Source organism: Streptomyces sp. NPDC036815, assembly GCF_055609205.1.
In genome coordinates this window covers 111,388-169,058 of sequence record NZ_JBVJPW010000005.1, presented here as the reverse complement: position 1 = coordinate 169,058, position 57,671 = coordinate 111,388, and the positions used below count along the sequence as shown (strand labels likewise).

Genomic DNA, 57,671 nt, shown 5'->3' with positions numbered 1-57,671 from the left:
ACGGGCGGGGTGGGGTTCTCGGGCGGGGCGGGGTTCTCGGCCGGGTCCGGCTGCTCGGCGGGCGCGGGGGCCCGCTGTTCGGGGGCGTCGTCGAACGCCGGGCGGGCGTGGTGCCAGGGGGCGTCGGAGCTGCGGGGCGCCTTCGGCGGCGTGGCCTTGGGCTCGACCGCGGGCTCCTGCCCCGGCCCCGGCCCTGCCGTCGGCTCCGGATTCGACGGCTCAGGCGTCGGCTCCGGAGTCGGCCCCGGCTTCACCGCGGGCGCAGCCCCTGACTCCGCCCCTGACTCCGCCTCAGGCGACGGCTCCCCCGACGGAGTCGACGCCCGCTGCGACGCCGACCCCTGGCTCACGCTGCGCGAACGCCTCGGCGGACGCGCCGACGCCGGTGCCTCCGGTGCCTGCACCTCCGCAGGACTCGCCCCCTCGGGACTCGCCCCGGCAGGACGCGCCTCCGCCGGACTCGCCCCCGCCGGACGCACCTCCGCAGGCGCCGTCTGACTCGCCGAGCCCTGACCGGCCGTCTGGCTCGCCGAGCCCTGACCGGCCGTCCGCGTACGCCGGGCCGGGCGTTCACCGGACGCCGCCGCCGAGGCCGATGCCGATGCCCCCGCGCGACCCGCGCCCCGCGCGGGCCGGGCCGGAGCCGCGGGGAGCCGGCCCTTCAGCGGGCCCCACTCGTTGGGGTCGGGCACCCCGGGCGGCAGCATCTGGCGGCGCTTGGGTCCGCCGTGCTCGGACTCCCCCGGCTCCTTGGCGCCGGGCCAGGCCTTCGCCACGCGGGCCGCCAGCACGAAGTCCTTGCGCAGGGGGTGACCCTCGAAGTTCTCGGGGAGGAGCAGCGGCGTCAGGCCGGGGTGCCCCTCGAACGTCACGCCGAACATCTCGTGCGTCTCGCGCTCGTGCCAGGCGGCGCCCGCGTAGACGTCGACCGCGGAGGCCAGCACCGGGGCCTCGTGCGCGACCGTCGTACGGAGCAGGAGGCGGCGTACCGGGGAGAGGGCCACGAGGTGGGCGCAGATCCGAAAGCCCGTGCCCGGTTCGTCGACCGCGCTCAGCCAGTCGAAGTACGTGCAGGCCAGCGTGGTGCGGGCGGTTTCGAGAGCGGTGATCCACGAGGCGGGCGGGACGTCGACGGTGAGGACGTCGTACGACTCCCCGGCCGTCGCCTCCGCGCCGAAGAGCTCCTCCACGGGGCTCGGCAGCCAGCCGGTCACCGGTCCCCCTCCTTCTCGGCCGTCGCCCCCGGCGCCAGGGCGGGCGGCTGCACCAACCCGCTCCGCAGGGCGGCCGTCGACGGCCGCGCCCCGTTCCCGTACCGCTCCCCCAGCGACTCGCGCGCGATCTTCTCCTGGAGCTTGAGGATGCCCTGGAGGAGGGCTTCCGGGCGGGGCGGGCAGCCGGGGACGTACACGTCGACGGGGATGATCTGGTCGACGCCCTTGGTCACCGAGTACGAGTCCCAGTACGGGCCGCCGCAGTTGGAGCAGGCGCCGAACGAGATGACGTACTTCGGCTCGGGCATCTGCTCGTACAGCCGCTTCACGGCGGGTGCCATCTTGTCCGTGACCGTGCCGGAGACGACCATCAGGTCGGCCTGGCGCGGCCCCGGCGCGAACGGGATGACGCCGAGCCGGATGAAGTCGTGGCGCGCCATGGAGGCGGCGATGAACTCGATGGCGCAGCAGGCGAGGCCGAAGTTGAAGACCCAGAGCGAGTACCGGCGGCCCCAGTTGAGGACCACCTTCATCGGTTCGGGGGCGAGGCGGGCGAGCGCACCCAGCCGCTTCGGCTCGGGGAGCGGCACGGGCCGCCCGTTGGTGTCCGGGGTCACGTCCACGTCAGGACGCCCTTCTTGTATGCGTACAGCAGGCCCACGGCGAGGAAGCCGAGGAAGATGAACATCTCCACGAGCGTCGTCGCGCCGTAGCCGGGCGCGGCGAAGACCGTCGCCCAGGGGAAGAGGAAGATCGAGTCGACGGCGAAGATCACGTAGAGGAACGCGTAGACGTAGTAACGGACCTGGGTGTGGGCCCAGCCTTCGCCGACCGGGTCGACGCCGCACTCGTACGTCAGGAGTTTCTCCGGGGTGGGCACCACCGGGCGGAGCAGCCGCCCCGCGCCGAAGGCCACGGCGACGAACAGCACGCCCACGAGGGCGAGCAGTCCGACGACGGAGTACGACTGGTAGTAGCTCGCCGCGACGTTCGTCACGTGCACGTCAGCCCCTCACTCCCTGACCGTCCTCGACCTGACCGTCCTCGACCTGGCCGTCCTTGACCTGACCCGTTCGACGATCTGTACGCACGGGAGTCTAGGGCCTGCTAAAGGTTCGGTAAGCAGAGCGTCACGCATCCGTCAGGGCACGGCGTCACGCTTTCGGACAGCGTGCGGCGGCGCACGGCGGCCGCCTCCGGTCCGGGCGGGGCGGCACGCTCCGGACCGCGGGGTGGGGTTATCCCCCGGGCCCCCGGGCGGCCGCCCTCATGGCGCCGAGGCGGCGGGCCGGGCACTCTGGCGCGTATGACCGCACGCACCATGCCCCAGCACGACGACCGGCCGCCACCCGCGCGATTCGCGTACGACCGGCACACCTGGAAGGAGATCGCCCACCTTCTGGTGAACCTCCCGGCGGGAATCATCGGCTTCGTCTACGCGGTGGTCGTGTTCGCCCTGGGCATCGGCCTGACGGTGACGGTGATCGGTCTGCCGCTGCTCGCGGCGGGGCTGCTCGGCGCGCGCGTCCTCGGCAGGGTCGAGCGGGGGCGGGCCAGGAAGCTGCTCGGCGTGCGGGTGGACGAGCCGAGTCCGCTGCCGGGGTACCGGGGGCAGGGGATCCTCGGCCGGGTGTGGGCGGGCCTGAAGGACCCGGTGGGCTGGCGCACGATGCTGTACTGCTTCGTCCGGCTGCCCTGGGGCGTGCTCACCTTCGCCGTCATGTCGACCGGGCTCTTCGTGCTCTGGCCGGTGCTGCCCTTCATCGCGCGCCTCCTCGCCGACGCCGACCGGGCGATGGTGCGCGGACTGCTCTCGCCCTCCGACGAGTTGGAGCGGCGGATCGCCGAACTGGAGTCCGACCGCGGGGTGGTCGTGGACACCGCCGCCGCCGATCTGCGCCGCATCGAGCGCGATCTGCACGACGGCGCGCAGGCCCGCCTCGTCGCCCTCGCGATGGGCCTCGGCCTCGCCAAGGAGAAGCTCCTTGAGGACCCCGACGCCGCGGCCTCGATGGTGGACGAGGCGCACGGCGAGGTGAAGCTGGCGCTGCAGGAGCTGCGCGACCTGGCCCGCGGCATCCACCCCGCCGTCCTCACCGACCGCGGCCTGAACGCCGCGCTCTCCTCGGTCTCCTCGCGCTGCACGGTCCCGGTGAAGGTCACCGCCGACCTGCCGGCGCGCCCCGCGGCCGCCATCGAGGGCATCGCGTACTTCACGGTCTCCGAACTCCTGCAGAACATCAGCAAGCACAGCGGCGCCAAGTCCGCGAGCGTCGACGTCTGGCGGGCCGACGACCGGCTGCTCATCCAGGTGCGGGACGACGGGCGCGGCGGGGCGCGACTCGACGGCGGTACGGGCATGGCGGGGCTCGCGGACCGGCTCGGCGCGGTCGACGGGCTCTTCGTGATCGACTCGCCGGAGGGCGGCCCCACGACGGTCACGGCGGAGCTGCCGTGGCGCGACCGCCCGGCGGACGGCGCGCGCCAGGTCTGAGGCGGGGCCCGAGGGTCCCAGGGGGTGGGGAAAACCCCCGGGCGAAGAGGCCGACGTGCTCCATGGTCCGCGGCCGCCGCGACGGCGAGTCTGGAACCACGGCACACAGACGGCGGCCGGGCGTCAGCCCGGCCGCGGAGGCAGAAACGGACGGCAGCGATGGCCACGGAGTACGGACAGGGGTACGCGCACATGGACCGGCCGGATTTCCGGGGACGCGACGTCGGGGAGCGGCGCCGCCGCCTGCCCGCCGGGCTGCGCGCCCCGGTGGAGGCCCGCACCTGGCGGGAGTTCGCCTACACGATGCTGAACCTGCCGATCGGCATCACGTCCTTCGTCTTCGCGGTCGTGGCGCTCTCGCTCGGCGCGGGCCTGCTGATCACCTTCATCGGCATCCCGGTGCTCGCGGCCGGTCTCGCCGGCTGCCGGGGCATCGGCGCCCTGGAGCGGACGCGGGCGCGCGGGCTGCTCGGCCTGGAGGTCGCGCCGCCGGAGCCGCTGCGCCCCAAGGGCGGCGGTCCGATGGCGCTCATGGGTGCCGTCCTCAAGAGCGGCGCTTCCTGGCGGCACCTGCTGTACTCGCTGCTGATGCTGCCGTGGTCGATCTTCTCGTTCACCGTGGCGGTGGTCTTCTGGTCGTACGGCTGGATGATGCTCACGTACCCGCTGTGGTTCTGGCTCTTCCCGATGTACGGCGGTCAGGACGGCATCCAGCTCTACGGCGACGACGGCCACCACATCTACCTCGACAACCCCTTCGAGATCGGCGTCACCGCGGCGACCGGCCTGCTCGTCACGCTCGCCACGCCGTGGATCCTGCGGGCCCTGACGACGGTGGACCGCGTGATGGTGTTCGGGCTGCTCGGCCCCTCGCGGCTCGCCAGCCGCGTCGTCGAGCTGGAGTCGGACCGCGGCGTCGTCGTGGACACCGCGGCCGCCGACCTGCGCCGCATCGAACGCGATCTGCACGACGGCGCGCAGGCCCGCCTCGTCGCCCTCGCCATGGATCTGGGCCTGGCCAAGGAGAAGCTCACCGAGGACCCGGAGGCGGCGGCGCGGATGGTGGACGAGGCGCACGGCGAGGTGAAGGTCGCCCTCCAGGAGCTGCGCGACCTGGCCCGCGGCATCCACCCGGCCGTCCTGACCGACCGCGGTCTGGACGCCGCGCTCTCCGCGCTCGCCGCCCGCTGCACGGTCCCGGTCCAGGTGGAGGTGGACCTGTCGAGCCGCCCGGCGGCCGCCATCGAGGGCATCGCGTACTTCACGGTCTCCGAACTCCTGCAGAACATCAGCAAGCACAGCGGCGCCCGGTCCGCGGGCGTCGACGTCTGGCGGGCCGAGGACCGGCTGATGCTCCAGGTCACCGACGACGGGACGGGCGGCGCGGACGTCTCGGCGGGCTCGGGCCTCGCGGGTCTCGCGGAGCGCCTCGGCGCCGTCGACGGGATCCTGGTGGTCGATTCGCCGCCGGGCGGCCCGACCTCGGTCACCGCCGAACTGCCGTGGCGCAAGGCCTGACCCACGCCGACCTGCACCGTTGCCGGTGCGCCGCCCCCGGTTCGCAGGCCGAGCCGGGGGCGGCGCACGCGCGGGCGGACCGGCCGGCGACCAGGCCCGGGTGACCGGTCCCGCGGCCAACCTGGCGACCGGTCCGGTGAGCCGCCCCGGATCGCGCGATACTGGGGTGCCGAGTGTTCGGCGGGCGACACGGTCGCCGGGCCGACGCGGGGCGGACAAGCACGCCGGGGGGCCGAAAAAAGTGCCGGGGGGCCAAAAAGTGGAGGACAAAGTGCGGGTCGTCATCGCCGAGGATTCAGTGCTGCTTCGGGAGGGCCTGACCCGGCTGCTGACCGACCGCGGGCACGATGTGGTGGCGGGAGTGGGGGACGCCGACGCGCTGATCAAGACGATCACCGACCTCGCCGCGCGGAACGAGCTGCCGGACGTGGTGGTGGCCGACGTGCGGATGCCGCCGACCCACACCGACGAGGGCGTACGCGCCGCGGTGTATCTGCGCCACCAGCACCCGGGGCTCGGGGTCCTGGTCCTTTCGCAGTACGTCGAGGAGCAGTACGCGACCGAACTCCTCGCCGGGTCGAGCCGGGGCGTGGGCTATCTGCTCAAGGACCGGGTCGCCGAGGTGCGGGAGTTCGTCGACGCGGTCGTGCGGGTCGCGGAGGGCGGCACGGCGCTCGACCCGGAGGTCGTGGCGCAGCTGCTCGGCCGCAGCCGCAAGCAGGACGTGCTCGCGGGGCTTACACCGCGCGAACGCGAGGTACTCGGGCTGATGGCCGAGGGACGGACCAACTCGGCGGTGGCCCGGCAGCTCGTGGTGAGCGACGGCGCCGTCGAGAAGCACGTGAGCAACATCTTCCTGAAGCTCGGGCTGTCCCCGAGTGACGGGGATCACCGACGCGTGCTTGCGGTCCTCACCTACCTCAACTCATAAATAGCTGACACCCTGTCAGATGACTTCCGGGCCCGGGGGCGCGACAGCGGGAGCAGGGACGACCACGGAGCGTCACCACCGCCGGGGGGCCGACGGGCGGCGGGTCCTAGAACCAAAGGATGAGCGGGGAGCGTCTTCCAAGGAGGACCGGGGGCGAGGCAAACCATGGCAAATGAGTGCAACACGGCGTCTCAGAAGTGCTTCCACCATGCGAACAACCCCAGGAAGGCACCCCTTACGGACGTAGGGTGGACCTTGGGAGCGCCGGTCGTCCCGGCGATTCCGCTCAGTCGCCTCGAGGGAGGTCCAGTTCAGTGACCAGCCAGGTCAGTAGCCAAGCCGAGCAGGCCGACGGGGCAGTCGTCGGAGGCCAACGCAAGCCTGCAGGTGACAAAGATGTGCGCCGTCTGGACCGGGTGATCATCCGTTTCGCGGGTGACTCCGGTGACGGGATGCAGCTCACGGGTGACCGGTTCACCTCGGAGACGGCGTCCTTCGGCAACGACCTGTCGACGCTGCCGAACTTCCCCGCGGAGATCCGCGCCCCGGCCGGCACGCTGCCGGGGGTCTCCTCCTTCCAGCTGCACTTCGCCGACCACGACATCCTGACCCCGGGCGACGCGCCGAACGTCCTGGTGGCGATGAACCCGGCGGCCCTGAAGGCGAACATCGGCGACGTGCCGCGCGGCGCGGAGGTCATCGTCAACACCGACGAGTTCTCCAAGCGCGCGATGCAGAAGGTCGGTTACGCCACCTCGCCCCTCGAGGACGGCTCCCTGGACGGCTACAGCGTCCACCCCGTGCCGCTGACCACGCTGACGGTGGAGGCGCTCAAGGACTTCGACCTCTCCCGCAAGGACGCGGGCCGCTCGAAGAACATGTTCGCGCTCGGCCTGCTCTCGTGGATGTACCACCGGCCGACCGAGGGCACCGAGAAGTTCCTGCGGACCAAGTTCGCCAAGCGCCCGGAGATCGCCGAGGCCAACATCGCGGCGTTCCACGCGGGCTGGAACTTCGGCGAGACCACCGAGGACTTCGCGGTCTCCTACGAAGTGGCCCCGGCCGCCCAGGCGTTCGCGACCGGCACCTACCGCAACATCTCCGGCAACCTGGCCCTGTCGTACGGCCTGATCGCGGCGGGCCGCCAGGCGGATCTGCCGCTGTACCTGGGCAGTTACCCGATCACACCGGCCTCGGACATCCTGCACGAGCTGTCCCGGCACAAGAACTTCGGCGTCCGCACCTTCCAGGCCGAGGACGAGATCGCGGGCATCGGGGCGGCACTGGGCGCCGCGTTCGGCGGTTCCCTCGCGGTGACGACGACCTCGGGGCCCGGTGTGGCGCTCAAGTCGGAGACCATCGGGCTCGCGGTCAGCCTCGAACTGCCGCTGCTGATCGTCGACATCCAGCGCGGCGGGCCGAGCACGGGCCTGCCGACCAAGACCGAGCAGGCCGACCTGCTGCAGGCGATGTACGGGCGCAACGGCGAGGCTCCGGTGCCGATCGTGGCGCCGAAGACGCCTGCGGACTGTTTCGACGCGGCGCTGGAGGCGGCCCGGATCGCGGTGACGTACCGGACGCCGGTCTTCCTGCTGTCCGACGGCTACCTGGCCAACGGCTCGGAGCCCTGGCGCATCCCCGAGGTCGACGAACTGCCCGACCTGCGCGTGCAGTTCGCCTCCGGGCCCAACCACACCGAGGCCGACGGCACCGAGACCTTCTGGCCCTACAAGCGCGATCCGCAGACCCTGGCCCGCCCCTGGGCGATCCCGGGCACGCCGGGCCTCGAACACCGCATCGGCGGCATCGAGAAGCAGGACGGCACGGGCAACATCTCCTACGACCCGGCCAACCACGACTTCATGGTCCGCACCCGGCAGGCCAAGGTCGACGGCATCGAGGTGCCCGACGTGGAGGTCGACGACGCGGGCGGGGACGCCGACACCCTCGTCCTCGGCTGGGGTTCGACGTACGGGCCGATCACCGCGGCGGTCCGCCGGCTGCGCGCCGCGGGCGAGTCCATCGCGCAGGCCCATCTGCGCCACCTCAACCCGTTCCCGCGGAACCTGGGCGAGGTCCTCGCGCGTTACGACAAGGTGGTGATCCCCGAGATGAACCTCGGTCAGCTCGCCACGCTGGTCCGTGCGAGGTATCTGGTGGACGCCGTCTCGTACAACCAGGTCAACGGAATGCCGTTCAAGGCCGAGCAGCTCGCCACGGCTCTCAAGGAGGCCATCGATGGCTGACACTCAGACGGCCGGGCCGGAGGGGACCGGGGGCACGATCGAAGCGCTTTCCCTGGTGCCCAAGGCCGACGCCCAGCAGTCCATGAAGGACTTCAAGTCCGACCAGGAGGTGCGCTGGTGTCCCGGCTGCGGTGACTACGCCGTACTGGCCGCCGTGCAGGGCTTCATGCCCGAGCTGGGCCTGGCGAAGGAGAACGTGGTCTTCGTCTCGGGCATCGGCTGCTCCTCCCGCTTCCCGTACTACATGAACACGTACGGGATGCACTCCATCCACGGCCGCGCCCCGGCCATCGCCACCGGACTCGCCTCCTCGCGGCGGGACCTGAGCGTCTGGGTGGTCACCGGTGACGGCGACGCGCTGTCCATCGGCGGCAACCACCTCATCCACGCCCTGCGCCGCAACGTGAACCTGAAGATCCTGCTCTTCAACAACCGGATCTACGGCCTTACGAAGGGCCAGTACTCCCCGACCTCCGAGGTCGGCAAGATCACCAAGTCGACGCCGATGGGCTCCCTGGACGCGCCCTTCAATCCGGTCTCGCTGGCCATCGGCGCGGAGGCGTCCTTCGTGGCGCGGACCGTGGACTCGGACCGCAAGCACCTCACCTCGGTGCTCCGCGAGGCCGCCGCCCACCCCGGCACCGCGCTGGTGGAGATCTACCAGAACTGCAACATCTTCAACGACGGCGCCTTCGAGGTGCTCAAGGACAAGCAGCAGGCCGAGGAGGCGGTGATCCGCCTGGAGCACGGGCAGCCGATCCGCTTCGGCACCGGGGGATCGAAGGGTGTCGTACGCGACGCGGTGACCGGTGACCTCAAGGTCGTCGCCGTCACGCCGGAGAACGAGGCCGACGTCCTGGTCCACGACGCGCACGCCACGTCGCCGACCACGGCCTTCGCGCTGTCCCGGCTCGCCGACCCGGACACCCTGCACCACACCCCGATCGGCGTCCTGCGCAACGTCGAACGCCCGGTCTACGACACGCTCATGGCCGACCAGCTCGACAGCGCCATCGAGCGGGACGGCAAGGGCGACCTCGCCACGCTCCTGGCGGGCAAGGACACCTGGACGGTCGTCGGCTAGTCCGGCCACGCCTCACCGAAGCCCGGTCCTGATCTCTCAGGGCCGGGCTTCGTCGTACTCCGCGCGCGCCTTCAGCACGTCGTCCATGCGCCGCTCCGTCCACGTCGCGAGGGCCTTCACCTGCGCCGCGGCCTCGCGGCCGAGCTCCGTGAGGGAGTAGTCGACGCGGGGCGGGATGACCGGCTTGGCGTCGCGGTGCACCAGGCCGTCGCGCTCCAGGATCTGCAGGGTCTGGGCCAGCATCTTCTCGCTGACGCGGCCGATGTGACGGCGCAGCTCGCTGAACCGGTACGAGCGCTCCTCCAGGGCGATCAGGACGAGGACGCCCCAGCGGCTCGTGACGTGCTCCAGAACGAGGCGGTGCGGGCACATCTCCTCGCGCACGGTCCAGTCGCTTACGTCCATGCCAGTACCTTACTTCAAAGTGGGTACTTACGGAAAGTTAGCGCTATCCCTAGGGTGGGTGGCAGACCAGTCGTAACGAGTCCTAACGATTCAAAACGGAGATTGCACCCATGAGCATCGTCGTCACCGGAGCCACCGGAAACCTGGGCCGCCTCGTCATCGAGGGGCTGCTCGCCGCCCGCGTCCCGGCCGGGGAGATCGCCGCCGTCGTCCGCAACAAGGAGCGGGCCGCCGACCTCGCCGAGCGCGGCATCGAGCTGCGCATCGCCGACTACAGCGCGCCCGAGACCCTGCGCAGCGCCTTCGCCGCGGGCGACCGCGTCCTGATGATCTCCGGCAGCGAGGTCGGGCGCCGCGTGCCGCAGCACCGCGCGGTCGTCGACGCGGCGCGCGAGGCGGGCGTCGCGCTCCTCGCGTACACGAGCATCCTCGGCGCCCCGGACGCCGACTTCGAGCTGGCGGCCGAGCACAAGGTGACCGAGCGGCTGATCCTCGACTCCGGCCTGCCGTACACCTTCCTGCGCAACGGCTGGTACCACGAGAACTACACCGAGCACCTCGCCCCGGTCCTGGAGCACGGCGCCGTCATCGCCTCCGCGGGCGAGGGCCGGGTCGCCTCCGCCTCGCGCGCCGACTACGCCGCGGCCGCCGTCGCGGTCCTGACCGGCGAGGGCCACGAGGGCAAGGTCTACGAGCTGAGCGGCGACGTCGCGTGGAGCTTCGCGGAGTACGCCGCGGAGGTCGCGGCGCGCAGCGGCAAGGACATCTCATACGTGAACGTCCCGTCCGAGCAGCACCTGGCCGTGCTGACCGGGGCGGGAGTGCCGGAGCCCATGGCGGCGCTCCTCGTCGACGTCGACGCGGGGATCGGGCGGGGGCGCCTTGCGGGGACGAGTGGGGAGCTGGGGCGGCTGATCGGGCGGCCGACGACGAGGATCGCTGACGCGGTGTCGGCGGCGCTGAGGGGCTGACCCCTTGCCGGGGGGGGCTCGGCGGGGGCTTCGGCTCGGTCTGTCGCCCTGCGGGCTCGTCCTCAAGCGCCGGACGGGCTGGATCGTCCGCCGGTGCGGGCTCATGTGCGGCGGGGCATGTGTCATGAGTGTTTCTCTGAGACAGGCATGACAGGTGACCGTGCTCGGCGCTACCTTCTGGGAAGCAGCGTGGCGCTGCCGTGCACCTAGGAGGGGCCGTGGAGAGCGGAGCAGCCGGGACGTCCGGGAGTGGGCAGCGCAGTGGGCTGCTGAACGGCTTCGCCGCCTACGGGATGTGGGGGCTCATCCCGCTCTTCTGGCCGCTCCTCAAACCGGCCGGGGCCGCCGAGATCCTCGCCCACCGGATGGTCTGGTCCCTCGTCGTGGTCGGCCTCGCGCTGCTCTGCATCCGGCGCTGGGGCTGGGCGCGCGAATTGCTGCGCCAGCCGCGCAGGCTCGGCCTGGTGGTGGTCGCCGCGGCGGTCATCACCGTCAACTGGGGCATCTACATCTGGTCCGTGAACTCCGGGCACGTCGTGGAGGCCTCGCTCGGCTACTTCATCAACCCGCTGGTCACCATCGCCATGGGCGTCCTGCTGCTCGGCGAGCGGCTGCGCCCCGTGCAGTGGACGGCGGTCGGCGTCGGGGTCGCGGCCGTGCTCGTGCTCGCCCTCGGGTACGGCAGGCCGCCGTGGATCTCGCTCAGCCTCGCCTTCACCTTCGCGACGTACGGCCTGGTGAAGAAGAAGGTCAACCTCGGCGGCCTGGAGTCGCTCGCCGCCGAGACCGCCGTGCAGTTCCTGCCCGCCCTCGGCTATCTGGTGTGGCTCGCCGCGCAGGGCGACATCGTGTTCGGCACGCGGGGCGCCGGGCACGCGTCGCTGCTCGCGGCCACGGGCGTGGTGACCGCCGCGCCCCTGGTCTGCTTCGGGGCCGCGGCGATCCGGGTGCCGCTCTCCACCCTGGGGCTGCTGCAGTACCTCGCGCCGGTCTTCCAGTTCGTGCTCGGGATCCTGTACTTCCACGAGGCGATGCCGCCCGAGCGGTGGGCGGGCTTCGGGCTCGTGTGGCTGGCGCTCTCGCTCATGACCTGGGACGCGTTGCGCGCGGCCCGGCGCAACGCGGTACGGCTCGACGCCGCGCGGGACGCGGCCCCCGTGCCTGCCGCCGCCCGGGGCGAGCGGGAGACCGCGGTCTGACGCTCCGCGGTCTGACGTTCCGCGCCCCGCCTGTTCCTGCGGAACCGTTCACGGGATCGAGCGTGTCGGCGTGTCGGCGTGTGGTAACCGATATAACTGGTTACATGACCACGCTGCACTGGAAGCTCGTCATCGACGCCGCCGACCCGCACGCCCAAGCCGCCTTCTGGGCGGACACGTTGGGGTACGAGATCGAGGACAACAGCTCGCTGATCGACCGCCTGCTCGGCCTCGGCGCGGCGCCGGAGGCCGCGACCGTCACGTTCCGCGGCCGCCGCGCCTGGCGCGACCTCATCGCCGTCCGCCACCCCGACGACCCCTACGACGAGGAGAGCGGCACGGGACTGGGCCGCCGCATCCTCTTCCAGCGCGTGCCCGAGGCCAAGACCGGCAAGAACCGGCTGCACCTCGACGTGCACACGGAGCCCGGCCACCGCGACGAGGAGGTGGCCCGGCTCGAAGCGCTGGGCGCCGCCGTGGAGCGGCATGTCAAGGAGCCCGGCGGCGCGTGGGTGATCATGACGGACCCCGAAGGCAACGAATTCTGCGTCCACTAGGGCGGTCGGGGCCGGTGCAACGCACCCGGGCGGCACGTGGGTCCCCGGCGCGCGCGCACGCTATCCGGAACTCCGCGCCCGCTCTGCGGTCTTGACGACACACGTGTCACCCACGCACCATCAGGCAACTCCGAACTCGTGTGCCACTCGCACGAGTTCGAGTGCGAGTGCGTGCGTCACCCCCCACACATACACAAAAGAATCGGAAACCGGAGCCCCCCACATGAAACTCTCCGTTCCCGGGCGTACCGCGGCGGCCGCAGTCCTGGCCGTCACCGGACTCCTCGCCACCAACGCGATATCCACCGCGGCGCCCGCCCCCGAGGCCGCCGCCGCCCCCGACATATCCGTCGCCAACGTCAAGGCCCACCTCGCCGACCTCCAGGCCGTCGCGGACGCCAACGGAGGCAACCGCGCGCACGGCAGCGCCGGCTACAAGGCCTCCATCGACCACCTGAAGGGCAAGCTCGACGCCGCCGGATTCACCACCTCCGTCCAGGAGTTCACGGCGGGCGGCAAGACCGGCTACAACCTGATCGCCGACTGGCCGGGCGGCGACGAGGGCAAGGTCGTCATGGCGGGCGCCCACCTCGACAGCGTCACCGAAGGGCCCGGGATCAACGACAACGGCTCCGGCTCCGCGGCCATCCTGGAGACCGCGCTCACCGTCGCCCGCGAGAAGTACCAGCCGAGCAAGCACCTGCGGTTCGCCTGGTGGGGCGCCGAGGAGATCGGCCTGGTCGGCTCCTCGCACTACGTCGACAGCCTGGCGGGCGACGACCGTTCGAAGATCAGCGGCTATCTGAACTTCGACATGATCAGCTCCCCGAACGCCGGTTACTTCGTCTACGACGACGACCCCACGATCGAGAAGACCTTCAAGGACTACTACGCGGGCCTGAACGTCACCACCGAGCCGGACGACGAGGGCGACGGCCGCTCCGACCACGCGCCGTTCCAGCAGGCGGGCGTGCCGGTCGGCGGCGTCTTCTCCGGCGCCGAGACCACCAAGTCGGCGGAGCAGGCGCAGAAGTGGGGCGGTACGGCCGGCGAGGCGTTCGACAAGTGCTACCACTCCGCGTGCGACAAGGAGTCGAACATCGACGCGACCGCGCTCGACCGCAACAGTGACGCGATCGCGTACGCGGTGTGGGGGCTCTCCTCGTAGCAGGGGCCGCGTAATCCCCCTGGACGGCATTGCTTGCGCGTGCATATAGTGCGCGTGCAAGTAATCGCCGCAGGCATGCGCAGGCAACCCCAGGGGGATCCCATGACCCGCTCGTTCCTCTTCGTTCTCGGCAGCGCCCGTCCCGAGGGCAACACCGAGCTCCTGACCCGCAAGGCCGCCGAGCAACTTCCCCCGGACGTCGGGCAGCGCTGGGTCGATCTCGCCGAACTGCCGCTGCCCGACTTCGAGGACGCGCGCCACGACGGGACCCGCGAGCGGGCCCGCCCCCGCCCCGTCGGCACCAACGAAGCGGTGCTCCTGGACGCCACCCTGGAAGCCACGGACATCGTCATCGCGTCGCCCCTGTACTGGTATTCGCTCTCCGCCACCGTCAAGCGCTACCTCGACTACTGGGACGCGTGGCTGGAGACGCCGGAGATCTCCTTCAAGGAGACGCTGAAGGACCGCACCCTGTGGGGCGTGACCGCGCTCGCGCACCGCGAGGAGGAGGTGGCGGACCCGCTGGTCGGCACGTTGCGCAACACCGCCGCGTTCTTCCCGATGCGCTTCGGCGGCGTCCTGTTCGGCAACGGCACCCGCCCCGGCCAGGTCCTCGAGGACACCGAGGCCCTGACCCGCGCCAAAACGTTCTTCGCCCAGGAGCCGCCCCTGGCCCGGTACCCGTACGACAAGTGAGGGCCCGTACGACAAGTGAGAGCCCGTACGGCTGCTGAGAACCCGTATGACAGCCGAGCCCTACGCCATGATGTCCTTCGCCCCGAACCGCGCCCACGCCGCCGAGCCGAACACGGCCGCGTACAGGCCCTGCATCTGCAGGTTCTTGACGATGTCGGTCCAGTACACGGGCTCGCGCATCAGGTCGGCGAAGGAGAGCCAGTAGTGCGAGAAGAAGTACGGGTGGAGGGCGTGCAGCTGCGGGATCTGGTCGAGGATCTGGACCGTGATCAGCAGGCCGACGGTCGTCGCCATCGCCGCGATGCCGCTGCTGGTGAGCGTCGACACGAACAGGCCGAGCGCCGCGACGCCGATCAGTGACACGGCGACGACGAGCGCGATCAGCAGGGCCCGCAACAGCCCCTCGCCGAAGCCCATCCGGGTACCCGAGATCGTGGTGACATCGCCGAGCGGGAAGAGCAGCGCGCCCGTCGCGAGCGCGGACGTGGCGACGACGAGGGTCGCGACCAGGCAGAACGTCAGCGTCGTCGCGTACTTGGCGAGGAGCAGCCGGGTGCGCCCCGCGGGCGCCACGAGGAGATAGCGCAGGGTGCCCGCGCTCGCCTCGCCCGCGACGGCGTCACCGGCGATGACGCCGATCGCCATCGGCAGGAAGAACGGCAGCGTCGCGGCGAGCGCCGTGAAGACCAGGAACAGGCCGTTGTTGGTGATCTGCGCGATGAAGGCGGGCCCGCCCTCGTCGCCGCCTCCGCCGATCGTGGAACCGTCACTGGTCTCGATCTTTACGGCGATGCCGACGAGGACCGGCACGGCGGCGAGCACCGCGAGCAGCGCGAGGGTCCGCCAGCGGCGGAAGGTGATCGCGAGCTCGCTGCGGAGGAGGCCGAGAGTCCAGCTCCACCGCGGTTCCCGCGCGCTGGGCTCCGCCGCCGGTCCTGACACGTCCGTGACCTCAGCCCGCGACATCGAAGCCCTCCCCCGTCAGCGCCACGAACGCGTCCTCCAGGGAGGCCCGTTCGAGCCCGAAGCCGCGGACGCGGACGCCCGCCCCGACCAGTGCGGCGTTCAGCTCGGCCAGGTCCACGTCCGGCCCGGCCGGGTCCTGGCCGGGCGGTTCGCCCGTCACGCGGTCCTCCGTCACGACGAGATCCGTCACGCCCTGCTCCTTGAGGACGCGGGCGGCGTCGCCCGGGTCCGGTGTCGTCACGACGAGCCTGCCGCGCGCGCCCGCCGCGAGGTCGGCGACCGGGCCCTGGGTGATCAGGCGGCCCCGGTTCATCACGGCCGCGTGGGTGCAGACCTGCTCGATCTCGTCGAGGATGTGCGAGGAGAGGAAGACCGTCGTGCCCTCGGCCGCCAGCTCCCGCACCAGCGTGCGGATCTCGCGCATGCCCTGCGGGTCGAGGCCGTTCGTCGGTTCGTCCAGGACGAGGAGCCTGCGCGGCTGGAGCAGGGCGGCGGCGAGCCCGAGCCGCTGCTTCATGCCGAGGGAGTACGCCTTCGCCTTCTTGCCGGCGGCCGCGGTGAGCCCGACCCGGTCCAGGGCCGCGTCGGCCCGCGCCCCGCGGGTCCGCGGATCGGCGTTCGGGTCGGCGGAGTCGTACCGCAGCAGGTTGTCGCGGCCGGAGAGGAAGCCGTAGAGGGCGGGGCCCTCGATCAGCGCGCCCACGTGCGGGAGCACCGTGCGGGTGGCGCGCGGCATGGGGCGGCCCAGGACCTCGGCGCGTCCGGAGGTCGGCTCGATGAGGCCCATCAGCATGCGGATCGTGGTCGTCTTGCCCGAGCCGTTCGGCCCGAGGAACCCGAAGACGCTGCCTTCGGGGACGGTGAGGTCGAGCCGGTCGACGGCGAGGTGTTTTCCGTACCGCTTGGTGAGCGCGTGCGTCTCGATGACGTGTGCCACCGAGGCGTCCCCCGCCGTGGCGTCCCCCACCGTGGCGGAGGCCGCCCTCGCCGAACTGCCGCTGCTGCCCGGCACGTTGCCCTCCCGTCGTCGTCCCCGTCGTCGCCGTCGCCCGACGCGGCGGATGGAAGGCGCCCTGTCGCTGTCGGCACCTCCCATCCGCCGCGTCCGCACGCCGTGCGCACTCCGCCAGTGCGCCTCGTTCGCCTAGTGCGCCTCGTTCGCCGCCTTCACCAGCGCGTCCTTGGTGACCGCGCCCACGTAGACCTTGCCGTCGTCGGTGACGAGGGCGTTGATCAGGCGGGTCGAGAAGACCGTGCCGGAGCCGAACTCGCCGTTGACCTGGTCGCCCAGCGAGTCGAGCAGCTTCTGCGCGTCCGGCGGGACGTCGCCCGAGCCGGCCGTCGGCAGGCCCTGGCCGCCCGGCAGCTTCAGCTCGGCCACGGAGCCCCAGCCCGTGCCGATGATCCTCGGTTCGTTGAGGTCGCCCTCGCGGAACCGCTTGCCGCCCTTGTCCTTGACGTCCCGGCCCGGCGCGGCGTGCTCGTCGGCCTCGGTGACCTTCGTGCCCTTGGGCGGCGCGAAGTCGAACGTGTCCGCGGACGGCTTGCCGAAGTCCACCTTCGTGAAGCCCGCGTCGACGACGGCCGCGCCGCCGGAGGCCGGGGTCAGGGTGAACTTGAGCGGCGTGCCGGTCTTCTCGTCGACGGCGACCGTGATGCGGCCGACCGTCGAGCCGGACGCCTTCGGCTGGATCACCAGGCGGTACGCGTCGCGGCCCGCGACCTGCGCGGTGCCGTCGACCTTCACCGACGTGGTGTCGTCGACGGCCTTCAGGGCCTGCTCGGCGAATTCCTTCGGGGTGGAGGGGAGCTCCTTCGGCATGCCCTTGCCGGGCTTCTCCGAAGAGGCGCCTTCGCCCTTCGCGTGGTATGCCTCGTTCGACGCGCTGTCGTACGCCCACACGTCGTCGCCGTTGTGGATCATGCTGTACTCGGCGGCGTCCTCCAGGACGGAGACCTTCTGCCGGTCGGGGCCGTCGGCCGCGACGCGCAGCGTGTGCGTGCCGGACGCCAGCTCCATCAGCTTGCTCTTGGGGTCGGCCGCCGAGCCCTTGCCGCCGTCGTCCCCGCCGCGGTCCGCACCGCCGCCGCCCGCGAAGCCGCCCGCCATGCCGCCGATCGACGGCAGGCCCAGGTCGGTGCTGATCTTGACGTTGCCGGACAGCTGCTGCGTGTCCGACGCGGCGATCTTCTCGATGAGCTCCTGTGCGGTGACCTTCGGCAGGTCCGGGTCGCCCGAGGTGGCGAGGGCCGGGACGAGCCCGATGGTCGCCGCCGCCACCCCCGCCACCGCGATCGGGACCGCGTAGCGCGCCGCCTTGCGGCGTCCCGCGCGCAGTTCCCCGGTCTCGCTGGTGTCCTTCTCCGGTTCGTACGGTGCCATTGTCTGCCTTACCTCCGTGGTCGGCGGCGGCCTTCCCTGTACGTGCCCTCGTCCACCCTGTGCCGCCATTCTCACCCGAATTGGTCAGGAGTGGTGGTTCTCTCTGGGATCCATCCGACCAAATCGGCCGACCAGAAGCGTCAGACCCCGGGCGCAACTCCGTGTACTGCCCTGGGATGAGACGGAGCGGCCGTTCCTCCCCCGTCCAGTAGGGGATGCGCCCCTGTCGACCCGCAGGGGACACCGTCGACGGGACAGCGAAAACGGCCATGTGACGCACGTCACATGGCCGTAGCGGCGCACCGGGAGCCTCAGCCGGCCCGGTGCACCACCAGGTCGCAGAGCTCCATGAGGGATGCCTTGGCGTCGCCGTCCGGCAGCGGGCCGAGGGCCGCCCGGGCGCTCTCCGCGTAGCTGACGGTGTCCCGGCGGGCGTGCTCCAGGGCGGGGTGCGCCCGCAGCCGGGTCAGCGCCTCGGCGTGCCGCGCGTCGTCGGTGAGGTCGGAGTCGAGCAGCTCGCACAGGGCGATGTCCTCGGCGAGGCCGAGCCGCGCCGCCCGCTCGCGCAGCCGCAGCACGGGCAGCGTGGGGATGCCCTCGCGCAGGTCCGTGCCCGGCGTCTTGCCGGACTCGTGCGAGTCGGAGGCGATGTCGAGGACGTCGTCGGCGAGCTGGAAGGCGACGCCGAGCCGCTCGCCGTATTGCGTGAGGACGTTCACGGCGGACTCGTCGGCGCCCGACATCATCGCGCCGAACCGGCAGGCCACGGCGACCAGCGAGCCGGTCTTGCCGCGCAGCACGTCGAGGTAGTGGTCGACCGGGTCGCGCCCCTCGGACGGCCCCGCGGTCTCCAGGATCTGGCCGGTGACCAGGCGTTCGAAGGCCTCCGCCTGGATGCGGACCGCCTCCGGGCCGAGGTCAGCCAGGATGTAGGAGGCACGGGCGAAGAGGAAGTCGCCGGTCAGGACCGCGACGGAGTTGCCCCAGCGCTGGTTGGCGCTCTCGACGCCGCGGCGCACCTCGGCGTCGTCCATCACGTCGTCGTGGTACAGCGTCGCGAGGTGCGTCAGCTCCACGACCACGGCGGAGGGCACGATGCCCGGCGCGTAGGGGTCGCCGAACTGGGCGGCGAGCATCACGAGCAGCGGGCGGAACCGCTTGCCCCCGGCACGGACGAGGTGCTGGGCGGCCTCGGTGATGAAGGGCACTTCGCTCTTGGTGGCCTCGAGCAGTCCCTCCTCGACGGCCGCCAACCCCGCCTGGACATCGGCTTCGAGAGCCTGGTCCCGCACGCTCAGCCCGAAGGGCCCGACGACGGTCACGAGAGGTTCTCCTGTCTGCTGACGATCACACGGCCAACTCGGTCGATCATTGGAACTCGGTCGATGACACGGGTTTGTCGATGTGTCGCTGCCATCACTCAAGTCAGCGTATCCGGTCGACTTTCGATCACGGCGAGCACCTGCCCGCCCGTCGCACGCCGCTGCCCTGGTCGGCGCGGCGCGTCGGCCCTCGCCGCCGCCCCGGCGCACCAGGCCGCGCGGCCCACGAGGCGCACCGGTATGTTCGTGATCAGCCCATACGACCGGGAAGCCCGCCCCGCACCACAAGAACCGTAACGACCGGGAGAAGCAACTTTGTCCCGTACTACGGCCGAGTACGAGCCGCCAGCCGAACCGACCGGCGACCCACCGCCGGGCGACGACCACGCCTTCTTCGGGCAGCCCCGCGGCTTGCTCACGCTCTCCGGCCTGGAGGTCTGGGAGCGGTTCTCGTTCCTCGGCATGCAGGCCATCCTGGTCCTCTACTTCGCCGACTCCGTGGCGCACGACGGCATGGGGATGGACGCCGGGACGGCCGCGTCCGTCTCAGCCGCATACGGCACGCTCGTCTACCTGGTCTCCGTGGCCGGCGGCTGGCTCGCCGACCGCATGCTCGGCTCCTACCGGGCGGTGCTGTGGGGCGGCATCCTCATCGCCTGCGGCCACTACTCGATGGCCGTGCCGACGGCGACGATGACCTGGGTCGGCCTCGGCCTGATCAGCGCGGGCACCGGCCTGCTCAAGCCCAACGTCGCCTCCATGGTCGGCAAGCTCTACCGCACCGACGACGACCGGCGGGACGCGGGCTTCGCGCTGTACTACATGGGCATCAACATCGGCGCCTTCGCGGGCCCGCTGATCACCGGCTGGCTCGGCGACCACAAGGGCTGGCACTGGGGCTTCTCGGCGGCCGCGATCGGCATGACGTTCGGCCTGGTCCAGTACGTGCTGGGCCGCCGCCACCTCGCAGGGCGCAAGGCGTCGGCCGAGTTCGCGCTGCCCCGGGACGCCATGCGCCGCGCCGTCCTCCTGATCGTCGGGGGCCTCGTCGTGTGCGCCGCCCTCGCCGGCCTGCTGGCCGCCGTCGGCTGGCTGACCATGGACCGCTTCGTCGACCTGCTCACCCTCGTCTCGGTGATCGCACCCGTCGTCTACTTCGCGGTGATGTTCCGCAGCCCCCGCGTGAGCGACGAGGAGCGCGGGCGCCTGAAGCCCTACGTGGTCCTCTTCCTCGCGTCCGTGGTCTTCAACTTCATCCTCTTCCAGGCCTACTCGACGATGATCCTGCTGGCCTCGACCAACGCCGAGACGTCGATCTTCGGCTACCACTTCCCGGCCAGCTGGTACGCCTCCGCGCTCGGCGCCTTCGAGGTCGCCCTCGCCCCCGTGGTCGCCGCGGTCTGGGCGCGGATGGGCCACCGCCAGCCGCACGCCTCCAACAAGATCGCGTTCGGCGTGGTCCTGGGCGGCCTGTCGTTCCTGCTGATGGTCCTGCCCACCGCCGGGCACGGCGACGACACGTACAAGATGGCGGTCTGGTGGATCGTCGGCTCGTACCTGCTCCTCGGCCTCGGCGACATCCTCGTGGAGACCTCGGGCATGTCGGCGACGACCAAGCTCGCCCCCAGAGCCTTCGCCAGCCAGACCATGGCGCTGTGGTTCCTCTCGCTCGCCCTCGCCAACGGCATCCAGGCGCAGGTCGTGAAGGTCTACGGAGAGGTCTCCAACCCGGCGTACTTCGGGGTGAACGGCGCCATCGCCGTGCTCGCGGGCATCGCCGTGATCGCACTCGCCCCGTGGCTGCGCCGCACCATGCACCCCGTCCACTGAGGACACACCGTCCCCCGAGGACACCCCGTCCACTGAGGTTTCACTCATGCAGATCCGCGACTCCTTCCCGTACGAGACGGTCCGCGAGGACATCCGCGTACCCCTCGCCGACGGGACCAAGCTCTACGCGCGCGTGTGGCGCCCGGTCACCGACGAGCCCGTACCCGTACTCCTGGAGTACCTCCCCTACCGCCTCAGCGACTGGACGGCGCCGCGCGACTGGCAGCGCCACCCCTGGTACGCGGGCCACGGCTACGCCTCCGTACGCGTCGACGTCCGCGGGCACGGCAACAGCGAGGGGCTGCCCACCGACGAGTACTCGGCGCAGGAGCTCGCCGACGGCGTCGAGGTGGTGAACTGGCTGGCCGCGCAGGCCTGGTCGAGCGGCAAGGTCGGCATGTTCGGCATCTCCTGGGGCGGCTTCAACTCGCTCCAGATCGCGGCGCTCGCCCCCGAGCCGCTCAAGGCGGTCGTCACGGTCTGCTCGGCGGACGACCGCTACGACAACGACGTGCACTACATGGGCGGCTCCGTCCTCGCGGTCGACATGCACGCGTGGGCGGCGACGATGCTGGCCTTCGTCTCGCGTCCGCCGGACCCGTACTTCGTGGGCGACGCGTGGCGCGAGATGTGGCTGACCCGCCTGGCGGCGGTCGAACCCTTCATCCACACCTGGCTGGACCACCAGACCCGCGACGACTACTGGCGCCACGGCAGCGTCTGCGAGGACTACTCCGCGATCGGCGCCGCGGTGCTCACGGTCGGCGGCTGGCACGACCCGTACCGCGACACGGTGCTCCGCCTGGTGGAGAACCTCCCCGACGACCGGGTGCGCGGGCTCATCGGCCCCTGGTCGCACCAGTACCCGGACCGGGGCCTGCCGCCGGGCCCGGCGATCGGCTTCCTCCAGGAGACCCTGCGCTGGTGGGACCACCACCTCAAGGGCATCGACACCGGCGTGATGGCCGAGCCGAAGCTGCGCTCCTGGATCAGCGACTCGCACCCGCCGGCGACGGTCTACCCGGAGCTGAGCGGCGGCTGGGTGGGCGACCCGTCCTGGCCGTCCCCGAACGTCACACCCCTCGCGTACGCCCTCCAAGGCGCCCCCGTCGTCGTCGGCTCCCCCCAGCACACCGGCCTGGACGCGGGCCGCTACTTCCCCTTCGGCAACGACGCCGACCTGCCGCCCGACCAGCGCGACGAGGACGCCAAGTCGGCGTGCTTCGAGTTCGAGGTGCCCTCGGAGGTACGGGTCCTCGGGCGGCCCAGGGTGACGCTGCGGCTGCGGATGGACGTGCCGTACGGCCAGGCGATCGCCCGCGTCTGCGACATCGCGCCGGACGGCTCCTCCACCCTCGTCACCCGGGGCGTGCTCAACCTCTCCGCCCGCAACGGCAGGGACCGCGCCGACGCGTGGCCGCTCGGCGCCACCGAGGACGTGACCTTCGAGCTCAACGGCATCGGCCACACCTTCCCGCCGGGCCACCGCATCCGCCTCGCGGTCTCCTCCGCGTACTGGCCCTGGATCTGGCCGCAGGCGGACTCGGTGGGCTTCACGCTGGACCCGGTGGGCAGTTCGCTGGAACTGCCGGTGCGCGAGGGCGACTTGGACCCCTCGATCACCTTCGGACCGCCGGAGCAGTCGGAGCCCCTCGGCGTGGCCTACCCGGCCACCCTGGACGAACAGCGGCCCGAGCGCCTGGTCGTACGGGATGTCGCCAAGGGCGAGTGGCGCCTGGAGGTCGACCCGCGCTACGGCGGCACGCGCGTGTACCCCGACGGCCTGGAGTTCACCGAGGACGCCCTGGAGACGTACACGATCCAGGAGGACGACCCGCTGAGCGCCCGCACCCGCTCGGACTGGACGATCCGCCTGCACCGGCCCGAGCTCGGCTGGGACGTGACGGTCGAGACCCGCTCGGAGATCACCTGCGACGCGGCGGACTTCATCACCTCGAACGAGGTGGTGTGCCGGGAGGGCGCCGAGGTCGTCTTCCACCGGACCTGGGAGAAGCGGATCCGGCGGACGGCGGGCTAGGGCTTGTACGGACGAGGGGCCCTAAAGCCTTTCGTTTGGATCAGGAGGCGTTCGAGGACGACGGCCACGCCGTCGTCCTCGTTCGAGAGGGCCAACTCGTCGGCCACCGCCTTCAGTTCGCCGTGGGCGTTGGCCATGGCCACCCCGTGCGCCGCCCACAGGAACATGGGGATGTCATTGGGCATGTCCCCGAAGGCGAGGGTGTCCGCGGCCGTCAGGCCGAGCCGTTCGGCGGCCAGGGCGAGGCCGGTCGCCTTGGTCACCCCGCACGGCTGGAGCTCCACCGTGCCGGGTCCCGACATGGTCACCGACGCGAGCGAGCCCACCGCGTCCCGCGCCACCGCCGCCAACTCGTCGTCCGCCAGCCTCGGATGGCGCAGCAGCACCTTGCTGATGGGCTCCTCCCACAGCACGTCGCGCCTGGGCACGCGCACCGCGGGCAGCGTGGGGTGCGGCATCTCGTACCCCGGCTCGATGAGCGTGAGGCCCTCCACGCCGTCCTGGTCCACGGCCGCGTAGACCTGCCCGACCTCCGCCTCGATCTTGCCGAGCGCGGTCTCGCCGAGCTCGCGGTCGAGCGTGACCGACCACTCCATCCGGTCCGCCCCGGCGTCGTACAGCTGCGCCCCCTGGCCGCAGACGGCCAGGCCTTCGTAGCCGAGCGCGTCGAAGAGGGGCCGCACCCGCGGCGCCGGGCGGCCTGTCACCACGAGGTGCCGGGCGCCTCGCTCACCCACGGCGGCCAGCGCCCGCCGCGACCGGTCCGAGACCGTGTCGTCGCCGCGCAGCAGCGTCCCGTCCAGGTCAGTGGCGATGAGTGCATATGCGAGGGGAGCGGACATGATCCAGAGAATACGGATCCTGGGCTCCGCGGGAAGCTGCTTGGCAAGGTGCGCATACGGGCGGGTGAGGCCGGATGGGACAGCGGTCCCGCCGGTTCACCGGAAAGTGGAGGATTAGATTCCGGCATGCCTCATTCCGACTAGGCGATACGGGCAACACCCCGTCCCCCACACGGCCGTTCGGAGCGTCGGCGCGAGTACCTGCGGGCCTCCGGTCCGCCGCACGCGCACGGGACCCGCCACCTATCGGAACATTGCCGACTCTTTGGGCACTGCCGCAACAGGGGCCTCCACACGTAACGTGTGGCACACCCCTATGGAAAGCGAGGCAGGTACGCATGTCCGAGCAGACCCCGCTCGACCCGGCCGCCGGCGACCCCTTCGGCCTGCCCGAGGGCGACCCCTTCGGACCGCACAACCTTCCCTACGGCGTGTTCTCACTGGCCGGCGAGGCGGACGACCGGCGCAGGGTCGGGGTACGACTCGGCGGTCACGTCCTGGACGCCGGCGCCGCGGCCGCCGCGCTCGGCGCCCCCTACGTCTCGCTGCTCGCCCGGCCCACCCTCAACCCGCTGCTCGCCGCGGGCCGCAGGGCCTGGTCCGATGTGCGGCGCGCCCTGACGGCGTGGGTGACGGTGCCCGCCCACCAGGAGGTCGTGCGCCCCCTGCTGCACCCCCTCTCCGAAGTGACCCTGCACCTGCCCTTCGAGGTCGCGGACTACGTCGACTTCTATGCCTCCGAACACCACGCGAGCAACCTGGGCCAGATGTTCCGGCCGGACGCGCCGAGCCCGCTGACCCCCAACTGGAAACACCTGCCCATCGGTTACCACGGCAGGTCCGGCACGGTCGTGGTCTCCGGGACCGAGGTCGTGCGCCCGAACGGCCAGCGCAAGGCGCCCGCCGACGCGGCTCCCGTCTTCGGCCCCACGACCCGGCTCGACATCGAGGCGGAGGTGGGCTTCGTCGTCGGCGCCTCCTCGACGCACGGGACACCCGTCCCCCTCGCGGACTTCCGCGAGCACGTCTTCGGGCTCACCCTCCTCAACGACTGGTCCGCGCGCGACATCCAGGCCTGGGAGTACGTGCCGCTGGGGCCGTTCCTCGGCAAGTCCTTCGCCACCTCCGTCTCCGCGTGGATCACCCCGCTCGAGGCGCTGGACTCGGCACGGATCGCGCCGCCCGAGCGCACCCATGAGCTCCTGCCCTACCTGGACGACTCCACGGGCCCCGCGGCGGACGAGCCCGGCGGCTACGACCTGCGCATCACGGTGACGCTCAACGGCCGGGTCATCTCCGAGCCGCCGTTCTCCACCGTGTACTGGACCGCGGCGCAGCAGCTGGCGCACATGACGGTCAACGGCGCCTCGCTGCGCACCGGTGACCTGTACGGCTCGGGCACGGTCAGCGGTCCCGAGCCCGGTCAGTACGGCTCCCTGATCGAGATCACCTGGAACGGCCGCGACCCCCTCGAACTCCCCGACGGCACGCGGACGTTCCTGGAGGACGGCGACGAGGTCACGCTCTCGGCCTGGGCCCCCGGCCCGCACGGCACGAAGGTGGGCCTCGGCGAGGTGACGGGCCGGATCGCGGCAGCGCGCTGACCCACCGAAGGGGCACCTGCCACCCGCTCGTACTCAGTGCGTGAGACGAGCGGGTGGCAGGTCGAACTCGACCTCACCGTCATCACCGCCCGGCGCTCGGCGCCCGGCGCTCGGCGCCCGGCGCTCGGCGCCCGGCGCTCGGCGCTCGGGATTCCGTAGAACTCTCTACCAGTCCGGCTCCTCATCCCCCCAGTCCGGCTCCACCTCATCGCTGAGCGGCACCTCCGACCCGCCCGGAGCCTCACCCTGAGCCGCGCCCCCGGCAGGCGCCCCGCCCAGGAACTCCGCGACGACCCCGACCACGCCCTCGCCGTACGTCGCCCGCTTCTTCTCGCCCACGCCGCTGATGCCCGCGAGGTCCGCCACGGCGGCGGGCCGCAGCGTGGCGATCTCGCGCAGCGTGGCGTCGTGGAAGATCACGTACGCCGGGACGCCCTGCTCCTTCGCCTGGGCGCCGCGCCAGGCGCGCAGCGCCTCGAAGAGCGGCACCGCCTCCGGCGGCAGCTCGGCGACCGCGGCCGCCGACTTGGCCTTGCGCTCGCCCTTGGCCGCCCGCGCCGCCGGCGCCCGCTTCGGCTCCTTGCGCAGCCGGACCTCGCGCTCCCTGGCGAGGACGGAACCGCTCGTCTCGGTGAGCACCAGCGTGCCGTACTCCCCCTCGACCGCGATCAGGCCCTGCGCGAGGAGCTGGCGCACCACGCCCCGCCACTCGGCCTCCGCGAGCTCCTCGCCGATGCCGAAGACGGAGAGCTGGTCGTGGTCGAACTGGATGACCTTCGCGGTCTTCTTGCCGAGCAGGATGTCGATGATCTGGCCCGCGCCGAACTTCTGGCCGCGCTCGCGCTGGAGGCGCACGACCGTGGAGAGGACCTTCTGCGCCGCCACCGTGCCGTCCCAGGTCTCGGGCGGGGTGAGGCAGGTGTCGCAGTTCCCGCAGGACTCGGGCGCCGTCGTCTCCTGGCCGAAGTAGGTGAGGAGCTGGGCGCGGCGGCACTGCGCGGTCTCGCACAGCGCCAGCATCGAGTCCAGGTGCGAGGAGGCCCGGCGCCGGAACGCCTCATCACCCTCGCTGCCCTGGATCATCTTGCGCTGCTGGACGACGTCCTGCAGGCCGTACGCCATCCAGGCCGTCGAGGGGAGGCCGTCGCGGCCCGCGCGGCCCGTCTCCTGGTAGTACCCCTCGACCGACTTGGGCAGGTCGAGGTGGGCGACGAAGCGAACGTCCGGCTTGTCGATGCCCATGCCGAAGGCGATCGTGGCGCAGACGACGAGGCCCTCCTCCCGCAGGAAGCGGGACTGGTGGGTCGCGCGCGTGCCCGCGTCCAGACCCGCGTGGTACGGGACGGCCTCGATGCCGTTCCTGCAGAGGAACTCGGCGGTCTTCTCCACCGAATTGCGGGACAGGCAGTAGACGATGCCCGCGTCGCCCGCGTGCTCCTCCTTCAGGAAGGACAGGAGCTGCTTCTTGGGCTCGGCCTTGGGCACGATGCGGTACTGGATGTTGGGCCGGTCGAAGCTCGCCACGAAGTGCTTGGCGTCCGGCATGCCGAGCCGCTGCGTGATCTCCCGGTGCGTGGCGTGCGTGGCCGTGGCCGTCAGGGCGATCCGCGGCACGTCCGGCCAGCGCTCGCCGAGGAGCGAGAGCGCCAGGTAGTCGGGGCGGAAGTCGTGGCCCCACTGCGCGACACAGTGCGCCTCGTCGATGGCGAAGACGGAGATCTTGGCCCGCCCGAGGAGCTCCAGGGTCGAGTCGAGACGCAGCCGCTCGGGCGCGAGATAGAGCACGTCGAGCTCGCCCGCGAGGAACTCCGCCTCCATCACGCGCCGCTCGTCGAAGTCCTGCGTGGAGTTGATGAACCCGGCCCGCACGCCGAGCGCCCGCAGCGCGTCGACCTGGTCCTGCATGAGCGCGATGAGCGGCGAGACCACGACGCCCGTGCCCGGCCTGACCAGGGCCGGGATCTGGTAGCAGAGGGATTTGCCGCCGCCGGTCGGCATGAGGACGACGGCGTCCCCGCCGCCCACCACGTGCTCGATGATCGGTTCCTGCTCGCCGCGGAAGGCGTCGTACCCGAAGACGCGGTGGAGCGTGCGCAGGGCATCGCTCTCCGTCACGCCGCCGGCCGTCGCGCCCGGCACCGATACCGGCGCCGTCACCTCACTCATGCTGTCGGTCCCATCCATCGCCCTGTCCCCCGCCGTACGTCCTGCCTCGTTCACTGCCTCCACGATAGGGCTCCCCGCCGACACCCCGGACAGTTATCCACAGGCCGCCGCCCGGCACCCCCACTCTGGGGAGGCCGGGCGGCGACACGCGTGCGGAAGAAGCCGGGCTACCGGACGAAGACCCCGGCCTGGTTCGCCAGATCCAGGAAGTACTGCGGGGCCACGCCGAGGACCAGCGTCACCGCGACACCCACGCCGATCGCCGTCATCGTCAGCGGCGAGGGCACGGCGACCGTGGGGCCGTCCGCCTTCGGCTCGCTGAAGAACATCAGGACGATCACGCGGATGTAGAAGAACGCGGCGACCGCCGACGACAGCACACCGACCACGACCAGCGGCCCCGCGCCGCCCTCCGCCGCCGCCTTGAAGACCGCGAACTTCCCGGCGAACCCGGAGGTCAGCGGGATGCCGGCGAAGGCGAGGAGGAAGACCGCGAAGACCGCGGCGACCAGCGGGGACCGGCGGCCGAGCCCCGCCCACTTGGACAGGTGCGTGGCCTCGCCGCCCGCGTCCCGCACCAGCGTGACGACGGCGAAGGCGCCGATGGTCACGAAGGAGTAGGCGGCCAGGTAGAAGAGGACGGAGGAGATGCCGTCCGGGGTGGTGGCGATGACACCGGCGAGGATGAAGCCGGCGTGCGCGATGGAGGAGTACGCGAGGAGGCGCTTGATGTCGGTCTGGGTGATCGCGATGATCGCGCCGCCCAGCATCGTGATGACCGCGATGCCCCACATGACCGGCCGCCAGTCCCAGCGCAGGCCCGGCAGCACCACGTAGAGGAGACGGAGGAGCGCGCCGAACGCGGCCACCTTCGTCGCCGCCGCCATGAAGCCGGTGACCGGCGTCGGGGCGCCCTGGTACACGTCCGGGGTCCACATGTGGAAGGGCACCGCACCCACCTTGAAGAGCAGTCCCATCACCACCATCGCGACGCCGATCAGGAGCAGCGCGTCGTTGCCCATGGTGTCGGCGAGCGCCGGGTCCACGGTCTTGACGTTGCCCTCGACGACGTTCGCGACCGTCGCGTACGACACCGAACCCGCGTACCCGTAGAGGAGCGCGATGCCGAAGAGCGTGAACGCCGAGGCGAAGGCGCCGAGCAGGAAGTACTTGACGGCGGCTTCCTGCGACATCAGGCGCTTGCGGCGGGCGAGCGCACAGAGCAGGTACAGCGGCAGGGAGAAGACCTCAAGGGCGATGAAGAGCGTCAGGAGGTCGTTGGCCGCGGGGAAGACGAGCATGCCGCCGATGGCGAAGAGCGCCAGCGGGAACACCTCGGTGGTGGTGAACCCGGCCTTGACGGCGGCCTGTTCGCTCTCGCTGCCCGGCACGGACCCGGCCTGCGCCACGAACGAGTCGACGCGGTTTCCGTGCGCCACCGGGTCGAGGCGGCGCTCCGCGAAGGTGAAGATCGCGACGATTCCGGTGAGCAGAATGGTGCCCTGCAGGAAGAGCGCGGGGCCGTCGACCGCGATCGCGCCCATCGCCGCGACCTGCGCCTTGGTCGTGCCGAAGCCGCGGGCCGCGAGCCCGACGACCGCGGCGAAGGCGGCGGCCAGGGCGACCACGGAGACGAACAGCTGCACGTAGTAACGGGACTTGCGGGGGACGAAGGCTTCGATGAGCACTCCGAGGACGGCCGCGCCGATGACGATCAACGTCGGCGACAGCTGTCCGTACTCGATGTTGGGCGCGTCGATCTTGTCGATCGGATCGGCGGCCGTTGTCCACAGGCTGTGGACGGCTGATGCGCTCACTTGGCCGCCTCCACCTCGGGCTTGGGGTCCTTCTTCTGTACGTCGGACATCGTGTGCTTGACCGCCGGGTTCACGAGCTCGGTGAGCGGCTTCGGATAGACGCCGAGGCCGATCAGGAGTGCGATCAGCGGTGCGACGACGACCAGTTCCCGGACGCGCAGGTCCGGCATGGCCGAGACCTCCGACTTCACGGGGCCCGTCATCGTCCGCTGGTAGAGGACGAGGGTGTAGAGCGCGGCGAGCACGATGCCGACCGTCGCGATGATCCCGACCACCGGGTAGCGCGCGAACGCGCCGACCAGGACGAGGAATTCACTCACGAACGGCGCGAGCCCGGGGAGCGAGAGAGTGGCCAGGCCGCCGATCAGGAAGGTGCCGGCAAGCACCGGGGCCACCTTCTGCACCCCTCCGTAGTCGGCGATGAGCCGCGAGCCGCGCCGCGAGATCAGGAAACCGGCGACCAGCATCAGCGCGGCGGTCGAGATGCCGTGGTTGACCATGTAGAGCGTCGCGCCGGACTGGCCCTGCGAGGTCATCGCGAAGATGCCGAGGACGATGAATCCGAAGTGCGAGATCGACGCATACGCCACCAGGCGCTTGATGTCGCGCTGGCCGACCGCGAGCAGTGCTCCGTAGATGATGCTGATCAGGGCGAGTACGAGGATGACCGGCGTCGCCCACTTGCTCGCCTCGGGGAAGAGCCCGAGGCAGAACCGCAGCATCGCGAACGTGCCGACCTTGTCCACGACCGCCGTGATCAGTACGGCGACCGGGGCGGTCGACTCCCCCATCGCGTTCGGCAGCCAGGTGTGCAGCGGCCAGAGCGGCGCCTTCACCGCGAAGGCGAAGAAGAAGCCGAGGAAGAGCCAGCGCTCGGTGTTGGTCGCCATGTCGAGCGTGCCGTTGGCCCGCGCCTCGGCGATCTCCTGGAGCGAGAAGTTCCCCGCCACCACATAGAGGCCGATCACGGCGGCCAGCATGATGAGGCCGCCGACGAGGTTGTAGAGGAGGAACTTGACGGCCGCGTACGAGCGTTGGGCCGCGGCGTTCTCGTCGGAGCCCGCGTGGGCGCGGTCTCCGAAACCGCCGATGAGGAAGTACATCGGGATGAGCATGGCTTCGAAGAAGACGTAGAAGAGGAAGACGTCCGTCGCTTCGAAGGAGATGATCACCATCGCCTCGACGCCGAGGATCAGGGCGAAGAAGCCCTGGGTCGGGCGCCATCGCGACGACTGTGTGCCCAGGGGGTCGGCGTCGTGCCAGCCCGCCAGGATGATGAAGGGCATCAGGAGCGCGGTGAGTGCGATGAGGGCGACGCCGATGCCGTCGACCCCGAGCTCGTACCGCACCCCGAAGTCCGCGATCCAGGCGCGGGATTCGGTGAGCTGATAGCGGTCGCCGTCCGGGTCGAAGCGGACGAGAACGGTCACGGCGAGCGCGAGCGTCGCCAGCGAGACGAGCAGCGCGAGCCACTTGGCGGCGGACCGCCGGGCGGCCGGAACGGCTGCCGTGGCGATCGCGCCGACCGCGGGCAGGACCGCCGTCGCTGTCAGGAGAGGAAAGGACATCGGTATCAGACCGCCCTCATCAGCAGGGTCGCGGCGATGAGTACCGCAGCGCCGCCGAACATCGAGACCGCGTAGGAGCGGGCGTAGCCGTTCTGCAGTTTGCGCAGCCGGCCGGAGAGGCCGCCGACCGAGGCCGCCGTGCCGTTGACGACCCCGTCGACCAGCGTGTGGTCGACGTAGACCAGGGACCGCGTGAGGTGCTCGCCGCCGCGGACCAGGACCACGTGGTTGAAGTCGTCCTGGAGGAGGTCGCGGCGGGCGGCCCGGGTGAGCAGCGAGCCGCGCGGGGCGGTGACCGGGACGGGACGTCGGCCGTACTGCACGTAGGCGAGGGCGACGCCGATGACGAGGACCACCATGGTGGCGCCCGTGACCGTGGTGGCGCTCAGCGGCGAGTCGCCGTGGTCGTGGTGGGTGACCGGCTCCAGCCAGTGCATGAAGCGGTCGCCGATGCTGAAGAAGCCACCCGCGAACACCGACCCGAAGGCGAGCACGATCATCGGGATCGTCATGGACTTCGGGGACTCGTGCGGGTGCGGCTCGTCGTGGGCACCGCGGTTCTCCGCGGCGGGCTCGACGTCCGGCTGGTCCGGGGAGGCGGTCGGGCGGTTGCGCCACCGCTCCTCGCCGAAGAAGGTCATGATCATCACGCGCGTCATGTAGTACGCGGTGATGGCCGCGCCCAGGAGCGCCACCGAGCCGAGGATCCAGCCCTCCGTGCCGCCCTTGGCGAACGCCGCCTCGATGATCTTGTCCTTGGAGAAGAAGCCGGACAGGCCGGGGAAGCCGATGATCGCGAGGTAGCCGAGGCCGAAGGTGACGAAGGTGACCGGCATGTACTTCCGCAGGCCGCCGTACTTCCTCATGTCGACCTCGTCGTTCATGCCGTGCATGACCGAACCTGCGCCGAGGAAGAGCCCGGCCTTGAAGAAGCCGTGCGTCACCAGGTGCATGATCGCGAAGACGTAGCCGACGGGGCCGAGGCCCGCGGCCAGGATCATGTACCCGATCTGGGACATCGTCGATCCGGCGAGGGCCTTCTTGATGTCGTCCTTCGCGCAACCGACGATCGCACCGAAGAGGAGCGTGACCGCGCCCACGACGGTGACGGCGAGCTGCGCGTCAGGGGCGGCGTTGAAGATCTCGCCGGAGCGGACGATCAGATACACGCCCGCGGTCACCATGGTCGCCGCGTGGATCAGGGCCGAGACCGGGGTCGGGCCCTCCATCGCGTCGCCGAGCCAGGACTGCAGCGGCACCTGTGCGGACTTGCCGCACGCGGCGAGCAGCAGCATCAGGCCGATGGCGGTGAGCTTGCCCTCGCTCGTCCCCTCCGTCGCCTCCAGGACGGGCCCGAAGGCGAACGTCCCGAAGGTGGTGAACATCAGCATGATGGCGATCGACAGGCCCACGTCGCCGACCCGGTTGACCAGGAAGGCCTTCTTCGCGGCGGTGGCCGCGCTGGGCTTGTGCTGCCAGAAGCCGATCAGGAGGTACGAGGCGAGGCCCACGCCCTCCCAGCCGACGTACAGGAGCAGGTAGTTGTCGGCGAGGACCAGGAGGAGCATCGCCGCGAGGAACAGGTTCAGGTAGCCGAAGAAGCGGCGGCGCCGCTCGTCGTGCTCCATGTACCCGATCGAGTAGATGTGGATCAGGGTGCCCACACCGGAGATCAGCAGGACGAACGTCATCGACAGCTGGTCGAGCTGGAAGGCGACGTCCGCCTGGAAGCCCTCCACGGGGACCCAGCTGAACAGGTGCTGCGACAGCGAGCGCTCCTCGGCGCCCTTGCCCAGCATGTCGGTGAACAGCACGACGCCGACGACGAAGGAGGCGGCCGCGAGCAGCGTGCCGAGCCAGTGGCCCGCGCGGTCCAGTGCCCGCCCGCCGCACAGCAGTACGGCCGCTCCGAGCAGAGGCGCCGCGACGAGCAGCGCAATCAGGTTCTCCACTTTTCAGCGACCCCTTACAGCTTCATCAGGCTGGCGTCGTCGACCGAGGCCGAGTGGCGGGAACGGAACAGCGACACGATGATCGCGAGCCCGACCACGACCTCCGCGGCGGCGACGACCATCGTGAAGAACGCGATGATCTGGCCGTCGAGGTTGCCGTGCATGCGGGAGAAGGCGACGAACGCGAGGTTGCAGGCGTTGAGCATGAGCTCGATGCACATGAACACCACGATCGCGTTCCGCCTGATGAGCACGCCGGTCGCGCCGATCGTGAACAACAGCGCGGCGAGATACAGGTAGTTGACGGGGTTCACTTCGACGCCTCCTCGGTCCGCCCGATGTCGCCGCGCCGCAGGTCGGGCCGCTCCAGGCGATCGGTGGAGCGCTGCTCGAGCGCCCGCAGGTCGTCCAGCGCCTCGGTCGACACGTCACGGATCTGGCCGCGCTCGCGGAGCGTCTGGTTGACCGTGAGCTCCGACGGGGTGCCGTCGGGGAGCAGGCCCGCGATGTCCACGGCGTTGTGCCGGGCGTACACACCGGGGGCGGGCAGCGGCGGCAGGTGCTTGCCCTCGCGCACGCGCTCCTCGGACAGCTCGCGCTGGGTCTTGGCGCGCTCGGTGCGCTCGCGGTGGGTGAGCACCATCGCGCCGATCGTGGCCGTGATGAGCAGGGCGCCGGTGATCTCGAAGGCGAAGACGTACTTCGTGAAGATGAGCTGCGCGAGCCCCTCCACGTTGCCGCCCGAGTTCGCGTTGCCGAGGCCGTTGAACTCCTTCATCGAGGCGTTCCCGATGCCCGCGAAGAGCAGCACCGCGAAGCCGAGGCCGCACAGCAGGGCCAGCCAGCGCTGGCCCTTGATGGTCTCCGTCAGGGAGTCGGCGGCGGTGACGCCGACGAGCATGACGACGAAGAGGAAGAGCATCATGATCGCGCCGGTGTAGACGACGATCTGGACGATGCCCAGGAAGTACGCGCCGTTGGCCAGGTAGAACACCGCGAGGATGATCATGGTCCCGGCCAGGCAGAGCGCGCTGTGCACGGCCTTCCTCATGAGGATGGTGCACAGGGCGCCGATCACGGCGACCGTGCCGAGCACCCAGAACTGGAAGGCCTCGCCGGTGGAGGTGGAGTAGGCGGCGAGCTGAGTCATCGACCGATCACCTGCTCCGACGCCGGCTCGCCGTCCCCGAAGTCCGCGGCCGCCTCCTGGGGCGTCTCGCCCTTGGAGAGGGCGACTTGGGGCACCGTGCCCGGCGCCGCCTCGGTCACCAGTCCCCGGTAGTAGTCCTGCTCGTCGGTGCCGGGGTAGATGGCGTGCGGCGAGTCGACCATGCCGTCGTCCAGGCCGGCGAGCAGCTGCTCCTTGGTGTAGATGAGGTTCTCGCGGCTGCTGTCGGCCAGCTCGAACTGGTTCGTCATCGTCAGCGCGCGCGTGGGGCACGCCTCGATGCACAGTCCGCACAGGATGCAGCGGGCGTAGTTGATCTGGTAGACGCGGCCGTACCGCTCGCCGGGCGAGTAGCGCTCCTCGTCCGTGTTGTCCGCGCCCTCCACATAGATGGCGTCCGCGGGACAGGCCCAGGCGCAGAGCTCGCAGCCGACGCACTTCTCCAGGCCGTCCGGATGGCGGTTCAGCTGGTGCCTGCCGTGGAAGCGGGGAGCAGTGGTCTTCTGCTGCTCCGGATACTGCTCGGTCAGCCGCTTCTTGAACATGGCCTTGAAGGTCACGCCGAAGCCCGCGACGGGGTTCTGGAACCCCTGCTTCGATTGGTTCGATTCGGGTGACTCCTGGTGCGACTCAGCCATCGGACGCCTCCTTTCCCTCAGTTCGGGTTCCGTCACTTTGAGTATCCGGTCCGCCACTGACAATCAGCTCCCGCTCCTGGCGCGAGCGTCGGCGCGGCACGGGCGGCAGGCTCTGTCCGGGCAGCGGAGGCACGGGGAATCCGCCCGCCATCGGGTCGAAGGCGGTCGGCTCCTCCTCGGCGACGGCTTCCTTGTCGCGCTTGTCGCGGAAGATGTCCACGACCACGGAGAGCAACAGCAGTGCGATGATCCCGCCGCCGCCGTAGAGCGCGATCGAGGTGAACTCGTAGTCCTCGTTCCGCATCGCCCTGATCGTGGCGACGAGCATCAGCCAGACGACCGAGACCGGGATCAGGACCTTCCAGCCGAGCTTCATCAGCTGGTCGTAGCGGACGCGGGGCAGCGAGCCGCGCAGCCAGATGAAGAAGAACAGCAGCAGCTGCACCTTGATCACGAACCAGAGCATCGGCCACCAGCCGTGGTTCGCGCCCTCCCAGAAGGTGCTGATCGGGTACGGGGCCCGCCAGCCGCCCAGGAAGAGCGTGGTCGAGACCGCCGAGACGGTGACCATGTTGACGTACTCGGCGAGCATGAACATCGCGAACTTGATGGAGGAGTACTCGGTGTTGAAGCCACCGACGAGGTCGCCCTCGGACTCCGGCATGTCGAACGGCGCGCGGTTGGTCTCGCCGACCATCGTCACGATGTAGATGATGAACGAGACGGGCAGCAGCAGGATGTACCAGCGGTCCGCCTGTGCCTCCACGATCGCCGAGGTCGACATCGACCCGGAGTAGAGGAAGACCGAGGCGAAGGCCGCGCCCATCGCGATCTCGTAGGAGATCATCTGCGCGCAGGAGCGCAGGCCGCCGAGGAGCGGATACGTGGATCCGGAGCTCCAGCCCGCGAGGACGATGCCGTAGATGCCGACGGAGGCGACCGCGAGGATGTAGAGCATCGCGATCGGCAGGTCGGTGAGCTGCATCGTGGTGCGGTGGCCGAAGATCGAGACTTCGTTGCCCGCCGGCCCGAAGGGGATCACCGCGATCGCCATGAAGGCCGGGATCGCGGCGACGACCGGGGCAAGGATGTAGACCACCTTGTCCGCGCGCTTGACGATCACGTCTTCCTTGAGCATCAGCTTGACGCCGTCCGCGAGGGACTGCAGCAGGCCCCAGGGACCGTTCCGGTTGGGGCCGATGCGCAGCTGCATCCAGGCGACGACCTTGCGTTCCCACACGATGGCGAAGAGGACCGTCACCATCAGGAACGCGAAGCAGAAGACCGCCTTGAAGGCGACAAGCCACCAGGGGTCGCGGCCGAACATGGACAGGTCTTCCGCCGCAAGCGGCACCAGCGTGTGCGTCACGACGTCACCTCCGGGGCCTCGGTGGGCTCCGGCGGGACCGCCGGGCCGATGCGGACGAGATCGCCGGGGCGTGCGCCGGTGTCCGACATGACGCCTCCCCCGGTCGAGTTCAGCGGCAGCCAGACCACCCGGTCGGGCATCTCCGTGACGCTGAGCGGCAGTTCGGTGGCCCCCGCCGGTCCGGCGACCGCCAGCAGGTCACCGTCCTTCACGCCCACCTCGGCCGCGGTGGCGGCGGACACGCGCGCGTGGGCGGCGTGCCGGGTGCCGGCCAGCGCCTCGTCGCCGTCCTGCAGGCGGCCCTGGTCGAGCAGCATCCGGTGCCCGGCGAGGACGGCCTCGCCCGCGGCGGGCCGCGGCGGCTGGGCGCCGGTCTCCAGGGGTTCCGTCGCGTGCGGCCCGTCCCAGCCGCCGAGCCGGTCCAGCTCGCGGCGGAGCGTCACCAGGTCGGGCAGGCCGAGGTGGATGTCCCCCGCGTCGGCCAGCATGTGCAGCACGCGCGCGTCCGTGGGCGCCAGCCTGCGCGTCATCTGGTCCGGCTTGAGCGCGGCGTCGAACATCCGCACCCGGCCCTCCCAGTTGAGGAAGGTGCCGGGCTTCTCGGCGACCGCGGCCACCGGCAGGACCACGTCGGCCCGCTCCGTCACCTCGCTGGGCCGCAGCTCCAGGGAGACCAGGAAGCCGACCTCGTCGAGCGCCTCGCGTGCGCGCGCGGGATCGGGCAGGTCGGCGACCTCGACGCCCGCCACCAGGAGGGCGCCGAGCTCTCCGGTCGCGGCGGCCTCGACGATCTGACCGGTGTCGCGGCCGAAGCGGTGCGGGAGTTCGGCGATGCCCCAGGCGCCCGCGACCTCTTCCCGCGCGCGCGGGTCGGTGGCCGGGCGCCCGCCGGGCAGCAGCGACGGCAGGGCGCCCGCCTCGATGGCGGCGCGCTCGCCCGCCCTGCGCGGGATCCACACCAGCCGGGCGCCGGTCGCGGCGGCGGCCCGGACGGCGGCGGTGAGCCCGCCGGGCACGGCCGCGAGCCGCTCGCCGACGACGATGACGGCACCCTCGGCGCGCAGCGCCTCGGCCGCCTCGGGCCCCGCGCCCTCCAGGCCGACGCCCGCGGCGAGCGCGTCCAGCCACTCGGTCTCGGTGCCCGGCGCCGCGGGCAGCAGCGTGCCGCCCGCCTTCTCCAGGCCCCGGGTCGCGAACGTCGCGAGGGAGAAGGTGCGCTGACCGTGCTTGCGCCAGGCCTTGCGCAGCCTCAGGAAGACGCCGGGCGCCTCCTCCTCGGACTCGAACCCGGCCAGCAGGACGGCGGGGGCCTTCTCCAGGAAGGCGTACGTGACGCCGCTCCCGTCGAGATCCCTGCCCCGCCCGGCGACCCGGGCCGCGAGGAAGTCGGCCTCCTCGCTGCTGTGCACGCGCGCGCGGAAGTCGATGTCGTTCGTGTCGAGCGCCACGCGCGCGTACTTGCTGTACGCGTAGGCGTCCTCCACGGTGAGGCGGCCGCCGGTGAGGACCCCGGCCCGGCCGCGCGCGGCGGCGAGACCGCGGGCCGCGACGTCCAGGGCCTCGGGCCAGCTGGCGGGTTCGAGATCACCCGTCGAGGCGTTGCGCACCAGGGGGGTGGTCAGCCGGTCGGGACGGTGTGCGTACCGGAAGCCGAAGCGCCCCTTGTCGCACATCCACTCCTCGTTGACCTCGGGGTCGTCCGCCGCGAGCCGCCGCATGACCTTGCCGCGCCGGTGGTCCGTGCGCGTCGCGCAGCCGCCCGCGCAGTGCTCGCACACCGAGGGCGACGAGACCAGGTCGAAGGGGCGGGAGCGGAAGCGATACGCCGCCGAGGTCAGCGCGCCGACCGGGCAGATCTGGATGGTATTGCCGGAGAAGTACGACTCGAAGGGGTCGCCCTCACCGGTGCCGACCTGCTGGAGTGCGCCCCGCTCGATGAGCTCGATCATCGGGTCGCCGGCGATCTGGTTGCTGAAGCGGGTGCAGCGGGCGCAGAGCACGCACCGCTCGCGGTCGAGCAGCACCTGCGTGGAGATCGGCACCGGCTTCTCGTACGTCCGCTTCTTGCCCTCGAAGCGGGTGTCCACGTCGCCGACCTGCATCGCCTGGTTCTGCAGCGGGCACTCGCCGCCCTTGTCGCAGACCGGGCAGTCCAGCGGGTGGTTGATGAGCAGCAGCTCCATCACGCCGCGCTGCGACTTCTCCGCGACGGGCGAGGTCAGCTGCGACTTCACGACCATGCCGTCGGTGCACGTGATGGTGCAGGACGCCATCGGCTTGCGCTGGCCCTCCACCTCGACGATGCACTGGCGGCAGGCGCCCGCCGGGTCGAGCAGCGGGTGGTCGCAGAACCGGGGGATCTCGATGCCGAGCAGTTCGGCGGCCCGGATCACCAGCGTCCCCTTGGGGACGCTGATCTCGATGCCGTCGATGGTCAGCGAGACGAGATCCTCGGGCGGGACCGCCGCCTCCCCGCCCCCGGAGGGAGCGTTGTTGGTGGTCACTGTCATGCGTTCACCTGCGCGCTTTCAGCGGGCCTGTCGGCCCAGAGAGTCGACTTGGCCGGGTCGAAGGGGCAGCCCTTGCCGGTGATGTGCTGCTCGTACTCCTCGCGGAAGTACTTGAGCGAGGAGAAGATCGGCGAGGCCGCGCCGTCGCCCAGGGCGCAGAAGGACTTGCCGTTGATGTTGTCGGCGATGTCGTTCAGCTTGTCGAGGTCGGCCATGACGCCCTTGCCTGCCTCGATGTCGCGGAGCAACTGCACCAGCCAGTACGTCCCTTCGCGGCAGGGCGTGCACTTGCCGCAGGACTCGTGGGCGTAGAACTCGGTCCAGCGGGTGACGGCCCGCACCACGCACGTCGTCTCGTCGAAGCACTGCAGCGCCTTCGTGCCGAGCATCGATCCGGCGGCGCCGACGCCCTCGTAGTCGAGGGGGACGTCGAGGTGCTCGTCGGTGAACATCGGGGTCGAGGAGCCGCCCGGGGTCCAGAACTTGAGCCGGTGCCCGGCCCGCATGCCGCCGCTCATGTCGAGCAGCTGGCGCAGCGTGATGCCGAGCGGCGCCTCGTACTGACCGGGGCTGGTGACGTGCCCGCTCAGCGAGTAGAGGGTGAAGCCGGGCGACTTCCCGCTGCCCATCGCCTTGAACCAGTCTTTTCCGCGGTTGAGGATCGCGGGAACGGATGCGATGGACTCGACGTTGTTCACCACAGTGGGGCACGCGTAGAGGCCCGCGACGGCAGGGAAGGGGGGACGCAGTCGCGGCTGACCGCGGCGGCCTTCGAGCGAGTCGAGCAGCGCGGTCTCCTCACCACAGATGTACGCGCCCGCGCCCGCGTGCACGGTGAGTTCGAGATCGATCCCGCTGCCCAGCACGTTCTTCCCGAGGTAGCCCGCCGCGTAGGCCTCGCGGACGGCCTCGTGCAACCGCCGCAGTACGGGGACGACTTCACCCCGCAGGTAGATGAAGGCATGCGACGAACGGATCGCGTAGCACGCGATCACGATCCCCTCGATGAGGGAATGCGGGTTCGCGAAGAGGAGCGGGATGTCCTTGCAGGTCCCCGGCTCCGACTCGTCGGCGTTGACCACCAGATAGTGCGGCTTGCCGTCGCCCTGCGGGATGAACTGCCACTTCATCCCGGTGGGGAACCCCGCGCCGCCCCGGCCCCGGAGCCCCGAGTCCTTCACGTACGCGATGAGGTCGTCGGGGTCCATGGCGAGCGCCTTGCGCAGCCCTTCGTACCCCTCGTGGCGCCGGTAGGTCTCCAGCGTCCAGGACTTCTCCTCGTCCCAGAAGGCCGAGAGGACCGGTGCGAGGAGCTTCTCCGGGCTGGTCTCGTTGTTGATCTCGGCTGCCAAGGTCATCACTCCCCCTCCTCGGCGGTCGGTCCTGCCGGGTGCGCCGGGTCGGATGCCGAGGTCTGCTGCGGTGCGTCGTGCGAGCTGAGGTGTTCGGGGGGCGTCTGGTCCTGCGGGCCTCCGGTGCGCGGATGGACCACGCGCGGCTGCGGCAGTTCGCCCTTGGCCAGGCGCAGGCCGATCAGCGAGGCGGGTCCCGCGCCGCCGGACGCCTCGACGGCGCCGGGCCGCTCGTCGGGGAAGCCGGCCAGGATCCGGGCGGTCTCCTTGTACGTGCAGATCGGCGCCCCGCGGGTGGGCTCGACCGGTGCGCCCGCGCGCAGGTCGTCGACGAGCTGCTTGGCGGACTCGGGGGTCTGGTTGTCGAAGAACTCCCAATTGACCATCACCACGGGGGCGAAGTCACAGGCCGCGTTGCACTCGATGTGCTCAAGCGTGATCTTGCCGTCCGCGGTGGTCATATCGGCCCCGTCGTCTCCGACGCCGAGGTGCTGCTTGAGCTCGTCGAAGATCGCGTCGCCGCCCATGACGGCGCACAGCGTGTTGGTGCAGACGCCGACCTGGTAGTCACCGGAGGGCTTGCGCCGGTACATGGTGTAGAAGGTCGCGACGGCCGTGACCTCGGCCGTGGTCAGGCCCAGCATCTCGGCGCAGAACCGCATGCCCGTGCGCGTGACGTAGCCCTCCTCGGACTGCACGAGGTGCAGCAGGGGCAGGAGCGCGGAGCGGGAGTCGGGGTAGCGGGCGATGACGTCCTTGGCGTCCACCTCCAGCCTGGCCCGCACGTCGGCCGGGTAGTCGGGGGCGGGGAGTTGGGGCATGCCCAGGCTGACGCCCGCGCCCTGCTCGGAAGGGGTGCTGGTCATCGGTCGACGCCTCCCATCACGGGGTCGATGGACGCGACGGCGACGATGACGTCAGCGACCTGGCCGCCTTCGCACATGGCCGCCATGGCCTGCAGGTTGGTGAAGGACGGGTCGCGGAAGTGGACCCGGTAGGGGCGGGTGCCGCCGTCGGAGACGACGTGCACGCCGAGTTCGCCCTTGGGCGACTCGACCGCGGTGTACGTCTGGCCCGGCGGGACCCGGAACCCCTCGGTCACCAGCTTGAAGTGGTGGATGAGGGACTCCATGGAGGTGCCCATGATCTTCTTGATGTGGTCGAGCGAGTTGCCGAGTCCGTCCGGGCCGAGGGCCAGTTGGGCGGGCCAGGCGATCTTCTTGTCCTCGACCATGACCGGGCCGGGGGCGAGCCGGTCCACGCACTGCTCGATGATGCGCAGCGACTGGCGCATTTCCTCCAGGCGGATCAGGAAGCGCCCGTAGGAGTCGCAGGTGTCGGCGGTCGGGACGTCGAAGTCGTAGTTCTCGTAGCCGCAGTAGGGCTGCGTCTTGCGCAGGTCGTGCGGGAGGCCGGCGGAGCGCAGGACCGGGCCGGTGGCGCCGAGCGCCATGCAGCCGGCGAGGTCGAGGTATCCGACGTCCTGCATGCGGGCCTTGAAGATGGGGTTCCCGGTGGCGAGCTTGTCGTACTCGGGGATGTTCTTCTTCATCGTCTTCACGAACTCGCGCAGCTGGTCCACCGCGCCCGGCGGCAGGTCCTGGGCGAGGCCGCCGGGCCGGACGTACGCGTGGTTCATCCGCAGGCCGGTGATCAGCTCGAAGAGATCGAGAACGAGTTCACGATCCCGGAAGCCGTAGATCATGATCGTCGTCGCGCCGAGCTCCATGCCGCCGGTGGCGATGCACACCAGGTGTGAGGAGAGTCGGTTGAGCTCCATGAGGAGCACGCGGATGACCGACGCGCGGTCCGGGATCTGCTCCTCGATGCCGAGGAGCTTCTCGACCCCGAGGCAGTACGCCGTCTCGTTGAAGAACGGCGTCAGGTAGTCCATGCGCGTGACGAACGTCGTGCCCTGCGTCCACGTGCGGTACTCGAGGTTCTTCTCGATGCCCGTGTGCAGATAGCCGATGCCGCAGCGGGCTTCGGTGACCGTCTCCCCGTCGATCTCCAGGATGAGCCGGAGCACGCCGTGCGTGGAGGGGTGCTGCGGGCCCATGTTGACGATGATGCGCTCGTCGTCGGACTTGGCGGCGGACCGCACGACCTCGTCCCAGTCGCCGCCGGTGACCGTATATACGGTGCCCTCGGTCGTCTCGCGGGGGGAAGCCTGGGATGTTCCCTGAGTGGCAGACATCAGCTGTACGACCTCCGCTGGTCCGGAGCCGGGATCTGGGCGCCCTTGTATTCGACGGGGATGCCGCCGAGGGGGTAGTCCTTGCGCTGCGGGAATCCCTGCCAGTCGTCCGGCATCATGATCCGCGTGAGCGCCGGGTGGCCGTCGAAGATCAGGCCGAAGAAGTCGTACGCCTCGCGCTCGTGCCAGTCGTTGGTCGGATAGACCTCGACCAGCGAGGGCACGTGCGGGTCCGCTTCGGGGGCGGTGACCTCGAGTCGGATCAGCCGGTTGTGGGTGATCGAGCGCAGGTGGTAGACGGCGTGCAGCTCGCGGCCCTTGTCGCCGGGGAGGTGCACCCCGCTGACGCCCGTGCAGAGCTCGAAGCGCAGGGCCGGGTCGTCGCGCAGGGTCCGCGCGACGCGGACGAGGTGCTCGCGCGCGATGTGGAAGGTGACTTCGCCGCGGTCGACGACCGTCTTCTCGATCGCGTTCTCCGGGACGAGGCCCTGCTCCTCCAGGGCTCCCTCCAGTTCGTCCGCGGTCTCGTCGAACCAGCCGCCGTAGGGGCGCGAGGTCGCGCCGGGCAGCGTGATGGTCCGTACGAGGCCGCCGTAGCCGGAGGTGTCCCCGCCGTTGTCGGCACCGAACATGCCCCTGCGGACGCCGATGACCTCGCCGGCCGCGTCGCGCGGGGCCGGTACCCCATTGCCGTTCGGGTGCTCGTCGTGCGCGTCGCTCACCGCAGCAGCCCCTTCATCTCAATGGTGGGGAGCGCCTTGAGGGCCGCCTCCTCCGCCTCACGGGCCGCTTCTTCCGCGTTCACGCCGAGCTTGGTGTCCTGGATCTTCTGGTGCAGCTTGAGGATCGCGTCCAGCAGCATCTCGGGGCGCGGCGGACAACCGGGCAAATAGATGTCGACCGGGATGACATGGTCGACACCCTGCACAATGGCGTAATTGTTGAACATTCCGCCCGACGAAGCGCAAACCCCCATGGAAATCACCCACTTGGGATTCGGCATCTGGTCATAGACCTGCCGCAGCACCGGCGCCATCTTCTGGCTCACCCGGCCCGCCACGATCATCAGGTCGGCCTGGCGCGGCGAGCCGCGGAAGACCTCCATTCCGAAGCGCGCCATGTCGTACCGCCCGGCGCCGGTCGTCATCATCTCGATGGCGCAGCACGCGAGGCCGAACGTGGCGGGAAAGACGGACGACTTCCGCATCCAGCCCGCGGCCTGCTCGACGGTGGTCAGCAGAAATCCGCTCGGCAGTTTCTCTTCGAGTCCCATGCTCTTTGACCCCTCAGACCCTTAGTCCCATTCCAGGCCGCCGCGCCGCCATACGTACGCGTAGGCGACAAAGACGGTGAGCACGAAGAGCAGCATCTCCACGAGCCCGAAAATCCCCAGCGCGTCGAAGGTGACGGCCCAGGGATAGAGGAAGACGATCTCGATGTCGAAGACGATGAAGAGCATCGCCGTCAGGTAGTACTTGATGGGGAATCGCCCGCCGCCGGCCGGCGTCGGCGTCGGCTCGATGCCGCACTCGTAGGCCTCTAGCCTCGCGCGGTTGTACCGCTTTGGACCGATAAGCGTGGCCATGACCACGGAGAAGATCGCAAAGCCTGCCCCGAGGGCTCCCAGCACGAGGATGGGCGCATAGGCATTCACGCTCCTCGCTCCTCTCAGTCGGCACTGACTGTTGGCGGTTACGTCGGGCCGGGCCCCGCTCCCCATCGAAGATCGCTTACATGTGAAGCAGGTCACAAGCCCAACTGCCCCGCATCTTATGCCCGCCGGTCTGTGATCTGCGACACGGGGTACGACAACGGCTTTGTGATCTCCACCACCTGACGAAGGATCATGAAGTCGGATGAGCGGTGATCTTCGTACGCGAAGCGCCTGAGTGATCACTAGAGGTGACATCTCAGTGCGTCGTCGCTGGTGGAAGGGGTGTCGCTCTATCAAGCGGTGGCGCCTGCACGCAAATTGGCGCTGGACGCCGTCGCTTGATAGAGGAGCCGCGTTCACACTTTGGCGGCAGAGGTGTGGACGGATGTGGACGCGTGCACGGATTCACGAGCACCCCGAGGGCGCCCCCGAGGACACCCCCGGGAGCGCCCCGGGCCCGTTCCGGGCGACGCGCGCGACGGGCACCCCTCCTTCACCCCTCGCACACCCCTCACACGTACGGACGGGCGCGACGGAAACTGCGGGAGATCTCAGGGATGTCTCAGCGAGATCTCAGGGAGATCCCCGAGGGGTCGCCGTGTGACCTGCACCACAGAGGCATCTCCGCCGAATAAGCCGGGCTTGGCCAACGGACTCAACGGGTGGTAGACCGTGGGCAATTCGGACGTATCGCAGAAAACCCATGATCACAGGCGTGATCGGCGCTGTCCGCATTGCCCGTTACGGCGTCAATAAAGAGCGACACGCCCGGGATTCAAACCCGAGAACGGCAACTGTGGCGCAGCACACGTTTCTTGAAGGGAACCGTGAGTCCCTGATAGCGGTTGGTCTCATGTCCCACACCGCTCACATACCCAGCCACCGGAAGCCCCGTCGCAGCGCCTCGAAGATTGCCCTGCGCGCCGGAGTTGCCGGTGGCGTCCTCAGCACCCTGGCAGTGGCCGCGGCGGCCGGTACGGCGAACGCGGCCGAGCCGGTGTCCGAGACCATCGAGATGCCCACGCTCACCGCCGATCTGTCCGCCCAGATCGCGCAGTCGGCGGACGCCACCCAGCAGGCCGCCGACACCTACGAGTCGCGCGCCGAGCAGGCCGCGGCCGCCGAGAAGGCCGCCAAGCAGGCCAAGGAAGACCAGGCGAAGGCCGAGAAGAAGGCCGAAGCCGAGCGCAAGGCCAAGGCCGCCGCCAAGAAGAAGGCGGAGGAGGAGCGCGCCTCGCGTTCCACCGAGCGCACCACTCTCTCCGCCTCCACGCAGTCCGCCTCCGACACCTCGGACGCGCCCGCTCCGGCCAGCGGCAGCGTCGGCAGCGTCATCAGCTTCCTCAAGGCCCAGCTCGGCGACGCGTACGTGATGGGCGCCTCGGGCCCGAACGCCTGGGACTGCTCCAGCCTCGTGCAGGCCGCGTTCAAGCAGGCGGGCGTGGACCTGCCGCGCGTCTCGCAGGACCAGTCGACCATGGGCACCGAGGTCGGCACCTCGAACCTGCAGGTCGGCGACATCCTCTACTGGGGTGGCAAGGGCTCGGCGTACCACGTGGGTGTGTACATCGGTAACGGCCAGTACCTCGACGCCGCCAACCCCGGCAAGGGCGTTGTCATCCAGGACCTGTCCGGTTACCCGGCCTCCGGCGCCGTGCGCGTCCTCTGACGGCCCCTTAGAGCTACGACCAAGGGCCGGAACCCCCCTGGTGGGGTTCCGGCCCTTGGCGTGCCCTGAGAGGGCTTCTCAGGCGTTCCTCACGCCTTCGTCACGCGTTGGTCACGCCCTCTTCGGCTTCAGCTCGGCCATCTCGGACCAACCGGCGCCCTCGATCTCGGTGTTCACGATCTGCGGCACGGCGGCGATGAGCCCGCCCATCGTCTCCAGGCCCGCCTTGAAGTGGTCGGAGTTGACGTGCGCGGCGCCCGCGTCCCCGTCGGCGAAGGCCTCCAGGAGCACGAACTGGTTCGGGTCCTCGACGGAGCGCGACCACTCGAAGAAGACGTTGCCCGGCTCCGCGCGCGTGGCGGCGGTGAATGCGGCCGTCCGCTCGATCCAGCTGTCGCTGTGCTCGGGGCGGACGGTGAACTTGACGGCGATGAAAATCATGCGGCCAGCCTGCCCCGAAACCGACGGGTGGGGCAAACCGGGCACCACGGCTCCGACCGGTGCCGCGGTGCCCCCGGCGCTCACGCCTCAGATGCCCCCGGCGCTCACGCCTTCGGTGCCACCTTGCTCAGGCCGTTGATGATGCGGTCCATCGCGTCGCCGCCCGTCGGGTCCGTCAGGTTCGCCAGCATCTTCAGCGTGAACCTCATCAGGACGGGGTGGGTCAGGCCGCGCTGGGTGGCGATCTTCATGACCTTCGGGTTGCCGATGAGCTTCACGAAGGCGCGGCCCAGCGTGTAGTAGCCGCCGTAGGTCTCCTTGAGGGTCTTCGGGTAGTTCTGCAGTGCCAGTTCGCGCTGGGCGGGGGTGGCACGCGCGTGTGCCTGCACGATGACGTCCGCCGCGATCTGGCCGGACTCCATGGCGTAGGCGATGCCCTCGCCGTTGAAGGGGTTCACCAGGCCGCCCGCGTCGCCGACGAGCATCAGGCCCTTGGTGTAGTGCGGCTGACGGTTGAACGCCATCGGCAGCGCGGCGCCGCGGATCGGCGTCGTCATGTTCTCCGGGGTGTAGCCCCAGTCCTCCGGCATCGAGGCGCACCACGCCTTGAGGACCTCGCGCCAGTCCAGCTCGCGGAACGACTTGGAGGAGTTGAGGATGCCGAGGCCGACGTTGGACGTGCCGTCGCCCATGCCGAAGACCCAGCCGTAGCCGGGCAGCAGCCGGTCCTCGCCGGGCCCGCGGCGGTCCCACAGTTCCAGCCACGACTCCAGGTAGTCGTCGTCGTGGCGGGGCGAGGTGAAGTACGTACGGACGGCGACGCCCATCGGGCGGTCCTCGCGGCGGTGCAGGCCCATGGCGAGCGAGATCCGCGAGGAGTTGCCGTCGGCCGCGACGACGAGCGGGGCGTGGAAGGTGACGGGCGTCTTCTCCTCGCCCATCTTGGCGTGCACGCCGGTGATGCGGCCGGTCCGGTCGTCGATGACCGGCTCGCCGACGTTGCACCGCTCGTACAGGCGCGCGCCCGCCTTCTGCGCCTGCCGGGCCAGCTGCTCGTCGAAGTCGTCGCGCTTCCGTACGAGGCCGTAGTCGGGGTAGGAGGCGAGTTCCGGCCAGTCGAGCTGGAGCCGCACCCCTCCGCCGATGATGCGCAGGCCCTTGTTCCGCAGCCAGCCCGCCTCTTCGGAGATGTCGATCCCCATGGACACCAACTGCTTGGTGGCGCGCGGGGTGAGTCCGTCTCCGCAGACCTTTTCCCGTGGGAACGCTGTCTTCTCCAGAAGGAGTACGTCGAGTCCGGCCTTCGCCAGGTAGTACGCCGTCGTCGAACCGGCAGGTCCGGCTCCGACGACGATTACGTCCGCGGTGTGTTCGGAGAGGGGCTCGGTCACGGCGGGTTCTCCCCAAGGATCGAAATCTGTGTGCCGGCCGGCACGGGATATGGGCAGTCTATGAGGCGGTACTGATCAGCCAGCCGAAGGGCCACACGTGACCGACCGGACCGACACCCTGCCCGCGCCGCACCTCCCCGACGTGCGGCTGCGCGTCCCCACCCACGAGGACGCCGCCGTATGGCACCGGCTCTTCGACGACCCGGAGGTCATGGAGTTCTTCGGCGGCGCGTCCGCCGAGCTCTCCATGTACGAGGAACTCACCGCCCGCCAGCGCAGACACGACGCCGAACTGGGCTACTGCCTGTGGACGCTGCTCGACGCCGACGACCGGCCGATCGGCTTCACGGGCGCCCAGCCCTGGCCACGGAGCTGGGGCCCGGCGGGCGAGATCGAGATCGGCTGGCGGCTCGCCCGCACGGCCTGGGGCAAGGGGTACGCGACGGCCGCCGCCCTGGCCGCGGTCGAACGGGTGCGCGCGGCGGGCGTGCCGAGCGTGGTGGCGGTCGTCGCCGAGGGCAACGCCCGCTCCATCGCGGTGACCCGCAAGCTCGGCATGGAGCTCGCCGAGTCGTTCACCACTCCCCCGCGGATACCCGGCGACGACGCGTCGCGGCAGATGGCCCACTGCTTCCGCCTCGCGCTGTAGCAAGGCTCCAGTACGCCCGGGGCGGGGCCGGAGCCGGGGCGGTCGTCAGTCCGTCAGGCGCCAGGTCTCCAGCGCCGTCCTGTGTGTCCTCGCGCCCTCGCCCGCGGGCCAGAAGTCCTCGCGCCAGGACAGCTGGATCGCGTACTCCGTACCGTTCGTGGCGATGTAGCTCTGATTGAGCGCGTGGATGGTGCGGCCCGAGGCATCGGTGTACGTGTACTCCCAGATCGCGCCGTCCTGCCCCTGGAAGGTGTTCTCCGTCAGCCGGACACGGTCGTAGTCCGACTTGTCCGGGGCGGATTTGGTGTGCTTCTCGATGTTCTCGAAGTTCTCGTACGAGGTGTACCGCGCGTCCGTCACGACGCCGACGAGGAACTCCTCACGCCCGGTCGGTCCCGCGTACGTGATCTGACCCGGCCGCTCGGGGTTCACGGGCTGGCGGGTCCAGCCCTTGGGCACCGCGAAGGAGAAGCCCTCCTCGTCGGTCACCCGGTCGGTTCCCGCGGGGGCGTCCGACCCGCCGGTGACGTCGGGGCCCTCGCTCCCGCTCGGCTCCGGACTCGGCGACGGCGACGCCACCGGGCTCGGGGCCGCGCTCGGGGCCTCGGACCTGCTGACCGCGGGCCGGTCGTCCTTGCCCGCGCCGTCCGCCTTGTCGTCCCCGGTGTCCTGCCAGAGCAGGATCCCGGCCGTCGCGCCGCCTCCGACGACGAAGGCGACGGTGAGCGTGGCGACCCAGATCCCGGCCCGCCCGCGCGCGGGGGCGGCGGGAGGCTGGTGGCCGATGTGGACGGGGTGCGGGGCGTAGGAGGGAGCGGCGCTCTGGGGGTGGGGGTAGGCGTACGACGGGGTCGGCGTGCCGGAGGGGGGTGTGCTGGGCGGGGGCGTACTGGGAGATGGCGTGCTGGGAGGGGGCGTGCTGGGTACGCCGACCGCGCCGGAGGTCGGTTGTTCGGCGAGAGGGACGGCGGGCTCGGCAGGTGCGGCGGGTGGGGCGGGCTCGGCAGGTGCGGCGGGCTCGGCGGTGTCGGAGGCGGAGGCGGGGGCCGCGGTGGGCGGGGCCGCGGGCATCCCCGGTACCGGCGGCATGCCGGGCGGCGCGTCCGCGGGTACGGGTAGGGTTCCGGCTCCCGGCACGGGTGCGGCTCCCGGCGTGCCGAGGCCGCCCTGCTGCCCCACCATCCGCAGCAGATAGGGGCCGATCAGCACCGCGGGGAAGATCCACAGCATCCCGAACAGCAGCACCTCCGCGACCGCGAGCCCCACCTCCACGGTGCCGCTGCCCCCGCCGGCGGACTCGCCGAACCCGGACCCTCCGTCGAAGGCCTGGCCGGACAACTCGACGCCGATGCCGCTGAACCCGGCGAGCAGCAGGACGAGCCCGAAGAAGACACCACCGGCGAGCAGGGCCTCGCCCCGGCCCGCGCAGCGCCGCGCCGCGATCACGCCCAGGGTCAGCACGCAGACCAGACCGAGCGCCAACGCCCCCACGATCGCCCAGTCGTTGGTGACGTCGCCCAGTTCGGAGAGGCCGAAGGAGCGGCTCTCGTTCCCGCTGCCGTACATCGAGCTGCGGCCGCTCACCGACGCCTCGGCCCCCGCGCCCCAGGCGATGCCGAGCGCCGTGACCGCGAGGTTCGGCAGGACGAGCAGGGCGACGAGGAGCGGCGAGATGTCACTGTCGTCGAGGTCGGTGAGTTCGGCCAGGTCGTCGATCTGGGTGAGGCTGATGAAGGCGACGACGGAGCAGAGCGCGAGGACGACGGCGAGGGCGCGCAGCGCGGCCCCGGTGGCCCGCAGGGCGGCTTGCGCGCCGGGGCGCGCGGCGACCCACTGCGCCAGGTCGTTCCGGCTCAACACCGCGCAGGAGACGGCGAGCCCGAGCACCAGTGCGCCCAGCGCGGCGAGCACCGGGGACGACGACAGTTCGATCCCCTCGACCGCGGGTTGCGCGAGGAGCGCGAGGGCGAGGACGCCCGCGGTCACCAACAGGGTGACGCGGACGGCCGCTTCGAGCCCCGCGGTGCCGCCGCCCCGGACCGCGCCCCGCGCCGCGAGCCGGTTGCGCAGCACCCGTACGCCGATGAAGAGCGCCAGGATCCAGAGCACGGTCACGGTGAGCGGGACGGAGTGCAGGGCCGCCGAGCCCTCGACCGCGGAGTCGGAGGTGTCCGAGCCCATCCCCAGGCCGTCGGAGCCGCCGAAGTCCGGCCGCTCCTCACGGCCCGACAACTCGAAACCCCCGCCGACCGACTGGAGCAGCAGCGCGAGCGTGATCCCCATCCGGTCGGCGAATCCGACGACGGCCTCGTCGTCCTGCCCGTACGAGGGGATCGCCAGCGACACGGCCGCGATCAGCAGCAGCGCGACCGGCCAGAGCGCGGCCAGCGCGGCTCCGGCCCAGTCGCCGCGGAACGTGCGCCCGAGGAAGGCGCCGACGGGGGACGGGCCGGCCGGGGCGTAGGCGGGGGGCGGGGCGACGGGAGGGGCCGCGACGGCAGGCGCCGGGGGCTGTTTCGGCTCGGGAAGGCGTTCGCGCCCGCACTTCATGCAGAAGCGGGCCTCATCAGGGGCGGGAGCCCCGCAGTGTGGGCAGTACGACGCCATCAAGACGCTCCGTGGACTCAGGAGTTCAGCAACAGGGGGCGGATCCGGCCCGTAAGCGCCGCATAAAGAAACGGCCGGGTCGTATCAACGGACACATCTTGCCCGCCGGCTGGTTCCCATGGGTCGCGGAACCCCAGTCTCAACTGGAGCGTTACGAAGTGGGGTTGGCCCGCCCGGTCAGCCCTGCTTGAATCCGCGGTGCAGCGCCACGACGCCGCCCGTGAGGTTCCGCCAGGCCACCTTCGACCATCCCGCGTCCTGCAGCCGCGCGGCGAGCGCGGGCTGGTCGGGCCAGGAGCGGATCGACTCGGCGAGGTAGACGTACGCGTCCGGGTTCGAGGACACCGCGCGCGCGACCGGCGGCAGCGCCCGCATCAGGTACTCCTCGTAGACCGTGCGGAACGGTCCCCACGTCGCGTGCGAGAACTCGCAGATCACGACGCGGCCGCCGGGCTTCGTCACCCGGTACAGCTCGCTCAGCGCGGCGTCCGTGTCCTGGATGTTGCGCAGCCCGAAGGAGATGGTGACCGCGTCGAAGGTGTCGTCCTTGAACGGCAGCTTCGTCCCGTCGCCCGCCGTGAACGGCATCCAGGGGTGGCGCTGCTTGCCGACCCGCAGCATGCCGAGGGAGAAGTCGCAGGGCACGACGTACGCACCGGCCTGCGCGAACGGCTGCGAGGAGGTGGCGGTGCCGGCGGCGAGGTCGAGGACCTTCTGCGCGGGGCGTGCGTCGACGGCCTTCGCGACCTCCTTGCGCCAGAGGCGGGCCTGGCCGAGGGAGAGCACGTCGTTGGTGAGGTCGTACCGTTCCGCGACGTCGTCGAACATGGTGGCGACTTCGTGCGGCTGCTTTTCCAGGGTGGCTCGGGTCACCCGTCCATTGTGGCAGGCCGGTCCTCTCCCCTGGCGGCGGCCTGCCTCGGCCTGGCGCGGCAGCGGGTGCGGGTGCGGGTCTTCGTGGCCGTTCGCGCAGTTCCCCGCGCCCCTTGATAGGGCCGTCTCTCGTCCGCGGGTATGTCGGGGTTGCTCGCGCAGTTCCCCGCGCCCCTTAAGGGGCGCTCCCTCGCCTCACCTTCAGCGGGACCTGTAGACCAAGCGGCCCGTGATCACCGTTGCCACGCAGGTGCTCGCGCCCTTGCGGACCAGGTCTGCCCGGTCGGTCACATCGAAGATCGCGAAGCGGGCCGGGGAGCCCGGTTTCAGGGGTGGCAGGAGAGTCAGGGGGGTCGGGGAGAGGGACGGGGGGCCCGGGAGGCGGGGCGGGCGGGCGCCCACGGCGAGGGGGGCGCGGCGGACCGCGTCCAGGACGGGGCGGGCGCGGAGTTCACCCGCGACGGCGACCGTGCCGTGGGCCAGGAGCCGCTGGACGCCGCGCCGGGCGCTCGCGCCGAGGAGGGACGGGTCCGCGCGGAAGAGGGCGGCCGCGCGCTCCCCGCCGATGGGCTCCGTGCCGAGTCGGCCGGCCTCGCGCGGGTCGGGGTGGTACGTGGCCTCGAGGAGTTCGGGACCGTACGGGTTGAGCAGGCCCGGCGTGAGGATGCCGGGCCAGCGCCGGACGCGGGCCGCGGGGTGGGCCGCGGCCAGCTCCTCGTACGGGCCGACGGCGGCGACGCCCGCCCCGTCGACCAGGACCGCCGCCTCGGGTGAACGCTCGGCGACGTGAAGTGTCAGCAACGGGACCTCAGTTGGTGGCGAGGAGCTTCAGCTCCGGGTGAGCCGTGCCGCCCTCGATCGCCGTGGAGGAGATGTGCGAGGCGACGCGGTCGTCGACCGGGTCGTTCGCCGGGTCGTCGTGCACGACGAGGTGCTCGTACGTGGTGGCGCGTTGGGCGGGCACGCGGTCCGCCGTGCGGATCATCTCGATCATCTCGCGGAGGTTCGAGCGGTGCTTGGCACCGGCCGACGAGACGACGTTCTCCTCCAGCATCACCGAGCCGAGGTCGTCCGCGCCGTAGTGCAGGGTCAGCTGGCCGGCCTCCTTGCCGGTGGTCAGCCAGGAGCCCTGGATGTGCGCGACGTTGTCGAGGAAGATCCGGGCGATCGCGATCATGCGGATGTACTCGAAGATCGTCGCCTGGGTGCGGCCCTTGAGGTGGTTGTTCTCGGGCTGGTACGTGTACGGGATGAAGGCCCGGAAGCCTCCCGTCCGGTCCTGCACGTCACGGATCATGCGCAGGTGCTCGATGCGCTCGGCGTTGGTCTCGCCCGTGCCCATGAGCATCGTGGACGTCGACTCGACGCCCAGGCCGTGCGCGATCTCCATGATCTCCAGCCAGCGCTCGCCGCTCTCCTTGAGCGGGGCGATGGCCTTGCGGGGGCGGGCCGGGAGCAGCTCGGCACCGGCGCCGGCGAACGAGTCGAGCCCGGCGGCGTGGATGCGCTGGATCGCCTCCTCGGCGGACACCTTGGAGATGCGGGCCATGTGCTCGACCTCGGAGGCGCCGAGGGAGTGGATGACCAGCTGCGGGAAGTTCTTCTTGATCGCCGAGAAGTGCTCTTCGTAGTACTCGACGCCGAAGTCCGGGTGGTGTCCGCCCTGGAACATGACCTGGGTGCCACCGAGCTCGACGGTCTCGGCGCAGCGCCGCAGGATGTCGTCGAGGTCGCGCGTCCAGCCCTTCTTGGTGTCCTTCGGGGCGGCGTAGAAGGCGCAGAACTTGCACGCCGTCACGCAGACGTTCGTGTAGTTGATGTTCCGCTCGATGATGTACGTCGCGATGTGCTCCGTACCCGCGTACCGGCGGCGGCGGATGGCGTCGGCGGCGGCGCCGAGCGCGTGCAGCGGGGCGTCGCGGTAGAGGTCGAGCGCCTCTTCGGGAGTGATCCGCCCACCTGCGGCGGCACGGTCGAGGACGGACTGGAGGTCGGCCTTCTCGGTCACCGGGGCGTCCCTTTCGTAAGGGTTGTCATTCAGCAGGCGCGTCGCGCTTCGAAACAACGGTGGGGGTGGGTGGGAGTCGGGCGGGCGGACCAAGCCAGCGTACGCCAGCACGATCGGCCGCCCGACGTGGGCTCACGCGGCGTAGCCGCCGAGGAGCAGTCCCACGAACGCGCCCGAGATCAGGAACGGGCCGAACGGAATCGCCGTCTTGCGCCCCGCACGACGGGCGATCACGAGCCCGGCCCCGTACAGCGCGGCCAGCAGGAACCCGGCGAAGGTCCCGAGCAGCAGGACGCCCCACCCGTACCAGCCGAGCACGGCCCCGAGGCCGAGCGCCAGCTTCACGTCGCCGAAGCCCATGCCGCCCGGGTTGATGAGGAAGAGCACGAAGTACGCGCCGGCCAGCGCGAGCGCGCCGTAGAGCGCCCCGGCCCAGGAGCCGCCCTGCTCGGGCAGGAGCGTGACGGCCCCGAGCAGCCCGAGCGCGGCGCCGCCGAGCGGCAGCGTGAGCACGTCGGGGAGCCGGTGCACGGTGAAGTCGACGAGGGCCAGCAGCACGCCGAAGGGCGCGAGCAGGAGCCAGGCGCCGAGCTCGGGCCGGGTGCCGGTGGTGAGGGCGAGGGCGGCGCAGACGAGGGCGGTGACCACCGCGACGCTTGCGGTCCGCGGCCCGTACCAGCCGCCCCGCGGGCACCGCGCGAGCCCGACCCACGAGGTCAGGGGCTGCCCGCCGGGACTCTCGGCCCGCCACTCCTCGTCGGGCGCCACGGACAGCCGATAGGCCGCACGCGGCACGAACAGCCCGACGAGGGCGCCCCACAGGGCACCTCCGAGAACGAGGATCAGGGACACGGGTTTATGGCTTTCCGGGTTGGGTGGGGGCTGGGGAGGGCCGGGGGTGGGGGCTGGGGGTGGGGGCTGCGGGTGGTGGGGATGGCCGGGGGTGGGGATGGCCAGGAGTGGGGGCTGCGGGTGGTGGGGACGGCCGCGCAACCGGAGGGCGGGTGTGGGGACGCGGCCGGGCGGCGGGGACAGCCGCGCCACCGACAGGCAGACGCGAGGACGGCCACGCCACCGGCAGGCAGGCGCGGGAACGGCCGGGCGGCGGGGACAGCCGCCCCACCGAAAGGCGGGCGCGAGGACGCGGCCGGGCGGTGGGAATGGCCGCGCCACCGGCGGGCAGGCGTCGGAACGCCGCGCCACCGAAAGGCGGTCCTGGGCACGGACGCGCCACCGGCAGGCGGACGCGAGGACGGCCGCGCCACCGGCAGGCAGGCGCGACGCGTCAGCCCGCCGCGCCGACGCCACCGCGCCACGTCGGCAGCAGCTCGTCGAGGAGTGCCTCCGTGCGGGGCGGCAGACCGCGCGCGCCGCTGCGGGTGACCAGGTCGGCCGCGACCTGGCGCAGCCGGGCCGGGTCCTCCGTGGCGTGCGTGGCGCGGAGCAGCTCGTTCCAGAGGCGCTCGTCGCCCGGCGCGGAGCCGAGCGCCGCGTTGAGCGCCTCGATCGCCTTCTCCGCCCGCCCCTTCTCCAGGTGGAACTCGGAGAGCGCCAGGCCGATGTCGGCGACGAGCAGCGGCAGCTGGGCGTCGATGATCTCGTGCGTGAGCCAGCCGTACCGCCCCTGCGGCCGGTCGGCGAGCAGCGGCCCGCGCACCAGGACCAGCGCGTCGGTGAGCATGCGCCCGCGCACGGCACGGTTGCCCGCGCCGCGCCCCTGCGTGGCCTCGTGGTAGAGCGAACGCAGCACGTCCAGGTCGGACACGACGGACTTGGCGAGCGTGAGCCGCCCGGTCCCGTCGACGGACAGCCGGGGCGACCCGTCGGGGTCGGTGCCGAGCCACGCGCGCAGCCGCTCGACGAGCGCGTCCCGCACGTCGTCGGTGACGCCGCGCGGCCACAGCGCGGAGGCGAGCACCCGGGGGTGGACGCCCTCGCGGTGCAGGAGCAGCAGGGCGAGCGCCTCGTGCAGCAGCGCGCTGCGCTCACCGTCCGGGGTCTCCAGGCCGATGATCTCGTACGTGCCGACGAGGCGGGCGTAGACCGCGGGGCGCCCCTGCTCGGTGACGTCGACGAGGAACGGCGGGGCGGCGCCGGTGGGCCCGTCGTCCGGACCCGAGGGGTTGCCGGAGCCCTCCGGGTCGGCGTCGGTGAACAGCTGCACGACGGCCCGCTGCTGGGCCTCGGGCAGCGACTGCGCGTCCAGTTCGAGCCCGAGCAGGGGCGCGAGCAGCTTGCCCTGCCGGGTGATCTCCATCTCCCAGGCGGCGCCGGGCAGGCCGCCGGACTCCGCGCCGGACTCCGCAGCGGACTCCGCGCCGACGAGGTAGCCGATGCCCAACCTGCTCGCGTCGGCGGCCAGTTCGGCGAGCTTGACCGCGTCATCGGGGCTCGGCTCGGCGGCGAGCAGCACGAGGTGCGGGGCCCAACGGGTGTGCTGGGCGGGCCCGGTGCGACCGGTGAGCACGGAGTCGTGCCCGGCGGCGCCGAGCGCTCCGCGCCGCTGCCGCGTCTCGGCCTCCATCGTCTCGATGAGGGCCTCGACGTCCTCCAGGTGCCGCAGCCGGTTGGGCGCGAGCGGGGTGAGGTCCTGGCCGAAGCCGACGACGGTGATGGTCATCCGGTCCGACCAGCCGTTGGTGGCGAGCTCGGCGGCGACGGAGGCGAAGACGGCGGCGCGGTCGGCCGGGCTGCCGCTCAGCGAGACGATGCCGGGCACGGACTCCAGGTTGAGGAGCAGCCGCGAGTCGTCCATGGTGCCCAGGCTGACGAGCCCGGGGTAGGGCGCGGCGGTGTCCACGTCCTCGTACCGCTCGGCGTCGGCGCGCGACAGCATCCAGAACGTCTGGTCCTGCCCCAACTGCCAGGGCGCGGGCGGCCGTCCCGCGGGCTGGGCGAGCTGCAGGTGCAGGTCGCCGTTGCTCAGCCAGGCCGCGTACACGGTCGGCAGGGCGCGGTTCTCCTCGGCGAGCGAGGCGGCGAGACCGCGCAGCGACAGGTCGAGGAGGCGTACGCCCTCGGGGTCGGCGCCCACGAGGAGCGCGTCCTGCGCGTCGGCGGCGGCCCCGGACGGCGTCGGCGGCTGCATGCCGCCGCGTCCGCCGACCGCGCCCATGGCCGACTGCCACAGGGCGTGCCGACGGCGGCGGCCGAGCGCGCCGAGGAGACCGGCGGCGAGGAGGGGTGCGCCGAGGAGGGCCTGGGGCAGCCCGAAGTCGATGCCCTCGGAGGGGGCGGTCGCTTCGGCGCCGGGGGCCTGCGCGGCGGGGGCGGGGGCTTGGGTGTCCGGGGTGGCCGGGGCCTGCGGCATCGCGGGCTTCTCGGGAGTGCCGGGCCGCTGCTCGGGCAGGACGATGTGCGCGGTGTCGCGGTCGACGGAGCTCCCGCCGCCCTGCTGCTGCCCGCCGCTCGCCCCGCTCGCCCCGTTGTCGCCGGTCCTGGAGTAGTCGGAGATCTGCTCCTTGACGTCCTCGGAGACCTTGGGCGCCTCGTCGGGCATCTCGACGAGCTCGCCGCCGTGCGCGTCGGCGGGCATCTCCATGATCCAGCCGGGCCGGATGAGGCTGGCCTCGGAGAGCTTCGAACCGTCGGGCTGCTCGCGGTCCTTGTTGAGCTGGTAGATCTCCTTGTACCGGCGGCCGTCGCCCAGGTGCCGTTCCGCGACCTCCCACAGGGAGTCGTGGTGGCGCCCCTCGGGGGGCTGGATCCGGTAGTACTTCGTGTCGCCGTCCTTGGCGCCGCCCCGGCCGTCGGCGTGCGCGGCGGCCTGGTCGGCCTGGGCGGCCAGCGCGTCGGCGGCGCTCGCCGCGGCCTGCTGCTCCTGCCCGAAGAGGCCGGGCGTCCGGTGGGCGCTCGCGGCGGACGCCGGCTTCTGGTTGCCCTCCAACGACTGCCCGAACTGCGAGAGCCCCGGCGCGAAGCTGGCGGCGGTGGCCCCGACGAGCAGCACGGCGGCGACCAGCTGCCGCGCGAGCATCTGGCTGCCGCCGGCGCCCGGCACCCGGTTCGGGATACCGACGCCGGAGAGCGCGGCCTTTATCTCCACCAGGACACATGCGGTGAACTGCGCCCAGGCGAACCAGACGACGACGGTCAGCACATTGATGAACGTGCTGACGGTGATCTCCTGCTGCAGCCAGTCCAGCGAGGGCGAGCCACCCGGCAGCGGCCACCC

The 57,671-nt window shown here is 71.2% G+C and carries 48 protein-coding genes (2 of these 48 only partly in view); 16 read left to right on the top strand and 32 right to left on the bottom strand.

Features of this window, described 5'->3' with window-relative positions:
* The 3 genes in view from ACZ69I_RS13800 to ACZ69I_RS13790 are tightly spaced (each overlapping or abutting the next) and all read right to left on the bottom strand, a layout consistent with a single transcriptional unit that may run on beyond the window.
* Window positions 1-1,214, bottom strand: the 5' portion of a protein-coding gene (locus ACZ69I_RS13800; protein WP_470832262.1) for an NADH-quinone oxidoreductase subunit C. The gene continues 40 nt to the left of window position 1, outside the view; 1,214 of the gene's 1,254 nt are visible here — the first part of the coding sequence; it begins with the start codon at window positions 1,212-1,214; its stop codon lies beyond the left edge, outside the window.
* Window positions 1,211-1,837 carry an NADH-quinone oxidoreductase subunit B gene (locus tag ACZ69I_RS13795; RefSeq protein ID WP_470832261.1) on the bottom strand — a complete coding sequence of 209 codons (627 nt, stop codon included), beginning with the start codon at window positions 1,835-1,837 and terminating at the stop codon, window positions 1,211-1,213. The genes ACZ69I_RS13800 and ACZ69I_RS13795 overlap by 4 nt, the downstream gene beginning before the upstream one ends.
* Window positions 1,828-2,217: an NADH-quinone oxidoreductase subunit A gene (locus tag ACZ69I_RS13790; protein WP_030782706.1), complete on the bottom strand. Its 390-nt coding sequence runs from the start codon at window positions 2,215-2,217 to the stop codon at window positions 1,828-1,830. The genes ACZ69I_RS13795 and ACZ69I_RS13790 overlap by 10 nt, the downstream gene beginning before the upstream one ends.
* A 303-nt stretch (window positions 2,218-2,520) precedes the next feature.
* On the opposite strand from ACZ69I_RS13790, the gene ACZ69I_RS13785 reads away from it, so the two are divergent.
* The 5 genes from ACZ69I_RS13785 (at window position 2,521) to ACZ69I_RS13765 (ending at window position 9,487) form a co-directional block, all read left to right on the top strand.
* The gene (locus ACZ69I_RS13785) at window positions 2,521-3,708 is read left to right on the top strand and encodes a sensor histidine kinase (protein WP_470832260.1); all 1,188 of its coding nucleotides are present in this window, start codon (window positions 2,521-2,523) and stop codon (window positions 3,706-3,708) included.
* Window positions 3,709-3,867: 159 nt separating this feature from the next.
* Window positions 3,868-5,226, top strand: a complete 1,359-nt coding sequence (locus ACZ69I_RS13780; protein ID WP_470832258.1) for a sensor histidine kinase — start codon at window positions 3,868-3,870, stop codon at window positions 5,224-5,226.
* Between the two features lie 271 nt (window positions 5,227-5,497).
* Window positions 5,498-6,157, top strand: a complete 660-nt coding sequence (locus tag ACZ69I_RS13775) for a LuxR C-terminal-related transcriptional regulator (RefSeq protein WP_470832448.1) — start codon at window positions 5,498-5,500, stop codon at window positions 6,155-6,157.
* 314 nt (window positions 6,158-6,471) lie between these two features.
* Window positions 6,472-8,403 carry a 2-oxoacid:acceptor oxidoreductase subunit alpha gene (locus ACZ69I_RS13770; protein ID WP_467670507.1) on the top strand — a complete coding sequence of 644 codons (1,932 nt, stop codon included), beginning with the start codon at window positions 6,472-6,474 and terminating at the stop codon, window positions 8,401-8,403.
* Window positions 8,396-9,487, top strand: coding sequence for a 2-oxoacid:ferredoxin oxidoreductase subunit beta (locus tag ACZ69I_RS13765; RefSeq protein WP_470832255.1), 1,092 nt, complete (start codon window positions 8,396-8,398; stop codon window positions 9,485-9,487). Before ACZ69I_RS13770 ends, ACZ69I_RS13765 begins: the two co-directional genes overlap by 8 nt.
* 36 nt (window positions 9,488-9,523) lie before the next feature.
* On the opposite strand, the gene ACZ69I_RS13760 is transcribed toward ACZ69I_RS13765, so the two are convergent.
* Window positions 9,524-9,892, bottom strand: coding sequence for a winged helix-turn-helix transcriptional regulator (locus ACZ69I_RS13760; RefSeq protein WP_467670511.1), 369 nt, complete (start codon window positions 9,890-9,892; stop codon window positions 9,524-9,526).
* A gap of 110 nt (window positions 9,893-10,002) precedes the next feature.
* Here ACZ69I_RS13760 and ACZ69I_RS13755 point away from each other — a divergent pair, with 110 nt between their 5' ends.
* From ACZ69I_RS13755 to ACZ69I_RS13735, 5 genes are all read left to right on the top strand, one after another.
* On the top strand, window positions 10,003-10,863 hold the full coding sequence (locus ACZ69I_RS13755) for an SDR family oxidoreductase (protein ID WP_470832253.1): 861 nt from the start codon (window positions 10,003-10,005) through the stop codon (window positions 10,861-10,863).
* 218 nt (window positions 10,864-11,081) lie between these two features.
* A complete protein-coding gene (rarD, locus tag ACZ69I_RS13750) occupies window positions 11,082-12,062 on the top strand; it encodes an EamA family transporter RarD (protein ID WP_470832251.1) in 981 nt (326 codons plus the stop codon).
* Between the two features lie 104 nt (window positions 12,063-12,166).
* Window positions 12,167-12,619: a VOC family protein gene (locus ACZ69I_RS13745; protein ID WP_470832249.1), complete on the top strand. Its 453-nt coding sequence runs from the start codon at window positions 12,167-12,169 to the stop codon at window positions 12,617-12,619.
* 223 nt (window positions 12,620-12,842) lie between these two features.
* Window positions 12,843-13,787, top strand: a complete 945-nt coding sequence (locus ACZ69I_RS13740) for a M28 family metallopeptidase (protein ID WP_470832248.1) — start codon at window positions 12,843-12,845, stop codon at window positions 13,785-13,787.
* A 102-nt stretch (window positions 13,788-13,889) separates the two neighbouring features.
* Window positions 13,890-14,483 carry a flavodoxin family protein gene (locus ACZ69I_RS13735; protein ID WP_470832246.1) on the top strand — a complete coding sequence of 198 codons (594 nt, stop codon included), beginning with the start codon at window positions 13,890-13,892 and terminating at the stop codon, window positions 14,481-14,483.
* 60 nt (window positions 14,484-14,543) lie between these two features.
* Here ACZ69I_RS13735 and ACZ69I_RS13730 read toward each other — a convergent pair whose 3' ends face one another.
* From ACZ69I_RS13730 to ACZ69I_RS13715, 4 genes are all read right to left on the bottom strand, one after another.
* A complete protein-coding gene (locus ACZ69I_RS13730) occupies window positions 14,544-15,449 on the bottom strand; it encodes an ABC transporter permease (RefSeq protein WP_467670523.1) in 906 nt (301 codons plus the stop codon).
* Window positions 15,436-16,416: an ABC transporter ATP-binding protein gene (locus ACZ69I_RS13725; RefSeq protein ID WP_470832446.1), complete on the bottom strand. Its 981-nt coding sequence runs from the start codon at window positions 16,414-16,416 to the stop codon at window positions 15,436-15,438. Before ACZ69I_RS13725 ends, ACZ69I_RS13730 begins: the two co-directional genes overlap by 14 nt.
* Before the next feature lie 177 nt (window positions 16,417-16,593).
* A complete protein-coding gene (locus ACZ69I_RS13720; protein ID WP_470832244.1) occupies window positions 16,594-17,832 on the bottom strand; it encodes a LolA family protein in 1,239 nt (412 codons plus the stop codon).
* 311 nt (window positions 17,833-18,143) lie between these two features.
* Complete coding sequence (locus tag ACZ69I_RS13715; RefSeq protein WP_470832242.1) at window positions 18,144-19,154, bottom strand: polyprenyl synthetase family protein; 1,011 nt, start codon at window positions 19,152-19,154, stop codon at window positions 18,144-18,146.
* A 315-nt stretch (window positions 19,155-19,469) separates the two neighbouring features.
* Between ACZ69I_RS13715 and ACZ69I_RS13710 the strand changes: the two genes are divergently transcribed.
* Complete coding sequence (locus ACZ69I_RS13710; protein ID WP_470832240.1) at window positions 19,470-20,984, top strand: peptide MFS transporter; 1,515 nt, start codon at window positions 19,470-19,472, stop codon at window positions 20,982-20,984.
* A gap of 46 nt (window positions 20,985-21,030) precedes the next feature.
* Window positions 21,031-23,022: a CocE/NonD family hydrolase gene (locus ACZ69I_RS13705; protein ID WP_470832238.1), complete on the top strand. Its 1,992-nt coding sequence runs from the start codon at window positions 21,031-21,033 to the stop codon at window positions 23,020-23,022.
* Here the strand turns inward: ACZ69I_RS13705 and ACZ69I_RS13700 are convergent.
* Window positions 23,019-23,864, bottom strand: a complete 846-nt coding sequence (locus ACZ69I_RS13700; protein ID WP_470832236.1) for an HAD family hydrolase — start codon at window positions 23,862-23,864, stop codon at window positions 23,019-23,021. The genes ACZ69I_RS13705 and ACZ69I_RS13700 overlap by 4 nt on opposite strands.
* 338 nt (window positions 23,865-24,202) lie before the next feature.
* On the opposite strand from ACZ69I_RS13700, the gene fahA reads away from it, so the two are divergent.
* Window positions 24,203-25,468 (top strand): fumarylacetoacetase, encoded by a 1,266-nt coding sequence (gene fahA, locus ACZ69I_RS13695; RefSeq protein ID WP_470832235.1) that lies wholly within the window; start codon window positions 24,203-24,205, stop codon window positions 25,466-25,468.
* Window positions 25,469-25,504: 36 nt separating this feature from the next.
* The gene (locus tag ACZ69I_RS13690; RefSeq protein WP_470832233.1) at window positions 25,505-25,627 is read left to right on the top strand and encodes a hypothetical protein; all 123 of its coding nucleotides are present in this window, start codon (window positions 25,505-25,507) and stop codon (window positions 25,625-25,627) included.
* 6 nt (window positions 25,628-25,633) lie between these two features.
* Here the strand turns inward: ACZ69I_RS13690 and recQ are convergent, their stop codons facing one another.
* The 15 genes from recQ to ACZ69I_RS13615 form a co-directional block, all read right to left on the bottom strand.
* Window positions 25,634-27,634: a DNA helicase RecQ gene (recQ, locus tag ACZ69I_RS13685; protein WP_470832231.1), complete on the bottom strand. Its 2,001-nt coding sequence runs from the start codon at window positions 27,632-27,634 to the stop codon at window positions 25,634-25,636.
* 167 nt (window positions 27,635-27,801) lie between these two features.
* The gene (gene nuoN / locus ACZ69I_RS13680; RefSeq protein ID WP_467670539.1) at window positions 27,802-29,451 is read right to left on the bottom strand and encodes an NADH-quinone oxidoreductase subunit NuoN; all 1,650 of its coding nucleotides are present in this window, start codon (window positions 29,449-29,451) and stop codon (window positions 27,802-27,804) included.
* The gene (locus ACZ69I_RS13675; RefSeq protein WP_467670541.1) at window positions 29,448-31,019 is read right to left on the bottom strand and encodes an NADH-quinone oxidoreductase subunit M; all 1,572 of its coding nucleotides are present in this window, start codon (window positions 31,017-31,019) and stop codon (window positions 29,448-29,450) included. The genes nuoN and ACZ69I_RS13675 overlap by 4 nt, the downstream gene beginning before the upstream one ends.
* 5 nt (window positions 31,020-31,024) lie before the next feature.
* A complete protein-coding gene (nuoL, locus tag ACZ69I_RS13670) occupies window positions 31,025-32,971 on the bottom strand; it encodes an NADH-quinone oxidoreductase subunit L (RefSeq protein ID WP_470832229.1) in 1,947 nt (648 codons plus the stop codon).
* A 14-nt stretch (window positions 32,972-32,985) separates the two neighbouring features.
* Complete coding sequence (nuoK, locus tag ACZ69I_RS13665; protein WP_003974374.1) at window positions 32,986-33,285, bottom strand: NADH-quinone oxidoreductase subunit NuoK; 300 nt, start codon at window positions 33,283-33,285, stop codon at window positions 32,986-32,988.
* Window positions 33,282-34,121 carry an NADH-quinone oxidoreductase subunit J gene (locus tag ACZ69I_RS13660; RefSeq protein WP_470832227.1) on the bottom strand — a complete coding sequence of 280 codons (840 nt, stop codon included), beginning with the start codon at window positions 34,119-34,121 and terminating at the stop codon, window positions 33,282-33,284. The genes nuoK and ACZ69I_RS13660 overlap by 4 nt, the downstream gene beginning before the upstream one ends.
* A complete protein-coding gene (nuoI, locus tag ACZ69I_RS13655; protein ID WP_467670547.1) occupies window positions 34,118-34,777 on the bottom strand; it encodes an NADH-quinone oxidoreductase subunit NuoI in 660 nt (219 codons plus the stop codon). Before nuoI ends, ACZ69I_RS13660 begins: the two co-directional genes overlap by 4 nt.
* Window positions 34,770-36,104: an NADH-quinone oxidoreductase subunit NuoH gene (gene nuoH / locus ACZ69I_RS13650; RefSeq protein ID WP_467670877.1), complete on the bottom strand. Its 1,335-nt coding sequence runs from the start codon at window positions 36,102-36,104 to the stop codon at window positions 34,770-34,772. Before nuoH ends, nuoI begins: the two co-directional genes overlap by 8 nt.
* A gap of 38 nt (window positions 36,105-36,142) precedes the next feature.
* Window positions 36,143-38,656, bottom strand: coding sequence for an NADH-quinone oxidoreductase subunit G (locus tag ACZ69I_RS13645; protein WP_470832226.1), 2,514 nt, complete (start codon window positions 38,654-38,656; stop codon window positions 36,143-36,145).
* Window positions 38,653-40,014, bottom strand: coding sequence for an NADH-quinone oxidoreductase subunit NuoF (nuoF, locus tag ACZ69I_RS13640; protein WP_470832224.1), 1,362 nt, complete (start codon window positions 40,012-40,014; stop codon window positions 38,653-38,655). Before nuoF ends, ACZ69I_RS13645 begins: the two co-directional genes overlap by 4 nt.
* Window positions 40,014-40,874, bottom strand: a complete 861-nt coding sequence (gene nuoE, locus ACZ69I_RS13635; protein ID WP_467670553.1) for an NADH-quinone oxidoreductase subunit NuoE — start codon at window positions 40,872-40,874, stop codon at window positions 40,014-40,016. Before nuoE ends, nuoF begins: the two co-directional genes overlap by 1 nt.
* Complete coding sequence (locus ACZ69I_RS13630) at window positions 40,871-42,205, bottom strand: NADH-quinone oxidoreductase subunit D (protein ID WP_467670555.1); 1,335 nt, start codon at window positions 42,203-42,205, stop codon at window positions 40,871-40,873. Before ACZ69I_RS13630 ends, nuoE begins: the two co-directional genes overlap by 4 nt.
* On the bottom strand, window positions 42,205-42,927 hold the full coding sequence (locus tag ACZ69I_RS13625; RefSeq protein ID WP_467670557.1) for an NADH-quinone oxidoreductase subunit C: 723 nt from the start codon (window positions 42,925-42,927) through the stop codon (window positions 42,205-42,207). The genes ACZ69I_RS13630 and ACZ69I_RS13625 overlap by 1 nt, the downstream gene beginning before the upstream one ends.
* Window positions 42,924-43,478 carry a NuoB/complex I 20 kDa subunit family protein gene (locus tag ACZ69I_RS13620; RefSeq protein ID WP_389714890.1) on the bottom strand — a complete coding sequence of 185 codons (555 nt, stop codon included), beginning with the start codon at window positions 43,476-43,478 and terminating at the stop codon, window positions 42,924-42,926. The genes ACZ69I_RS13625 and ACZ69I_RS13620 overlap by 4 nt, the downstream gene beginning before the upstream one ends.
* Before the next feature lie 21 nt (window positions 43,479-43,499).
* Window positions 43,500-43,859 carry an NADH-quinone oxidoreductase subunit A gene (locus tag ACZ69I_RS13615; RefSeq protein WP_030420561.1) on the bottom strand — a complete coding sequence of 120 codons (360 nt, stop codon included), beginning with the start codon at window positions 43,857-43,859 and terminating at the stop codon, window positions 43,500-43,502.
* An 853-nt stretch (window positions 43,860-44,712) separates the two neighbouring features.
* Between ACZ69I_RS13615 and ACZ69I_RS13610 the strand changes: the two genes are divergently transcribed.
* Window positions 44,713-45,528: a C40 family peptidase gene (locus tag ACZ69I_RS13610; RefSeq protein WP_470832220.1), complete on the top strand. Its 816-nt coding sequence runs from the start codon at window positions 44,713-44,715 to the stop codon at window positions 45,526-45,528.
* Window positions 45,529-45,639: 111 nt separating this feature from the next.
* Here ACZ69I_RS13610 and ACZ69I_RS13605 read toward each other — a convergent pair whose 3' ends face one another.
* Window positions 45,640-45,969, bottom strand: coding sequence for a putative quinol monooxygenase (locus ACZ69I_RS13605; protein WP_470832218.1), 330 nt, complete (start codon window positions 45,967-45,969; stop codon window positions 45,640-45,642).
* A 104-nt stretch (window positions 45,970-46,073) separates the two neighbouring features.
* On the bottom strand, window positions 46,074-47,360 hold the full coding sequence (locus tag ACZ69I_RS13600) for a geranylgeranyl reductase family protein (RefSeq protein ID WP_467670564.1): 1,287 nt from the start codon (window positions 47,358-47,360) through the stop codon (window positions 46,074-46,076).
* A gap of 97 nt (window positions 47,361-47,457) precedes the next feature.
* Here ACZ69I_RS13600 and ACZ69I_RS13595 point away from each other — a divergent pair, with 97 nt between their 5' ends.
* Window positions 47,458-48,009, top strand: coding sequence for a GNAT family N-acetyltransferase (locus tag ACZ69I_RS13595; protein ID WP_470832216.1), 552 nt, complete (start codon window positions 47,458-47,460; stop codon window positions 48,007-48,009).
* A gap of 45 nt (window positions 48,010-48,054) precedes the next feature.
* On the opposite strand, the gene ACZ69I_RS13590 is transcribed toward ACZ69I_RS13595, so the two are convergent.
* From ACZ69I_RS13590 to ACZ69I_RS13565, 6 genes are all read right to left on the bottom strand, one after another.
* Window positions 48,055-50,616, bottom strand: a complete 2,562-nt coding sequence (locus ACZ69I_RS13590) for a zinc ribbon domain-containing protein (protein ID WP_470832214.1) — start codon at window positions 50,614-50,616, stop codon at window positions 48,055-48,057.
* Window positions 50,617-50,793: 177 nt separating this feature from the next.
* Complete coding sequence (locus ACZ69I_RS13585) at window positions 50,794-51,489, bottom strand: demethylmenaquinone methyltransferase (protein ID WP_467670570.1); 696 nt, start codon at window positions 51,487-51,489, stop codon at window positions 50,794-50,796.
* 201 nt (window positions 51,490-51,690) lie between these two features.
* On the bottom strand, window positions 51,691-52,290 hold the full coding sequence (locus tag ACZ69I_RS13580) for an imidazolonepropionase-like domain-containing protein (RefSeq protein ID WP_470832212.1): 600 nt from the start codon (window positions 52,288-52,290) through the stop codon (window positions 51,691-51,693).
* Window positions 52,291-52,297: 7 nt separating this feature from the next.
* Window positions 52,298-53,497, bottom strand: a complete 1,200-nt coding sequence (mqnC, locus tag ACZ69I_RS13575) for a cyclic dehypoxanthinyl futalosine synthase (protein WP_389714905.1) — start codon at window positions 53,495-53,497, stop codon at window positions 52,298-52,300.
* A 132-nt stretch (window positions 53,498-53,629) separates the two neighbouring features.
* Window positions 53,630-54,349 (bottom strand): prepilin peptidase, encoded by a 720-nt coding sequence (locus tag ACZ69I_RS13570; protein ID WP_470832209.1) that lies wholly within the window; start codon window positions 54,347-54,349, stop codon window positions 53,630-53,632.
* Between the two features lie 433 nt (window positions 54,350-54,782).
* Window positions 54,783-57,671: the 3' portion of a BTAD domain-containing putative transcriptional regulator gene (locus ACZ69I_RS13565; protein WP_470832207.1), read on the bottom strand. 180 nt of this gene lie beyond the right edge of the window; the window shows 2,889 of its 3,069 coding nt (coding positions 181-3,069); its start codon lies off the right edge, out of view; it ends in the stop codon at window positions 54,783-54,785.

Coding starts and splice junctions, on each gene's coding strand:
- ACZ69I_RS13740 (WP_470832248.1), top strand. CDS start 12,843: ATGAAACTCTCCGTTCCCGGGCGTACCGCGGCGGCCGCAGTCCTGGCC.
- ACZ69I_RS13735 (WP_470832246.1), top strand. CDS start 13,890: ATGACCCGCTCGTTCCTCTTCGTTCTCGGCAGCGCCCGTCCCGAGGGC.
- ACZ69I_RS13645 (WP_470832226.1), bottom strand. CDS start 38,656: ATGACAGTGACCACCAACAACGCTCCCTCCGGGGGCGGGGAGGCGGCG.
- fahA (WP_470832235.1), top strand. CDS start 24,203: ATGTCCGAGCAGACCCCGCTCGACCCGGCCGCCGGCGACCCCTTCGGC.
- recQ (WP_470832231.1), bottom strand. CDS start 27,634: ATGAGTGAGGTGACGGCGCCGGTATCGGTGCCGGGCGCGACGGCCGGC.
- ACZ69I_RS13590 (WP_470832214.1), bottom strand. CDS start 50,616: ATGGCGTCGTACTGCCCACACTGCGGGGCTCCCGCCCCTGATGAGGCC.
- nuoI (WP_467670547.1), bottom strand. CDS start 34,777: ATGGCTGAGTCGCACCAGGAGTCACCCGAATCGAACCAATCGAAGCAG.
- ACZ69I_RS13605 (WP_470832218.1), bottom strand. CDS start 45,969: ATGATTTTCATCGCCGTCAAGTTCACCGTCCGCCCCGAGCACAGCGAC.
- ACZ69I_RS13730 (WP_467670523.1), bottom strand. CDS start 15,449: ATGTCGCGGGCTGAGGTCACGGACGTGTCAGGACCGGCGGCGGAGCCC.
- ACZ69I_RS13780 (WP_470832258.1), top strand. CDS start 3,868: ATGGCCACGGAGTACGGACAGGGGTACGCGCACATGGACCGGCCGGAT.
- nuoF (WP_470832224.1), bottom strand. CDS start 40,014: ATGACCTTGGCAGCCGAGATCAACAACGAGACCAGCCCGGAGAAGCTC.
- ACZ69I_RS13745 (WP_470832249.1), top strand. CDS start 12,167: ATGACCACGCTGCACTGGAAGCTCGTCATCGACGCCGCCGACCCGCAC.
- ACZ69I_RS13760 (WP_467670511.1), bottom strand. CDS start 9,892: ATGGACGTAAGCGACTGGACCGTGCGCGAGGAGATGTGCCCGCACCGC.
- ACZ69I_RS13765 (WP_470832255.1), top strand. CDS start 8,396: ATGGCTGACACTCAGACGGCCGGGCCGGAGGGGACCGGGGGCACGATC.
- ACZ69I_RS13610 (WP_470832220.1), top strand. CDS start 44,713: ATGTCCCACACCGCTCACATACCCAGCCACCGGAAGCCCCGTCGCAGC.
- ACZ69I_RS13620 (WP_389714890.1), bottom strand. CDS start 43,478: ATGGGACTCGAAGAGAAACTGCCGAGCGGATTTCTGCTGACCACCGTC.
- ACZ69I_RS13785 (WP_470832260.1), top strand. CDS start 2,521: ATGACCGCACGCACCATGCCCCAGCACGACGACCGGCCGCCACCCGCG.
- ACZ69I_RS13660 (WP_470832227.1), bottom strand. CDS start 34,121: ATGACTCAGCTCGCCGCCTACTCCACCTCCACCGGCGAGGCCTTCCAG.
- nuoH (WP_467670877.1), bottom strand. CDS start 36,104: ATGTTCGGCCGCGACCCCTGGTGGCTTGTCGCCTTCAAGGCGGTCTTC.
- ACZ69I_RS13675 (WP_467670541.1), bottom strand. CDS start 31,019: ATGTCCTTTCCTCTCCTGACAGCGACGGCGGTCCTGCCCGCGGTCGGC.
- ACZ69I_RS13700 (WP_470832236.1), bottom strand. CDS start 23,864: ATGTCCGCTCCCCTCGCATATGCACTCATCGCCACTGACCTGGACGGG.
- ACZ69I_RS13705 (WP_470832238.1), top strand. CDS start 21,031: ATGCAGATCCGCGACTCCTTCCCGTACGAGACGGTCCGCGAGGACATC.
- ACZ69I_RS13630 (WP_467670555.1), bottom strand. CDS start 42,205: ATGTCTGCCACTCAGGGAACATCCCAGGCTTCCCCCCGCGAGACGACC.
- ACZ69I_RS13755 (WP_470832253.1), top strand. CDS start 10,003: ATGAGCATCGTCGTCACCGGAGCCACCGGAAACCTGGGCCGCCTCGTC.
- nuoE (WP_467670553.1), bottom strand. CDS start 40,874: ATGACCAGCACCCCTTCCGAGCAGGGCGCGGGCGTCAGCCTGGGCATG.
- ACZ69I_RS13720 (WP_470832244.1), bottom strand. CDS start 17,832: ATGGCACCGTACGAACCGGAGAAGGACACCAGCGAGACCGGGGAACTG.